We start from the raw sequence: 57,671 nt of genomic DNA on the forward strand, positions 1-57,671 counted from the left end.
TACAGCCAGTATGGCTGCTTATGCTTTTGCCAAAATGCAATTTAAAGGTAAAAACGTTATCTTCAGCATGTTTGTGGCCACCATGATGATTCCGTGGGAAGTGACGATGATTCCGAACTATCTGACCATTCGCAGCTGGGGCTGGCTGGATAGTTATCAGGGAATGACGGTGCCGTTTCTCGCAACCGCATTTGGCACCTTTCTACTCAGGCAGTTCTTTATGCAGTTGCCCAAAGAGCTGTTCGAAGCAGCAAAGATAGATGGATGCGGACACATTCGTTACTTCATCTCACATGTCTTGCCGTTGTCTCGTCCGGCACTTGGCACACTGGCGATCTACTCGTTCCTCAGTATGTACAACGCGTATCTCTGGCCGTTGCTTGTAACCAACACACCCGAGATGAGAACGGCTCAAATCGGAATTTCTATGCTGGAGTTCCAGGAATCCACGGCGTGGAATCTGGTGTTTGCCGGAACTGCGATGGTGATCCTGCCATCTCTGCTACTACTGATCTTTGGACTAAAGCAACTAGTGCGAGGCATGGCAGCCGGAGCACTTAAGGGATAAAGGAAACCTGCATCACCGTTCAGGTTACGCATGAAATGCCATGAGCGAATAAAATGAGGCTCGCCTTGTATAAAAGGTTTTGATGAGCTGCAAGAGTAGTGGAGGAGAAGAATCAATTCTGAAGAAGCGAAGCGTTCGCCTTTGTCTCTGGGATTTTAACGACTAAAAAATAGTTCAGGTAAATCTGGAGACAACAGCGATCGTAAGAATGATTCGTATCCGTAACGGCTACAACGTGCAGTCTCAACAAATGTTTTTTTATAACGCGAGCCATCTAAAGGAGAGCGACATGAAAAGAAGAGGAACCTTTGCACTAATGCTAGCAGCGCTGATGTTGGTTATTTCGGCTTGTGGTACGAAAACAGAAACAAGTAGCCCGGCAAGTGGGACACAAGCTGATGCGGCAGCAGCTAAAACAACTCAATTGACATGGTGGCATTCCATGTCCGGTGCAGGCGAGAAAGCCATTAACCAACTTGCTTCCGATTTCAATGCAAGCCATCCAGAGATTCAGGTTAAAGCGATCTACCAAGGGAAATATGACGAGAGCTTGAATAAGCTTAAAGCATCAATGGGTTCCGACAGTGGGCCGGATCTGATCCAGGTCTATGAGATTGGCAGTAAGTTTATGATTGACTCGGGCATGATTACACCGGTGCAACAGTTCATCGACAAGGACAAGTTTGATCTGTCCCAACTGGAGCCGAACATTATTCGTTATTATACAATTGATGGCAAACTGAATGCGATGCCGTTTAATACATCGAATCCAATTTTGTATTACAACAAGGATATGTTCAAGGCTGCCGGATTGGACCCGGAGAATCCACCAAAGACGTATGAAGAGTTCGAGCAAGCAGCTAAGGCTTTGTCCAAAGACGGTAAACCAGGAGCGTCGATGGCGATTTATGGCTGGTTTATGGAACAATTTTTCGCAAACCAGAATGCAGATTATGTAAACAATGGAAACGGGAGAAGCGCGGCGGCAACCGAATCTATGCTGAACTCCGAAGCGGGTGTGAAGACGTTAACGTGGTGGAAAAAGATGATTGACGAGAAAACCCTCTCGAATCTGGGACGTAATACAGACGACACCACGGCAGCATTTACGGCACAGCAGATTGGTATGACGCTGGATTCCACAGCAGGGCTGCGCAAAATCGTTGAAGGATCAGGCGGCAAGTTTGAACTGGGAACAGGTTTCCTGCCTCGTCCAGCGGATGCTAAAGAAGGCGGCGTGGTTGTTGGTGGGGCAAGCTTGTACATTATGAATAACAAATCGGAAGAGCAGCAGCAGGCCGCTTGGGAGTTTATCAAGTATCTGGCTACACCTGAGGTACAAGCGAACTGGAGTGTGGCGACAGGATACTTCCCAATTACGACAGCAGCCTACGATCAGCAAGTATTAAAGGATAATATGACGAAATATCCGCAGTTCCAGACAGCAGTCGACCAATTGCATGCTTCAGCCGATTCGACAGCAACATCCGGCGCAGTTATGGGTGTTTTTCCAGAAGCGAGACAAATTGTCGAAGGAGCGATTGAAACGGTGCTGAATGGGCAAGGAGCGCCACAAGAAGCACTGGATGCGGCGGCACAGCAGATTACGGAAAAAATCAAGCAGTACAATAGCACAGTGAAGAAATAACAATCCGTGAAGCAGAAATGAATTAGAACGTAACCAGATGCGGCGGTCCTATCGATCGCCGTATTATGGTGTGTGTATTTAGTTATATTTTACATCATTCACTGTCGAATCCATGAGTAATAATCAATTTATATGTTACTAAAGTTAACGCGATATAGGTCTGTATACTTAACTTGTTATAGTTTTGCCTACAAAATGTCCTCTTTAAGTCCTGAAAAGCGAACGAATGGATCCCGAAGTTAATAAAAACTAATTCATTCGTAATGTTTATGTTCTATTTTCTATCATTTTGAAGAAATATGATTTACATGTCTCTATCGTTCAGTTATCTTATATTTGAACTAATGTACAAGCTATGTGAACAAATGATTGCTAATTTAAAAAAACATGGGGGTAGGTTAAACATGTATCGTATGCAGATGATTAGGTGGTTCAGAATATTTCTGGCGACAATGTTGCTACTGACAGGAGCTATACCAGCAGGGCTGTTAGACAGCAAAGCATCAGCAGCAGATGAAGTATTAACTGTAGCCCAGGCACAAGCGAAGAATTCCGATAAATCAACGGCGACGATTGAAGGATATGTTGTTGGCTACTACAACGGTGGATCGTCCGTTCAGTTGAATCCACCCTTTACATCGGATACTAATTTTGCTCTGGCAGATCGTCCTGAAGAAACGGATATCAGTAAAATGATGCCGGTACAAGTACCTATGAATGCACCTCGTAGCACTTTCGGATTACAAAGCAATACCTCCCTGTATCATTCCAAAGTCAGGATTACGAATGGATCATTAGAAACCTATTTCACTGTCAATGGCATTAGAAGTATTTCTTCAACCAAATTTCAACAGGTGGATGAAAAACCTGAAACGAAGGCAGCAAGTGTTAGTGCGAACCCTTCATCAGGCGCTGTTCCCTCTGGAACCTTGATTACTTTGGAGACAACTACGGTTGGAGGTTCCATTTCTTACAGATTAAATGATGAGACTGAATTTATCCCCTACACATCCCCGATTACGATAACGGATGCTACTCACATTGAAGCTTACGCACATAAAACAGGATTGGAAGATAGCGACTTCACAATTTTGGATTACACCGTGGTTAACAATACCCCTGTTTCTATCTCGGAAGCACGAACCAAGTCAGAAAATGAACCCGTAACTGTCCAAGGGTTGGTTACCTATCGAGAAGAATCCGGAGGTATGGCAAACCTGTATATTCAAGATGAAAATGCAGGAATTGTTATACGTGGAACTGATGCAAGTGTGGAACCAGGTGATCAGATTGAAGCCTATGGCCCGCTTAGCCTATACAATGGTCTGCTTCAAGTGGAGAAAGATAAAGCTGGATTTCCAGGCGGGTATATTAAAATTTTGAACAAACATCAAAGCTTACCCGAGCCTCTCAAGCTTACATCCCGTGACTTTGTCCCAGCGCCAGGTGGGGGAAAAGGATCAGGAGGAAAATATGAAGGAATGCTTGTCGAAGTAAATGAAGTTACGGTGACAAAAAACAGCAGTTCTACTTTTTATGCGACAGATGCACAAGGCGGCGAGATCATCATTTATGCCAAAAATAGTCCTTCTGCACTCCAAACAGACAAGACATACGAAAAAGTAACAGGTGTCATGACCTATCACACCAGTTATGGACTTGAGCTGATTCCTCGTACGTCAGCAGATGTTGTCGAAAATCTACTTTCTGTAACAGCTAGTGTACCTTCGGGTGGAATCGTAACAGGCTCAAACGTCTCATTGTCCTCGCCTATGGCGGGTGCGAGCATTTATTTTACAGTCGATGGGGCTGATCCGACGACAGCATCCACCTTATATAACCAGCCAATCACAATCCATGAGGATACTTTAGTTAAAGCAGTGGCTGTATTAGACGGTAAAATTAGCCAAGTATACAGTTTTAGTTACAGGGTTATTCAGGAACTGGACAATCTTAGAATTCATGATATTCAAGGGGCGTCACATTCCTCGTTATATGATGGACTAGCCGTGCAAAATGTTGAAGGAATTGTAACGTATGTGGTGAATTCAAATTCGTTTTACATGCAAGAGATTCCCGGGATGGAAGACAATGATGACAACACATCGGAGGCTATCCTTGTATACAAATCATCTCATGGCATGATTACAGGAAATAGAGTCAAAGTATCGGGTCAAGTGAAGGAGTACGCTGTATCAGAATCCGAATTGGCAACAACAGAAATTGTAGCTTCTTCCATTACGGTAGAAGGTCAGGATCAACCGTTGCCAGCCCCTGCTTTGCTGGGGAAAAATGGACGTATCATTCCAACGGTTATTGACAGCGATTCGCTGTCGGTATTTAACCCCGAGACGGATGCCATAGATTTCTATGAAAGTTTGGAGGGCATGAGAGTAGAGCTTGAAAATCCTGAGATTATAGGGCCATATTCTAGCCAACCGGGTCTTGCCGTTGTCGTGGACAATGGTGTTAATAATCCGCTTCGTACTCCTGCGGGCGGTGTTATTTTGACGGATAACGGAAAAGAAACCTTCGAAAGTGATCTTAATCCGCAACGGTTATTTATTGGTAAAAAACCATCTGGTGCCGTCAAGACCGGAGATAAACTGAACGGTAACGTCGTTGGGGTGATGACCTATACGAACGGCAATTTCAGAATTAATCCCGATGGGGCATTGCCACCCGTCATCCCGGGTCCAACCGAGCAAGCGGTGACGACTATTGAGAAGGCGGAGGACAAGCTGACCATCGCCACATTTAATGTGGAGAATTTCAGCAAAAAGGATGCTGCACGAGCTGTGAAAATTGGAAGAATCATTGTAGACAATCTGAAAGCACCAGATATTATCGGCATTATGGAAGTACAGGATAATGACGGTGATGCGGATACGGGGACAACGGAAGCGAATGAGAGCTTTCAGACGCTGATCGATGCGATCAAGACCAATCATGGCCCCACTTATCAATTCAGTGAAATTGCTCCGGAAAATAATAAGGATGGCGGTGCACCAGGGGCCAACATTCGTGTAGGTTTCCTATACCAACCAGAACGAGTTTCCTTGGCGGCGGGGATAGGTAAAGGCAATGCGTCCAAAGCAGTCGCTGTTTCCGCTGACGGAAGCTTGTCTTTTAATCCTGGCCGTATTGCTCCGACGGATGAAGCATTTGCTAGTTCACGTAAACCGCTGGCTGCGGAATTCGAATTCAACGGTGAGCGAGTCGTTGTGATTGCGAATCATTTTAATTCCAAAGGCGGTGATCTGAAACCGTTTGGCAGAATCCAGCCTGCAACGCGGAGCAGTGAAGTGCAGCGGGCCAAGCAAGCTGAGCTTGTGAACGGTTTTGTAAAAGAATTGACTGCCAAAGACCCTGAAGTCAATGTAGCTGTACTTGGTGATTTTAACGATTTTCAGTTTTCCAAGACGTTAAACATCGTTGCAGGCAATGAACTTGATAATCTGGTCGACAAGCTACCTGAGAATCAGCGTTATTCCTACATCTACGATGGCAATTCCCAGACTCTGGATCACATTCTGGTGAGTAAAAATCTGTCAGACACGGCGGCAATTGAGGTAGTACATGTCAACGCTGACTTTGAAACCTCATACGGACGAGTTAGTGATCATGATCCGCTGCTGGCACAGCTGAGTATCGGAGAACCGGCAGAAGCAGGTGATTTTAAGCTACGCGTGCTACACACGAATGACACACATGCGCATCTGGACAACATTCCTCGCCGTGTGACAGCGATAAAAGAAGCTCGCAACGACGATACACTTGTGCTGGATGCAGGGGATGTATTTTCAGGGACATTATATTTCAACCTTTTCAATGGTCTCGCTGATCTGGAGTTTATGAATATGATCGGATATGATGCGATGACCTTCGGGAATCATGAATTTGATAAAGGGCCGGCCGTGCTGAAAGAATTCATTCATAAAGCGGAATTCCCTTTTGTAAGTGCCAATATTGACTACACGAAGGATACCGATCTGGGCAGTTTGTATCAAGCCAGCATCGGGCAACCAGGGGAAGATGGCAAAATTTATCCGGCGATTATAACCGAGGTGAACGGGGAGAAAATGGGGATATTTGGTTTAACCACTTCAGACACAGTGTCCCTGTCTTCACCAGGAGATGATCTGAAATTCCAGGATGTTCAGGCTAGTGCACAAGCAACGGTAAATATGTTGCAAGAAGAGGGTATTAACAAAATTATTGCCCTGACACACCTCGGTTACTCCGAGGATTTGAAGCTGGCTGAAGCCGTAAAAGGCATCGATATCATTGTCGGCGGACATTCCCATACCATTTTGAACAAACCGATCGTGGTTGGGGATGCAGAGGAACCAACCCTGGTGGTGCAGACGGGAGAATATGATGTATCGCTTGGTAAACTTGATGTGACATTTGATGAAGCAGGCATCTTGAAGAAGTGGAATGGAAGATTGCTGAACCTCGATGCCAAGGGAGCCGACGATGCTTTCGTGTATAAAGATGATGCACAGGCACTGGCGAAGTTGCAAGAATATGCATCACCTTTGGCCGAATATAAGAAAAAAGTCATCGGTAAAACAAACGTATTCCTGGATGGAGAGCGCGGAAGTGTAAGGAAGCAGGAAACGAATCTGGGGAATTTTATGACCGATGGCATGCTGGAAAAAGTAAAATCGATCGTAAAAGAGAATGACGTCAAAGGGTACGTCGCGATCCAGAACAGTGGAGGTATACGTGCTTCGTTCAAGGAAGGAAATATTACGCTCGGGGATTTGCTGACCGTAATGCCGTTCGGGAATAATCTCACGGCACTTAAAATGACAGGCAAGGAAATTACAGCCGCGCTCGAAAACGGGGTAAGCGGTGTGGAAACGGGAGAAGGGCGGTTCCCGCAGGTATCAGGTATGCGTTTTTATTATGATTCCATAAAGCCTGGAGAAAAAATGGATTCTACTACAAATACCGTAACTCAAGAAGGCAAGCGTGTGATAAAAGTTCAGATTAAAAATGGTAATGGAACATTTACCGATATTGATCCAAACGGATATTATATTGTGGCCACAAACTCGTTTATGGCTAACGGAGGAGACTTCTACCGTAGCATGAGAGCCGCGAAAAACAATGGCCGATACTATGAATTAAATCTGGTTGATTATGAGATTTTCCTTGAGCATCTGGATCGGACCGGCACCGTAAATCAAGCTGTGGAAGGTCGTAGCACCGATCTTAAAGGCGTCCCTCTTCCAGGAGATGGAGATGGAAATGGTAACAATCCTGGTAACGGCGGCGGCAACAATGGCGGTACACCGGGAAGTGGGGGTGATGGCGGTGGTACAAGCAATCCAACTCCAACGACACCTGTAACACCAACAACTCCGAGCAATCCGGGTAATGGAGGAACGACAAATCCAGCTACACCGGGAGTACCGGGCAATTCCGGGAATGGCAGTAGCACGGCTCCAGCCAACCCACTGGTGGAATTGAAGGATATCGGCAGTCACTGGGCAGGAGAAGCGATCAAAGCTGCCATTATCCGAGGCATTGTCAATGGGTATCAGGATAGTAACTTCCGTCCGAATATGCCGGCGACACGTGCTGAATTCATTGTGATGCTGGCACGAGCATTTGAATTGCCTGCAAGCAATAAAGCGCTAGCCTTCAAAGATGCAGCATCCATTCCTGACTGGGCTCAAAGCTTCATTGCTCAGGCAGTGGACCAAGGCATTATTAGTGGATATACGGATGATACATTCCGTTCAACAGGCAAAATATCACGGGTAGAGATGACCGTTATGCTGGTGAGAGCCCTTGGCTTGCCGCTGGATTCCAAGTCATCACTGACGTTTGCAGATGCAACACAAGTACCTGCATGGGCTGTTCCATACATTGCTGCTGCACAGGAAGCAGGATTAGTGAAGGGGACGGGAGGTAACAGGTTTAATCCAAAGGCAGAAGCGACGAGGGCTGAAGTCGTGACTCTAATCCTTTCCACCATTGAGTTTAGATCGCAGCAATAAGGATTCCGTACCAGATTGGAAGCATAATTAGAGTGTTTCAAATGAAGTTGAAATGATGGGATACGGCTAGCAGGATTGATTCTGCTAGCTGTATTTTCTTTGCGATAAATATGTTGTATCCAAGCAGGCACATTTCTCCAAGAGTCTACTTTGGGACAAGGGATTTTGATAAATGATTGACATGCTATTGACTCATATCATATAATCAACACGTTCATTAAATTGATAATGATTATCATTAACGATTAGGGGAGACTATACAGATGAAAAAGCAATGGATTCTACCGTTCATCGTGCTGATGTTGTTTACGATGATTGCCAGCGCATGTGGTAACGGGGCTTCAAGCGGTGCATCAGACAATGGAAAACAAGAGACAACTGCAACGGAAGGGACGAGCAGTGAAGCAGCGAATACTTCAGATACGATAACGTATCAATCCGAGACAGGGCCCGTGGAAATTCCGGCTAAACCGCAACGTATCGTTGCTTTGACGAACGGTCCCAATATCCTTTCTATGGATGTAACGCCAGTGGGCGTAGATAAATGGACAGCAGAAAATCCGCTGTTCAAGGATAAATTAAAAGACGTTGCTATCGTAAGTGATGAAGATCCGGAGAGTGTCTCCGCTTTGAATCCTGACTTAATCATTGCAGGTTCACATATGAAAAATCTTGAACAACTTTCCAAAATTGCCCCAACGATCATATACACATGGGGTAAACTCGATTATTTGCAACAGCAACTGGAGATTGGTAAAGTGCTGAACAAAGAGTCTGAAGCACAAGCATGGATTGATGATTTCACCAAAAGAGCCGGGGAGATCGGCAATGAGATTAAAGCGAAGTATGGAGATAAAGTAACGGTGTCCACCATCGAAATCGCTGATAAAGAAGTTTTTGCCATGGGGGATCACTGGGCACGTGGAACGGAAGCGCTGTACCAAGCCATGAAGTTGAATATGCCTGAAAAAGTAAAGAATGATACGTTAAAAGATGGTTATCACTCCTTGTCACTTGAAGTGCTTCCGGAGTACATGGGTGACTTCATCGTGCTCAGTAGAGACATGACTCGGGATAACGAGATTATGAAGTCGGGAATCTGGAGTAAAATTCCGGCCGTTCAGAACAAACAGGTTATCGAGCTCGATACCAAAGCGGTGACGTACAGTGACCCGATTACGCTCGACTATGTATTGAATATTTTCAAAGAAGGATTTCTTGGCACAGGGAAATAATCAAGCAATTAACACCTAAGGGATTACGCGTAAACCTTTCATAATAAAAATGATATAAGAGAAGAGACGATGAGGCACAAAGGCCCTTTTCGTCTCTTTGTTAGTTAAACGAAAACGGCCTATCTCGTACATTCGAGATAGGCCGTTTTCATTAAAAGAAACAATGCTATAAGAACAAAATCAACTTACTGCAAAGAATGTTTGAACAAGAGAAAAGATTTATTTATCCTTTAAGTCTGCGATGGATTTGATATCCATGTATGCTGGTACAACAAGCCCCGTTTTTACACCTGTCATATTGGCACCAAGGTCATCCAATTGATCCTTGTATTTAGCCCAATAATCAGCATGTGTCAGAGGAAGCCATGCAGCCGGAGAAGCATCCACGTCGCCCGATGCAACACCCGTCCACATTGGTCCGGCTTCAACTTGCAGTGCATTGACTTTATAACCGAGATTTTTTTCCATTACATATTTCAGTAGGTTCGTACTTGCAATCTCGGAGTCCCAGGCAACATAACCGAGACGGAACGTATCGCCGTTCACGGGTGTCAGACCTTTCGTCCATTCATCAATCTGATCTTTGTGTTTCTCAGCATAGTCTTTGGCAGCTTGTTCCGGTGAGGTACCGTCCTGAATGACAATCATCATCTCGCCCATCTCATCCGAAGTCCATTTGAAGCGGGACAGGAATTCATAAGCTACCGGATGATCTTCTTTCAGACCTTTACGAGCGATGGTATGAATTTCTTCGGCATCTCCATAGACTTTATCGGGATCTTCCAAATATTTCAGGTCATATTGGTTGAACATCCAATGCGGAGTCCAACCTGTAATAATAATTGGTTCTTTATTCTTGTAAGCTTTGTCCAGCGTAGCCGTCATGGCTGCGCCGGACCCTTCTACTAAATTCCAGTTGGTCAGGCCATATTTTTCAATGGCACTGGCGGTGGATTTCATAATACCGGCACCTGGGTCAATACCGATAATCCGGTGGTTGACTTCATCTCCAACGTTGGCATTTGCCGCAGGTTCAGAGGATGAACCAGAAGTTGAAGCCCCCGTTTCCAAATCTTCAATCGAGTTAACGTCCGTCATATATTTAGGAACAACCAGACCTGTGCGTACACCTGTCATATTGGCTCCAAGGTCCTCAACTTGATCTTTGTAACGTTCCCAGTAGTCAGCATGTGTCAGTGGTAACCAGGCCGCAGGAGATGCATCTACGTCACCTGAGGCCACACCCGTCCACATAGGTCCAGCTTCAACTTGAAGTGCGTTGACTTTGTATCCGAGTTTGTTCTCCATGACATATTTCAGCAAGTTGGTACTTGCAATCTCGGAATCCCATGCAACATAACTCAGTTTGAACGCATCACCGTTCACCGGTGTCAGACCTTTTGTCCATTCGTCAATCTGATCCGCATGTTTCTCTGCATAATCTTTGGCAGCCTGTTCAGGGGATGTACCATCCTGAATGGCAATCATCATCTCACCCATCTCATCCGAAGTCCATTTAAAGCGCTTCAGGAACTCATAAGCAACCGGGTGATCTTCTTTCAGGCCTTTACGAGCGATGGTATGAATTTCTTCGGCATCACCAAACGATTTTTTGGGGTCTTCCAAATATTTCAGATCATACTTGTTGAACATCCAGTGAGGAGTCCAGCCAGTAATGATGATTGGTTGTTCGTTTTTGATGGCTTTGTCCAGTGTAGCGGTCATCGCGGCACCCGAACCTTCAATCAGGTTCCAGTCTGACAAGTTATAATCCTTGATGGCTTTGGCGGTTGATTTCATAATGCCTGCACCTGGATCGATACCAATAATCTGATAGTTCACTTCCTTACCTACAGCATTGGCTGCTCCGTTGTTGCCACCAGCAGATGTTGTGCTGCCCGTGAAGTATTGAGAGAAGCCAGCAACAAGTACAAGTAGTGTTGCCGCTGCAGTAATCCATGCCTTTTGTTTCGTAGAGACACGAGAAGTTTTTTTGCGGCCAGGCATAAACAAATTTTGCGTAAAGCGGTCAAGCACGATGGCAAGTACCACGACAGCAAGACCGGCTTCAAAACCTTTACCAATCTGAAGCTGCGTTACAGCACGGTACACTTCTGCACCGATACCCTGTGCACCGATCATGGATGCAATAACAACCATGGACAGGGACAACATGATGGTCTGGTTAATACCGGACATCACCGTAGGCAAGGCGAGCGGAAGCTGTACCTTGAACAATTTCTGAGCCGAAGTTGATCCAAAAGCATCCGCTGCCTCAACCAGTTCACTGGAAACTTGCTTAATCCCCAGGTGAGTCAGACGAATGGTTGGCGGAATAGCGAAGATCACCGATGCTATAACGCCGGGAACAACGCCGAGACTGAAGAACGTAACGGCTGGCAACAGATAAACGAATGCTGGCATCGTCTGCATGAAGTCAAGCAGCGGTGTGATAATCCGTGCAGCCGTTTTGCTGTATGCCAGCCAGATACCAACAGGCACACCGACCAGAATTGAGATCAATCCTGACGTGATAACAAGACCGAGCGTGTCCATGGATTGAGACCAGTAGCCCAGGTTATCGACAAGCAGGAATCCGATAACAGTAAACAGGGTAAGAGGCAATCTGCCTACCAAAAACGCCAGTACACCTAGTATAGCAATAAACAGGAGCGGATGAGGCAACATAAACAGCCCCGAGAAAAATCCGACTACTTCCTGAATAACGACAGAGATCACTTTAAACAATCCGGAGAGCGAGGAGCTCATCCAGTCAACGATGGATTCAATCCACGATGCTAGTGGTATTTTGGGAATCATTCACAGGTTCCTCCTTTGTTGCGACTTCACCGCTTAGTGCACCGAGCAGGGCTCCGCGAACGATAACGCCTTGCAGACGGCCAGTTTCGCTTACAACGGCGAGTGGCACATGGGCTGAACTTACAATCTCAAACAATTCATGAATGAGAGTTTCAGGCGACACTGTCGGACCATCTGTAATCAGAATATCGTTTAATACTTTATTTTCGCGCATTGCACGGGTTGCGTCTTCTGCTGTAATGACGCCCAGCAATTTTTTGGAGCGGTCAATGACAAACAGGTTCGATATCCCACGCTCACGCATTAACTCGAGAGCAACACGGGGACCACGATCTGTTGTAATTGTTTCAGGACGACGCATAACGTGTGATGCTGTGAGGACCTTGGACAAGTCCACGTCTTCGACGAAGCGGGCCACGTATGAGTTGGCCGGTTGAATCATAATTTCCTCCGGTGTACCGATCTGCACAACGGCGCCGTCTTTCATAAGAGCAATCCGATCGCCGATGCGCAGCGCTTCGTCCAAGTCATGGGTAATGAAAATAATCGTCTTTTTCATCTTATCCTGAAGCTCAATCAACTCATCTTGCATATCACGACGAATCAATGGATCAAGCGCACTGAAGGCTTCGTCCATCAGCAGTACTTCCGGGTCATTCGCAAGTGCCCGAGCGAGGCCGACACGTTGCTGCATCCCGCCGCTCAGTTCATCCGGCATTTTGTCTTCCCAGCCTTTAAGGCCAACCAGTTCGAGTGAGGTCTTGGCTTTCTCACGGCGAACTTCCTTATCTACCTTTTGAATTTCTAAACCATATTCCACATTATCAAGAACAGTGCGGTGCGGAAACAACGCAAACTTCTGAAACACCATACTGATCGTTTTCCGGCGTACTTCACGCAATTGTTCTTTGTTCATTTTTCGCAAATCTTTGCCATGAACCAGTATTTCTCCGGATGTTGGTTCAATCAGGCGATTGAACATCCGAACCAGTGTGGACTTACCACTACCGGACAGGCCCATAATAACGAAGATTTCGCCTTCTTTAATTTCCATGTTGACCCGATTGACACCAACCGTTATTTGTTTTTCTTTGGCCAACTTTTCTTTGCCCCAACCTTGCTCCAGTAATTCAAGACCTTGCTCGGTTTGGGGGCCAAACAGTTTACTTACGTTTTTTACTTCAAGTATGGTCATGTTTTCACCCCTTCTGATGTGTTGTGCACTTCGAACGGCCTTCAGCAACCACAAGCCCATACACTTGTGCGCCCAGCCACCAAATCCGGTAATTTTTGCTTCGCTTCCCGTCTTTCTGGGTAACGGTTTGTATTCTAACAATAGTTAACCAGTATAGCAACCGAATAAACAGTACATAATGTTTATACAGTAAAAACTGTACAAAGTTTTCCTTCGAAATGCTCTGTTTATCTCCTTATTATGGCTAATCAGACATCTTTACATTTATTATTGCTTTTCCTACAATAGAAAATGAGCTGAATTAAAGCTTATTTTTTTGGTTAAATGATCATCGTAGGCAAATTGAAGCATGGTAAAGTTCCCAAGATAATCCATTGGGTGTGAGGTGTTTTCTAGCTTATAGAATATCCAGTTACATGCTTTCCCATGTAAGCAGAGCTTGAACATGCTGATTTTTTGCCAAGACTGGAATGTCAGAATGGAGGTTGCAAGCATGAGCTTGGACCATTTGCAAGAGGATCAGCAGACAGCGGTGCTGAAGATCCGTAAACGCGTTATCGAAGCCATTGGACGAAATATGGATCTATACGGCGTAACGTTGTCCACGGGACATTTATATGGATTGCTATTTTTCGCAGAAAAACCGATGACCCTTGATGATATGGGCCGGGAAATGGAAATGAGCAAAACAAGCATGAGCACCGGAGTACGAACTCTGCTGGATCTAAAAATGGTAAATAAGGTGTGGAGCAAAGGCTCCAGAAAAGATCTATATGAAGTGGAGTATGACTGGCATCAGACGTTTACGGATTATTTCGCCATTAAATGGAGAAAAGCGGTGGAGAGCAACCTTCAGATTCTTCGTAAATCCGTAGATGAGATGAACCGGTTGATGGATCAGCTTGATGAACAGACTGACGCTGAGCTTCTGCAAGTACTGCATGAGGACAAGCGTAAAGTATTGCAAGCGGAAGCATACTACCGATGGCTCGACAGGCTTATTGATACGATGGAAGATGAAGAAATCTATAAGCTTGTTCCAAAAGAAGAGATTAAAGAAGAAATGAAAGAACAGTTATAAGCTCGAAACAAAGGACCCATTCCGTCAGGAAGGGTCCCTTTGCTTTTTAACGCCCGATGACACTCAAGTTTTCGTGTACCAATGCCGTAGAAGGATGCATGACAACGGGCTTCAATAGGTTTTTCTTTTTCCGCTGTATATGTTGTGAGGGAATCCGCAATGTGGAGCCTTTGGCTTGTGAATGAATAAGCGGAGAATTCATTCGGTCTGTCCAAACGACATGCTTCCGGTCGCGACTCGATGTAAATGTAGAGGATGGAGCGACTTCCAACCGATGAAGTGCAAGTTCCTTGAAATTGTGCTTTGCTTGCTTCTCACGCCCGGTAAGCTCTGCCAACCGAATATGAGTCTCTTTCCAATCATCGGTCACTTCGACAATGACGACAGGGGCAATACCTTTCAGTTGATCAGTATAAGGTTGACAGGACACGTCACCAATAATCAGATCAGGTTTAGCTTTGCGAAGTTGTTCCAGTTGGTTCGTTAGATTACGTTCTTGCTCCGCTGTCTTCTTATTCTGACTATGGCCCAAATTCAGTGATTCAACTGGCTTCAATCCCAAGGAGTGTAGGTGCTCATCAAAGCCAGCGCTAGATATTGTGGCTACACGTAACCGATGTTTCTTCATATATATACTTGGCGCAATGCCAGTCATCTGCTTGAATTTACGACTAAAATAATATTCATTGCCATATCCAACGGATTCTGCAACCTCTTTGAGAACACAGTTTTCCTCTATCAGTTGCTTTTTGGCTTCTTCAATCCGTAGCCGATTGAGATAATCGGTAGGTGACATGCCTTTTGCTTTTTTGAAGCTGCGGGAATATGAGCTTGGGGTCAGTCCGGCGATTTTGGCCAGATGATCCATGCTAATACCTTCACTCATGAAACGACGCATATATGAAATGCTACGCTCCAGTGCGGGATCTACCTTTTCAAGGTTTTCTTCCAATCGATGCTCTGACAGGAATTGTAGAAGTTCATGTAACTGACTATGTATGCTGACAAAATGATCTGCAAGTTCCCCTCGATAGGAATCATACAACTTGGCCATTCGTTCTGCTGCCTGCTGTTCATGCCGGATGCGCATTTTGCCAGCCTGCCATTCAAATGGAAGATAGGAAGAAGCGGTCATGTTCCATTTGCCTCGTACTCGCTGCATATTGACTTGTTCCATACTTAACATAAGGAATTCAGTGATTCCTGAATGAGCCACTGCATCGATAGTCAAGCCGGGTTTGATCAGAAACAGTTCACCAGCCTGTGCTTCGTAAACGATGTCGTCCAGAACCAGAAGGCCGTTGCCTTTTAAAATAAGACAAAGTATGGGCCGGCTTACCGTGATGCCTTGTATACGGAAATTTTTTCCGCGACGTACTCGGCACATGGAAGAGAGTAGCGGTAAAGAAGAGGTTTCGGTTAATACGGGAAACGATTCATTCATACGGACCATCCTTTTGTCTTATTTTCTTAATGATAACAATTATCATTCTCAAATGGAAGGCGTTTTTGAAAAATAATTTCGACAAAACAGAAAACGTGAAAAGAAAAATGAAAATTTTATACGTCGAATGTAACATATACGTCAAAATGTGAGCATCACAAAAAAAGATGACACCCAGCACCAAAGCTGTAGAGCCATCTTATTCTTACATTATTAATCAAACCTGAAAATCTAACGAATCTGGAAAGGACTTAATTCAGTGTAATCAAAAGAATGTTGTCCAGGAATATATCACTTAATGCTTGTTGCCCTGTTCCATTGGACTCTGAATGATATAAACGGAATTCATCTTTCGCATGGATGTAGAAGATTCCTGGAACATCATCTCGCAAGTGGAACGTTTCCCATTCGTCAGCAGCTATTTTGCTTACTTTTAGAGATGGATTGACTGCATAAAGGCCGTTTTTTCCAGAAATGTAGGCAACATCCGGTTTATCATTCATCCATTGATTCGTAACGTAGGTTACGTTGCTCAAGTTGAGATTAGACGTTTTACTCACCTTGCTCGCAGTAACCGTTTTGGCGTACGCTTTTTGATCCGCATCAATGATTACCACCTTGTCTGTTCCAACTGCACTGACTTCTCGCACGCTTTTGGAGTGAAGCTGAAATGTTTTACCGGATGTTGTCAATGCATAAGCTTTGCCCAGGGTATAGTTATATTCCTTGTTGCTGTCCAGCTTAATACCGCTATTGTACACATATAGATTGTTGCTCCAGCCACCGGAATAAACGGCGTTTACATCAAGCTTGGCTTTTGCATTCACGGCCGTGCCTTTACCTGTGTTGTAGTTGGCCTTGTACATCACAATAGCTTTTGTAGAGTAATATTGCTCGTCAGGATTGGTGTTGACCATGAGTTGTAATTCATTTTTGGCAAAGTTCACAAAATAACGACTCTCTACAGCACCTTGGGCCAGCTTCTGTACGTTTCCAGTACCGTTTGATGCTTTGGAAGCCACCCACGTATTCCCGCCAACCAAGGCATTATAGTACACACGTCCTTTGGTCACGATTAGAAGTGGATAGTCCGTATTAACTTTGTCCGCAATTTTGGTTGCAGATGATATACCTTGGTCGCCATTGGCACGATATATGCTTCCCTTGGAGTCTATGTAGTAGATAAATCCGTTATCCGCATAATAATTGATGACATCGGAAGCGAATGTCTCTGGTTCATCACTGGAACCGTCATTTGGAACGCGAAGTAATGTTGTGGAAGTAGAGGACTGAGTGTAGTAGAGATATGATCCCGCTGCAGTCAAATCTACGCCTTCAAAATCAATTAATACTTCTGCTGGATTGCTACCATCTCCGGATACTTTGTAAAGTACGCCATCAGATTCATAATAGACGGTTGACTGGCTTAGCGAAGCTGCTTGGGCAGCGGTTCCGCCTGCTAATGTAACTGCTGTAATGAGTGTAAATAACAGCAATGCACAGAGGGTGCGTTGTACATATGTATACCCTGTTTTCATTCTTGCTTCCTCCCCTTAGATATATGTCGTCAATTTCTTATGTTATATCGGTAAACTATGGAATTTATGTTAGATCTAGAATGGGGATGAGAGCAGGGATAGAAGGAGAAAAAGCAAGAGAATGAAATTGAATTTCATACTCGGTTCAACTTGAAATCCATTTGCGCATGATGCTACCATTCTCGTCCTGAAATATTCTCCACCTAATTTAGTCGTGGTAACATTACACTCAACCAGAGAAGAGGGGTGAGCTGTCATGGTTTTAAATATAGCGATCATTGGATTTGGAAATGCGGTAGTGAATTATCATTTGCCTTATCTGGACAAAAAAGAGAATATCAAGGTGAAAACGATATACCGCCGGGAGGAAGATCGGGTTGGCGACACAGAGCGTGAATCACTCTATCCCGAGATTGCTTTCTCGACGAATATTGAAGACATCTTGCAGGATGATGAAATTGAACTCATTGTTGTCGCCACCCATGTGGATAGCCATGTAGAGTACGCCAATCTGGCATTGGAACATGGGAAACATGTACTTGTGGAGAAGCCTTTTGCTTCGACCTCTGCGGAAGCCAAAGACATCTTCGAACTTGCTAAGCGTAAAAACCTCATCGCTATGGCGAATCAGAATCGCAGATTTGATGGGGACTTTCTGACATTGAAACAAGTAATCGAGAGCGGCAAACTGGGGAATATTGTTGAACTCCAGTCCCACTATGATTATTTCCACCCACATTACAGCAGGAGCGGATTTGGTTTGCTGCAAGGTTTGGCCGTGCATACCATTGATCAGTTAATCTCAATATATGGCGTAGCTGATCGGATAGATTATGACGTTCGAAGTTTGATAACGCCGGGTGAATCCGATGATTATATTGATATTGATTTTCGGTATGGACGAATGAAGGCCACGATCAAGTGCAGTCTTCTTGTTAAGATTGAGCACCCGAAATTCGTTGTACACGGGGATCGGGGAAGCTTTGTCAAATATAGCAGTGGACATCAAAAGAAAAATGAGGGAGGACGAACCAGGGTATCTATTGAAGCTGAATCGGAGGATAACTGGGGAACAATGAGTTATGTAGACGATGAGGGAATATCACATACAGAGAAAGTTCCTTCGCAAGCAACGGATTACGGCATTTTATACGACCGACTGTTTCATGCCATTCGACATCACGATGATAAACCGGTCAAAGATGACGAGGTTTTGTATGTATTGGATATTTTACATGATGGGGTTGAAGCGGCAAGGAAAGCAGACTGAACCATCAACGACAGGAGAGAAACGATATGATGAAGATAGCAACCATAGGTACAGGTTCCATTGTAGATGCCATTTTATCCGCGATCAATGAACTGGAGGATGTCATGGTCACAGCGATGTACTCCCGTAAGAGAGAGACTGCGCAAGAGCTTGCAGGTAAATATGGGGTAAGTACAATCTATACAGACCTGGAGTCCTTACTTTCGGATCAAAATGTAGATCTCGTTTACATTGCTTCGCCCAATAGTATGCATTATGAACAGGCCTATCAGGCACTTCAACATGGTAAACATGTTGTATGTGAAAAACCGTTCACGTCCACGCTTCAGGAAGCAGAAACGCTGATTGCACTTGCAAAAGAAAAGAACCTGCTGCTGTTTGAGGCCATCTCCAACATTCATTTGCCCAATATCAAAATCATCGAGGAGCAACTACCAAAGCTTGGTGCGATCAAACTGATTCAGTGTAACTACAGTCAATACTCCCGTAAATACAATGATCTTCTAGCGGGGCAGACACCGAACGTATTTAATCCCGAGTTCTCTGGTGGAGCGCTGATGGATATCAACATTTACAATCTGCATCTGGTTATGAGTTTGTTTGGCAGTCCGAATACCGTTTCGTATACAGCGAATCAGCATGCGAACGGCATTGATACATCAGGAGTTGTGGTCCTCAAGTATCCCGAGTTCATTGCAGAATGTGTAGGTGCTAAAGATACGAATGGCATGAACTTTGTGCTCATCCAGGGAGAAAAAGGGTACCTACAGGTTGTAGGAGGAGCGAACGGTTGCCGGGAAATCAAGCTTCAGATCGGGAAAGAGCCATCTGAGGAGTATAGTGCGCAGAACAAAGCCAATTGGCTGTACTATGAGTGGGAAGTGTTCAGAGATATTTATTTGGCTAAAAACTATAAGCGGTGTTATGAACTGCTTCAACACAGCCGTTCTGTAATGAACGTACTGGCGGAAGCTCGCAAAAATGCGGGAATTGTTTTTGCCGCGGATGCGGATAAATGATTAATGATAAATCTCAGTAGTTGTCGCTAATGCTCGCCATATACAGCATATCAAACAGATAGAGTACCGAGATCATGGAAGACATTTTGGATAACCTCAATTGTTCGTTATAACCATAGCTTAGCAGTGTTTCATCACAATGTCTGGACAGTGTTGAAAGATTGTTTTCGGTCACGGCGATGACTTTACGTTGCATATTCTTCAGTACTCTGGCAGCTTCAATCATGGATGAGTTCTCTCCCGTATGAGATATGACAAAAGACAGGATGAACTGACTGGTATTCATTGTATTTAAATAATGCATGTTGGGACCATTGTGTGCCACCGCCGCAATGCCAAGCTCGTTCCATTTGGCACAAGCTTGCTGTGCCAAATAATAATTCATATCGCTACCGTAGATATCGATACGTGCGGATTCTTTGACCCAATTCGCGATTCTTACTAGAACAGGAGCGCTTAACATACGGTGTGTCTCATCCAGCGCCTGGTGATATAGGTAGGGAACAGAGTCAATCGCAGCCAGTACATTGCCTTGTTCTGTGATTGTATGATCCGGCGTCCGTAAGGGGGAAGAGGGATGTTGTTGATATTCTAGCGCAAGCTTTAACTGAAAGTCTGGGTACCCTTTGGTACCCAGCTTTTTGCATAGACGAACAATAGTGGACGCACTTGTATAAGTCTGCTGAGCCAGTTCATGGGCTGTAGAGTGGAATACAACTTCGGGGTCGTTCAGGATAAAGTCCACAATATGCTTCTCCTGTGCCGTTAATGATGAAGCATATTTTAATTTCTGGAGTAGGTTGTATTCCATGCTGTTGTTCCATTCCTCTCTATAATCATCCCAAGTACATGTCTCCACATCATAACTCGCGTCTGTTTATTTCTCAATCAGATCTGACTCTCCGCAAGTTGCTGACGGCGGTTCCACATGGTTACGAGACGGAGTAAAATAAAGCTCGTGAGCAGCATCACTGCACCGGTGCCCAGCAACATCCATGGCCCAATCATTAACATGCCGGTAGCCTGACCAGCAATCAGGGCAATCAGGGGCAAGACAACAAGTCCGCCAAGCTGGTAAGCTTCCTGAAATCCCCGTACTTTAGCCGAGATCAGCACATTGAGGAGAATAACGGCTAAACTGCATGTAGGGACCACCCAAAGGATCAGAATGATCCAGTTCCAGTTCGGAAACATCAGTGTGCCGAAGATCGGGTACATCAGGATGTTGGCAATGACCCCATAGATGATGAAGGTCACCCAGGACAACAACACTGACGGAATGAAAGCAGCCAGAACTTTACCTCTAAACAGTGTACTCATGCTCATTGGTGTAAATAGCAAACCTTCCAGTGTCTTGCGTTCCTTCTCGCCAGCGAAACTGTTGGCAGTCAGGATGCTGGAAGCCATCACTGGAATGATGAGAAACAAGGGGGCGAACATATACAAGCCAAGAAAATAAACAATGCGTTGATTGTCTGTGCTCATGGTAGCAAGGGAGGGCATCTGTCCACTCTGAATGAGCTTGTCTAATGTGTCCAATACAACATTTAAGTTACTAATCGAGTGTAGATCCACGCGGGATGCAACCCACAACATAGCAGAGGGAACAATGATTCCGATAATTAGCGGTACAATCAGCATAGGCAGCCATAGTTGCACACTGGATGTGACAGAACGAATATCTTTACGAATGAGTGCACGTATCGCCTGACGATTATTCATGTGCATTCGCCTCCCTTATCGCAAAATAGATGCTTTCCAGATCATTACCTTCCATACGTGCCTGATAGACCTGACCATGCTCGGTCAGCTGCCGAAGCAACAACGGAATATGCTCTCGAGACGAGAGTTGGTATGTTGCTGTATGCGCTGTAACCGTCTCAGGCGAATAAATCCCCGTCTTCCAACCGCGTGGCATATCTGCTTCGACCTCTAGCCGCGGTGCGGATTGATAACGCTGAATGATCTCCTGTTCAGTCCCTTTCTCAACAACACGACCCTTTTCCATAAAAATATAATGATCACACACGGCGGAAAGCTGAGTAAGCACGTGTGAGGAGATGAGAATCGTCAGGTTCAGCTCCGTATTTAACTGACGAATGATACGAAGCACAGTCTGGATTCCGTCAGGATCGAGACCGTTGGTCGGCTCATCGAGAAACAAAATCGAAGGGCGGTGCAACAGCACCCGTGCCAGACCTAAACGTTTCTTCATCCCTGTGCTATAGGTACCGACCTTACGATGCTGGTAATCCTGAATCTCAAGGAGATGCACCAACTCGTCAATGCGTTCAGTTGCACGTTTTAGCCCAAAGGCATCCGCAAAAAACAGAAGATTATCCCGCCCACTCATATTTTCGTACAAGCCACTTTGCTCGGTCAGTGTTCCGCAGATTCCCAGCACCTTTTCTGTTTTTATTGATGTATCCATGCCTTGGATGGTAACCAGCCCGCTGTTTGCGCCCAGAACTCCGTTCATGATCCGAATGAGGGTTGTTTTACCCGAGCCGTTTGGGCCAATAAGCCCGGTTATACTGCCCTGTTGAATCGTGAAGCTGACATCTTGTAGCGCTTGATGCTCCCCGAAATATTTGTTTATATTGAGAACCTCAATCATGTATAGTCACCGTCCGTTTTCTAAATTTGATGATTATACGTCCAGCGGTGTCAGATCGTTCAACTAAGACTAAAGAAATATATTATTGCTTCAATAGTCCTGAAATCCTAGTGCATAATTCCCCGGGAAATTCCACCAAATCGGGTCTAAGGTTTGTTTTTTTGACAGGCTGTACAATGTATCCTTGAAAAGAAGGTATGAAGGCCGTTTGAGTGCTGTTTCATTGCTATAGATAATGGAGTAATAGAGTATAGGCCGATATATACATAATGAGTTCGTCTAACACATCCATTTATTCAGTGTGAAGATGTTAAAGCCGGCTAAGTGTTGTGTTAGATCCAAAGGAAAGGTGAAGTGGTTTATGAGTACACCCAATGAATATCGCTTTCAGGTGAACCTGAGCGGAATGATCCAAATTTTATCGAATCATTTATACAGCAGTCCAAAAGTTTTTCTGCGTGAGCTTATGCAGAATGCAACAGATGCGATTACGGCACGCAAGGAAGTGGAACCGGGATATCAGGGAGAAGCTCGTATTGAGCTAACAGGAACCGGAGATCAATTGACGATGATGGTGGAGGACAACGGAGTTGGTCTGACCGAAGCGGACATCCATGAGTTTCTAGCGATGATTGGACAATCCTCGAAGCGGGGACAACAGGCATTGCTGGATGGCGAGACATCGTTTATTGGGCGTTTTGGTATTGGTCTTCTGAGTTGTTTCATGGTCAGTCATGAGATTGTCATGCTGACTCAATCAGTGAAGGGCGGCCCTTCCATGGAGTGGCGCGGCAAGCCGGATGGTACGTATACGATTAGGCAGCTGGACACGCAATTGTCTCCCGGAACGAAAGTATATCTGCGTTGCACGCCGGAAGCGGCACACTACTTTGAAGCGGAGTATGTGAAAGAAGCCTTATTTTATTATGGTGCATTACTGCCTTATCCGGTCACGTTGATTCATGACGGGGGGCAATCTGTAGTTAATCAGGATTCTCCGATCTGGTTAACACGTCCAGAGCTTGCTCGTTCCTGCCGTGCGGAAGTGCTTGCCTTTGGTGAACGTCTGCTTGGGGAGAAATTCCAGGATTTCATCCCGCTGACAACGGCTTCGGGGCGCACGGGAGGCATTGCCTATGTGTTGCCGCACGCCGTGAATTTGAATGCCAAGCGTTCTCACCGGGTCTATCTGAAGCGAATGCTTATTTCGGAGAAGGCCGAGAATATTTTGCCGGAATGGGCGTTCTTTGTAAAATGTCTGATCTGGACCGACGAGCTGCAGCCGACAGCTTCAAGAGAGCATTTTTATGAAAATGAAAAGCTGGAAGAAGTGCGCTCCGAGCTCGGAGACGCCTTGCGGATGGGACTAACCGAAATGGCTGAACAGCAGACTGAACGTCTACAGAAGTTGATTCGTCTGCACGCCCTTTCGATGAAGGCGCTGGCTGTTCAGGATCAGGAATTTTACGCGATGATTCACCGCTGGTTGCCTTTCGATACAACGCGAGGACACCGGGAACTGGGTGAACTGATTGATGAAGGAGAGACACTGTACTATACCAGTACCATTGATGAATACCGCCAGATCCACCATGTGGCTTCTGCACAGTCCATGCTGGTCGTTAACGCAGGTTACATCTACGATAAAGAACTGATGGGGATGCTGCCTGTCATACTGAATAACGTAGAGACCGAGCGTATTGAACCAGATGAAGTATCGATGACATTCACGGATGTTGCACCGGCTGAACGTAACCAGTATTATGATGCGCTACGCCTGGCAGATTCGGCATTACAACGTTTCCGCTGCCGCGCAGAAGTGAAAGGATTCAAGCCCGCTGACTTGCCGGTGTTGTTCACCCTTTCGCAGGAATCATCCACGCTGCGTGCGCTGGAAAAAGCGAGCGAAGAGAGCACAGACTTATTTTCCTCTGTTCTCGGTTCGTTGTCATCAGGTATTAATTCGGCAGGGTACTCGACGTTGTATCTGAATGTGAACAATCCGATCATTAAACGGGTGTTGACGTCACCAGATAATCAGATGACACCGATTGCTATTGAAATGTTGTATGTCAACGCACTGATGATGGGACATTATGCCATGAACAAGCAGGAGCTTGAAGTATTGAACCAGGGAATTGTACGGTTTATTGATTGGGGTTTACGCGCAAATACGAATCATGAGGGAGATGCCTGATGAAGACAGAGATGGAATTCGAAGATTTGATGGAAGAGGCCTATCAGCTGCCGAATGGTTCCGCAAAGCTTGGTTTTTTGGAGGAAGCAGCGCGGGTGGCTGATCTCAATGGTATGGTTGAGGAGGCATACGAAGCACGTTCAGAGATTGTGGATGTCGCCACCTTCTGTGGATATCCGATGAAAGCTTTGATCGCTTTCTCCTGGCAACTAGGCAAGTTTGATCAGCAACCAGAGCTGTATGATGAAGAAACGTTATTGTGGTCTTATAAATGGATTCTTGGCAAAATGCCCGATTTCCCGGAAATCTCACGTGAAAAGATCATGGAGCTGCTCGAGGATTTCGGAGCAAGGTTTAAGTCCTATGGGTACAGCGAGCGTTCTTACTGGTACTACCGTTTCCGCATTTTTATGGATTTCGGAGAGCTGGAAGAAGCGGGGCGCAGTTATGACAAGTTTAGAGCGTTAGACCGCGACTTCATGAGTGACTGCGAGGCGTGTGAGCAGGACGAGATTTTGCGTTATTTTATGTTAAAGGGAGACGACGAGAAGGTGTTGGAAGTCGCCAAGCCGATTCTCAAAGGACGCATGAGCTGTGCGGAGATCCCACATCTGACCTTGTCCGAAGTTCTGATGCCACTGTATCGTTTGGGACGGAAGGATGAGGCAGATAAACATCAGGTTAAAGGATATCGTTTGATCAAAGGTGAAAATGATTTCGTGCAGAGTTTTTCCGAGCAGATGGAGTATCTCGCACTTACGAATCCTGCCAAAGGGATTGATATCCTTGAAGAAACACTGGTGCTCGCAGCCGATCATGAGGATGCGTATGCCAAAATGATGTATTATGCGAAGGCAGCTTCGTTATTGCGGCGCTGGGCTGAAGAAAAGGACTCAGAAGGGTATCGCCTGCGTCTGCCGGCTTCATTCCCGTATGAGGGAGATCCGGGAAACCTACTCAAACTTGCAGATTATTTTGAAGAGTATGCCCAGGCTACCGCAGCCAAGTTTGATCAGCGCAACGGAAACACACATGTATCCTCATTAATTGCATAATTCAAAAGGCTTGTTCGTAAAGGAGAAATCCTTTCGAACAAGCCTTTTTGTCATTTACTTGTATAGCATAATTATTGAACGGATGTTGCTGGAGGAGCGCTTTCTGTCGCTTGATTAGGCGCATTCTCAGCTTTGCTCTCTGGCGTCGCGGCTTCTTTAGTAATCTTCTCAGATCCTGCCTGCTCTGGTTGCTGTGCAGCCATCAATTCAGCGACAATACGATCGGTCGGCTGTGTGATTAACGCATACATGATCGCAGCGTGTTCCTGACGAATGAGAGGTTTGCGTGAGAGGTAATCTGCAGCATTGTCCTCCAGCATTTTGACCTCAGGGCCGTAGATACCCAGCTTCACCATCATTTGCACTGCAGGCACAGCCCAAGCATCTGTGTGGCCTGCAAGTTTAACGTCCTTAAACAGTTCGCTTGGATACTGCAGCTGAAATACTCTCCATATCATAACTGCTGCTTCTTGCCGAACAATGGCTTGATCGGGTTTAAACTGTTTCTCGTCTGCACCTGTAATCATACCCATTTCATAAGCAAGCTGGATATAGCCAGCAGCGGCATGGCCAGCCCAGTCGGTGTCAGCAGGCGGTGATGTTTTGCTAGGCTTGAGTCCACTTAATTTAAGTATATCCTCGATAAATTCCGCACGAGTTACAGTCGTTTTGGGCATGAAAGACTGGTTAGCTTCATTTTCGAAATATCCAAGCGATTGCAAGCTATGGATCGCTTGAGCATAAGGATTGTTCTTCTTAACATCCAGGAAGCCCGCCGCTTTTTGCCCTTTTTTGGCATATCCGAATGGGTTGAGATACGGCTCTCTCATGTAGGTTGTTCCATCTTCATAGGTTTTGAAGGCTGTGAACTGTCCTGTTAATTCATCCGTGAACAGATTGTCCTCCACTTGAATCAGCTTACGTTCACCCAGATACGGATCACTAATGCTTAATTGACTGGACGTTTCACCGCCAGTTTGCAATTTGCTGATGAGTGCACTGATCCGAAGGTCGGCATAAAAACCGTTGAAACGTTGCAACTCTTCCGCAGGTTGCGGTGTGTAATCCTTGAATTGTACGGGTTTAGCGTACTGAGGAAAGAAGTTTTGAATAAAGGCCGAGTAGAGCAGGTTACGCAGAGCTCCATTCTGATTATAGGTAAGGAAGACGCCTGTGTTCTGCTCAGGAATAAAAAATAGATAAGAGCTGTAACCTGACAGGTCGCCTGCTTTGGTGATTACTTTGGAACTGCTTCCCGCCCCAGGGAGCTGAAATGGTGCTTCGAATCCGTACGTGCTATCCGGCAGCAACGGGTGAATGGAAGAGCGATACTGCTCCATACTTTTCACGGTTGCTGGTTTCAAAATCTGCTGGTTATCTTTCTTGCCGTCATTCAGAAAGGCAATCATAAACTTGCCGATGTCATCCGCGGTAGACAGCATGCCGCCTTGTGGCAATGGATTGGGATCAATGAAGTACATGTCAACCGGATTGTGAGCTGCATCATAACCAGTGGCAAGCTGTTTCTGGAATTTTTCATCTAGCATAAAACTGCTGTTGTTCATGCCTAAAGGCTTAAAGATGTGCTCTTGCATGTACGTTTCAAACGGCTCGCCGCTGACATTTTCGACGATCAACCCGAGTAGCAAAAACGAGAAGTTATCGTACATGTAGGCGCTACCAGGCTTTCGCACAACAGGAGGCATGTGCTGCTCGGCGTATTCCTCCATCGTTATGTACTTGCCTTGGTCTGTGTGGATGTCTTCCGGCTGTGGATCACGGATTTCAAACCCTGTGGTGTGTGTCAACAGATGTTCTACGGTTACTTCCGCATCGAATGGATTCTCGAAGTGCAACCCCTTCACATAGGTCTGAAAATCAGCCTTCAGGTCGACCTTGCCTTGTTCAACAAGCTGCATGACCGCAGCAGCTGTGAAGGTTTTGGAGACTGAAGCGACACGAAAAGCGGTGTTTTTCGGATCGACAGGTGTTTTTTTGTCTAGATCGGCATGACCGTATCCTTTTTCAGCAATAACTTGACCATCCTTTACAACGACGACAGACGCACCAACGTAATGTGGTTTGGTTTCAGATGAGGCGAAGAACTTATCCAGAAAAGCATTAGCCGATTCGGTATTCAGTGTTACAGGCTGTTTCGAGCCGTCAGAGTCAGGGGCTGTTGCCCCGGTCTGAGCCTGAACCTGGGGAGCCCAGAGGCTTAAAGAAAGAACAAGTGCCATACATGCGCTGGTCAGGGCGCTCCATTTGGACCGGGTATTTCGGTTGAATAAATACACATCATCACTCCTTTAGTCATTTTTACCAAAGTAGGTAGTTCACTGTGTATTACTGCTTCTGAGCACGATAAGTTTCACGAAAATAAACGCCGATGTTGATGATCCAGATGACTGACAGCAGTATGATCGGGAAAGCGGCAAAGGAATATAAGATCGAATATACGACTAAAGCGGCCATGCCGACGCCAAGCAGGAGATTCATCATCTGAAACGAGCGATAGGCTGCACGATACACGATCCATTTTTCGCCTTCATCCAGCTTTTCGAAGTGATTTTTCTGCATGTTGCGGGAGTTCAAGTCCAGTGCGCGATCAGGGAAGTAGCGATTGTAACGTTTGATCGTCACGCTCTGCAGGACAACGACGATGATTACAGCGATGCAGGCGGCGACCAAATTTCCAAGCGTAAACAGATTGCTAGACTTGGGCAAGTCTCTACTCGATGCGTATAACGACAAGGCAAGGGCGACCCATGCAAATGAAGTAATCACACTGAACGTGCTAAGCATCATGGCGCTTCCAAGCGAACGTTCAGCCGGAGACATCAAGGAGGGATGGTCACTTATATCATCCGCTTCTTCTTCTTCAGGACGGGCAGAGGGGGTACGAGCCAGACTAATGCTGTTCCAAATGGTCATAACAAGCACCACCAGAGCGATCAGGGCAAATAGCAGGTCGTAATCGTAATAAACGGATAGGGTCCAGTTCAGATCAGAAGGAAGCTTGGTGAACGCGGCTGAGGAAATAAATCCGACAACAGCACCGCCAGCGGCATAGAGCGGAAGACGCATTCTTCTTTTTTTGGATGAGGTATTAGCGGTTTGATTCATCTATATTTCCACCTTTCAATTCAAATATTTTTTCAACAGATTCGCCGAACACATGAGCTATTTTTAATGCCAGAACGACCGAGGGAGAATAATCTCCGCGTTCAATCAGAGCAATAGTTTGCCTTGATGCTCCGATGAGCTTCGCCAGTTCTGCCTGAGACAATCGGTCTCTGGCTCGTAACTCCCGAACGTGATTGTGTAATTCTTCCATGTACTCACCTCCATGAATACAATGTATATGATAATCGACTAAATGTAAAGTATAATATACAAAATGAACATGATTATTTACTTTTTATGATGATGAATGAATTCGAATAAACGTAAAAAAGAGCCTCGAAAGGCTCTCAAATGTTTATTTGCGTCTATGGATAGATATTGCTTAAGAGGCATCTGCAAAGGAAGTGTTTGGATTGCGTTTGGCCTCTGCTCGAAGTGACATTCGAAAAAAGAAAAGGGCTCCCAAACCTGCTGTCAGGTATAAACCGGCCATCACATATGAAGGGAAGAGAGCTCCTATTGCCAGGCCAAGACTTCCCAGCAGAGCGGCAACATTATAGCTGAGTCCATCAGCTGCCAGGTATGCCGCGCGGTTTGAATCGGGAATGATGCCGGCTAGAAGAACCTGACGCACAGGTGAATACATAAGCTCCCCAATGGTGAACAGTACAGCAGAAGTTATAAGCAACCATGCCCAGTTACTGAAAGCCAGAACGACAAAACCAGAGGTATAGAGGAGCATTCCGGCTGTTATGATCGTTTTGGAACTGATGCGTCTGATGTACTTGCCGAATGGAATGGCAATTAAGGCAACCATTACTGTGTTGATGATTATGACTATGCTGAACATGTGAAGGCCCGATATATGAAAGCCGAGAAATTCTGAAGCAAATTCATTTTTTAACCTTACGGCAATATATTTATCCAACTGAAATTCAAGGGCAACTGCAAGAACGGTTGCTGTAAAAAAGCCCATAAAACGTTTATCGCGAAGTATTTTTTTGTACGTGTTTAACATGTTGTTTTGTAAAGCTGACTTCAATTGTCCAGAGGGTTCAGATGGTGGAGATACAGATGGGTCATTTGCTGAATTAATTGAAACGTAATGTTTATTTACCATTGTTTCATGAATTAGAAATAGTAGAATTAGCAAGGTTACGATACTTTCCGCACATACCAGACTAAACAGTAGAAAACGAAATGATTCAAATAAAAGGCCTCCCAGCAATGCACCGAAAGTTATGGCTACATTGGTTGTCCAGTACTGCAAACCATAGATGTAATGACGTTCCTGCTCACTGCTTACATCAACAATCATGGCACTTGCAATCGGAGCGGTTATCCCTGAACTGATACTGCTAAGTAGAAACATAAGACATGTAAGTGTGACAGAATTCATCCAGGGTGAATTGGCAGCTGCGAGCCAGAATAGAGAAAATACCTGCAGACTTTGGGCGATGACCATCAGTTTTTTACGTCCCATTCGATCAGACAAGTATCCAGCGGCAAGTCCCGCCAGCATGGAAGCAGCAATATTAACGGTCAGTAGGAGCCCTGCCCATCCAACGCCAATCTGTATACTCAGATAAATCCCCATAAACGGAAGAACAGTCTTTTGTGTCAGATCAGTAAAAAAATCAGTAACAATTCGAATTTTAATATTCGAGTGCAAATCAGCAAATTTCATAGCAAGTATGTCTTCCTTCCTGTGGTCATGTTGATATTATCGAGTATAATAAAATAAAACCTGAAGAAAAACTGTATACATGGTCGTTCATGTTTCGTATTTTAGGGAACAAAGAAAATGGACCATTCGGAGGGACATACATCGCATGGATATATCGGAGCATTATATACAATTGCGCTTGAAGCTTAAGCATGTACGTGATGATCAAGAGCTTTACATCACTATAGGTGAACTTGCGGATTATCTGTGCTGTACGATGCGTAACATGAATCTGATTATGAACAAGTTTCAGGAGCATGGTTGGGCAAGATGGAGCCCGCAGCGCGGAAGAGGAAAAAAGTCCATTCTGGTCTTTTGCAAGCCAGTGGCAGAAGTTGCTGCAGAACGTTTTGATCAGCTTCTGCATGCAAACAGGATGGAAGAAGCCTATGAAATGTCCTCATCCCTGCCACCTCAGTTAAGAGAGAGGCTGTTGCATAGTCTGCAACTTCAATTTGGACTACGTTCCATTGAAGGGGTTGCAGGTAGAACGGATACATTACGAATTCCGCAGAATACTCATTTCCAGACCTTTGACCCAACGCAGACGGCGATGTGGGGGGAAGGTTTTATTATCACTGAGGTTTTTGACCGTCTGGTTCGTTACAATGCAGAGCGGCAGCAATGTGAGCCAAGTCTGGCTATAGCGTGGGAGAGTGATCAGGAGGGTAGAGAGTGGACGTTTTATCTGAACAAAGGCGTTCAGTTTCATCATGGTCGTGTGATGGAAGCAGCAGATGTTAAATTTACGTTTGATCGTATCGTTACTGATCCGGATAATCCTTGCAAAACCATGTTTGGTTCAATTCAACATGTTGAATTGATAGACAACCTGACCGTACGCTTTGTGCTACATAAGCCTAACTTCATGTTGCCTGATCTGCTGAGCAGTTTGTGTGCTTCGATTGTACCTAGGGATGTACAGATGGAACCCCTTCGTCCGATTGGAACAGGACCTTATCGAATTACGCATCATGACGCGACCTTGTTGGTAATGGAGGTATTCCCGACTTATTTCCGAGGCCGAGCATATATTGATCGGGTTGAATTCTTGCAGCTTCCTCAAGCAGACTTGACTGAATCTTTAGTTAAGAAGCGTCTATTCTCAGACGGTGAACTTCGTTCTGTGGAGCATGAGATTCAGGGCGGTGTATTTATGACGTTTAATATGCAAAAGGAAGGCCCGCATCATGATCTTTATTTCCGTCAAGCTGTCCGGCTGTTACTCGATTCGGATCAGTTGGTTGAATCAATGGATAATCCTTACATGGAGAAGGTCGATCGTTTGAATCATGTTCGAGCACGGGAGCAACAAAATGTAATTCCTTCTGAAGAGGCTGTGACAGGTCAGACGGGATCGGACAAGTCTGGACTTGTACAGGCAGCAACGTTGCTTGAGCGCAGTGCTTACCAGGGACAACCGTTGCGAGTCTGGGTTGAAGAAGGGGAGCAGATGGAGGCAGATATGGCTTGGTTTGCCAAGCGTTGTGAATCAGTGGGTTTAAACATAACTGTTGTGACTGGCGATCCTGTTCATATGGTCTATCATGACGAACTGCAGCCTTATGAGATGATCTATACGGGAGAAGTATTTGATGAGCATGTGATGCGGAGTCTGATAACGATGTATACATTCGGAAATACGTTATTTCTGCTTGCAATGAATGATTATTGGAGAGCCGAGCTTGCCCAAGCATGTGAAAATATCGTTATGATTCAGGAACCTGTGCTACGTATGGAAAGATTAATTCAACTGGAGGGGCGGCTGGTTGAAGAGGCGCTTATACTGCCGGTATATGCTTTCAAAGAAGTGCACGCCCATGATGTCTCGCTACGGAATTACAAAATTTCAGGCTATGGTTTGCCGGATTTGCGGCAACTTTGGATTAAAAGAAAAACAGATGCGCCGAATACGGAGACAAGTTATCCGGTGTATATCCCGCTATGGTAGACAAGAAATCCGTTTCAACAACGTTTCATGCCATGCTTGTCAAACTAGTCCGCATATATCGAACAAGTCCCTCATAACATGTACTAATCAAGTAGGGGTTCTGCTGTACGCACAATCCTGAAGTGAAAACATGTGCTAAAGGGGATGATGTCATGCGCCGAATATCATGGATGCTTGCCATGGTATTGGTCTTATCGGCCTTACTTGCCGCCTGCGGGAAGAAGGATGCGGCAGCTGTGGTCAAAGATCTGAACGAAGTCGTTGGAGAGATGGAAAGTTACCAGGGAGCAGGCGTTATGACGCTGCATACCGGAGAAACACCGCAGCAGTACAAGGTCGAGGTATGGCATCAGAAGCCTTCGTATTACCGTATTGCACTAACCAATGCCAAGAAGGATGTTACGCAAATTGTACTTCGTAACGATGAAGGTGTGTTTGTACTGACACCGAGCCAGAATAAAAGCTTCCGTTTCCAAAGTGATTGGCCGGATAACCAGGGTCAGGTTTACTTGTATGAAACGTTGATTCGAAGCATTACAGGGGATACGACCCGTCAGTTTGCAGATGAAAAGGAAAGCTATGTATTCGATGTTGCTGCCAACTACAATACACATGCTCTCGTAAGACAAAAAATCTGGCTGAACAAGAGTGATTACGCACCAAAACAAGTAGAAGTGTCCGACTCTAATGCCAATGTGGTGGTGGACGTGAAGTTTGACAGCTTCAAGTTCGGAGCCGAATTTGGAAAAGATGCCTTTGATATGCAACGCAACATGACGGCTGCAACAGAAGAAGGGAATAAGACAGGAACAGATGCAGGTGCTGCTCCAGCCGAGAAAACCGATGACGCCGCCGGACAACAGCCAGCTAATCCTCGGGCTACGCCAGGCTCCGAGGGAACCGGGGGAGCTGTTGATGGGCAGACAGGCGTAAGTGAGGGTACGGATCAACAAGGAACACAAGGAGCAGAAGGTTCAGAAGGGGCAACAAGTGGGCAGGGTACCGAAGAACCTACTGTGGCTGAACCGCAAGAAGCCGAGAGCTTTGGTGTTATTCAACCGACATATGCGCCGGAAGGTGTCAAGCTGAAGGATGATCAGATTCTGGAAGAAGCCGGGGATTATTCCGTTCTGCTTCGGTATGAGGGAACCTATAATTACACCATATTTGAAGCAAGACCTCAGGATCGTGCTGTATCCCTTGCCCCTTCCCGTCTGGTTGATCTTGGATTTACAGCGGGTATGATTAGCGGAGATGCTTTGCAGACGCTGACCTGGACTTCCGATGGCGTGGAATACCGAATTACAAGCGCGGATCTGCCTGAGAATGAGATGGTACGTATAGCGACCTCCATGCAGGAAGAGTCAGGTAAATAAAACGAGAACGCATAGCCGTGCTATCCCAAGGAATGCTATAGAGCATCGGAGAATTCAATTCTCCGGTGCTTTATCTATTTTTACAGTACCCAAGAACATGCCTAGTTCAGTCTAAAAATACAAAATACGCTTCTACGCGCAGTGAACCGGGTAATAAGCTGATGTAAGCAAGTTATATACAGCTGTATATTGAGACCCAAGCGGACTGTAATAACTGTGCTTATCGGCCGTCTTCTGCACTTGATTATGGTTCTCTGCAGGCTATTACAGCATATGATCTGAGAAGCGAAATTTCTGCTTATTTGACAGTGACATGCTGGGGCATTACGATGGAGTCTGACGTGAGCCGGATTAAGAAGATTAGAGAAGGTGACTTAACGTGCAAGGACAATATCGGCCGACTCAGGCGGAGATCAATCTGGATCATTTGCGAGGCAACGTAACCGCCTTTCGTAAGGCGTTACCTCAGGGTACGAGATTTCTCGCTTGTGTAAAGGCCAACGCTTACGGGCATGGTGCAGTAGAGACAGCCAGAGAATTGGAACGAGTAGGCGTGGATTATTTAAGTGTAGCGTTCCTGGACGAAGCTCTTGAACTGCGTCTGCACGGCATCACAAGCCCGATTCTGGTATTGGGGTATACGCCGCCTGAAGGAGTCGCTGTAGCGTGGCAACATGATGTGACGATTACATTGTTTAGCAGAGAAGTGCTTGAGGCTATCAAACAGGTGAATCCAGGCACATTCGCAAATCAGCTGAAAGTTCACATCAAGATCGACAGTGGCATGGGCAGATTGGGTCTGCTACCTGGCAATGAGGCCTTTGACTTTATACAAGAGGTTTCCTCACTTGATCAGGTAATGCTGGAAGGTATGTTTACTCACTATGCCAAAGCAGATGAAGAAGACAAGACCTATACACTGGAACAGTATCGACGGTTTCAGAGCGTTACAGAGACGCTTCGGAATCAGGGATGTGTCATCCCGATTATACATACGGCGAACAGTGCCGCTACTATTGATACACCTGAATTATCCTATGATATGGTACGTGTGGGCATAAGTCTGTATGGACTGTATCCTTCGGTAGAGGTGAATCACCAGGTAGTGAAACTGCTCCCGGTAATGACACTGAAGACAAAAGCGGTTCTGGTCAAAACACTGCCGTCCCATTGGGGAGTCAGTTATGGAACCCGTTATTTTACACATGAAAATGAACGAATAGCGACCTTGCCTATCGGCTATGCAGACGGATTCTCAAGAATGCTGACAGGCAAAGCACAAGTGCTTGTACGTGGCCGCCGCGTTCCTGTCGTTGGTACGATCTGCATGGATCAGTGTATGGTGTCGCTACAATCTTTCGCAGAAGAAGCGGAAGCAATTCAAGCCGGCGAAGAGGTTGTTCTCATCGGTCACCAGTCTGGTGGTGTAATTACCGCTAGTGAAGTGGCAGACCAGCTTGGTACGATTCACTATGAAGTGATCTGCATGATGGCACATCGTATTCCTCGGGTCTATACCCGGGGAGGAGAGGTAGTCGCCAGAATCAATCCCCTTTTGACAACGTAATTCGCAAATTGGACACGATTACCAGCAAAGTTTTTTTCAGAACAGAAGGAATACTGTCGCAGTATCTCGAAATATGTACGTTGTCAGGAATTAAATCCTGAAATGCGATGTTTAGTCTGTACGAATAATGATTCCCGTGTTTATAATGGAGTACAGCATACTTGATATACGCGGGGCATATATATTCCTTTGTATAAAAGTTCTGGAAAAGCGTAATACTGGTTCACAATGGCGAAAGGTTTGTGGGGGTGGAAGAAAGGTGGCCAACTTGCAGAACACCAAGCGGATTATGATCAGTTTGCCTGATTATCTTTTGCAGGAAGTGGATGGCATCGTAGCGCTGGAGAATTCCAACCGCAGCGAATTGATTAGGCAAGCAATGAAGCTGTACTTGACGGAACGGAAGAAACGTTACATCCGTGAATCAATGCAGCGAGGGTACATGGAGATGGCTAAAATTAACCTGACCATGGCATCCGAAGCCTTTCACGCGGAGGAAGATGCGGACAGCACTCTGGACCGCTTAGTTAGCGGGGTGTAGACAGTGATCGTAAAACGTGGTGACGTTTTTTTTGCGGATCTTTCTCCCGTTGTCGGTTCTGAGCAAGGTGGCGTCAGGCCGGTTCTGGTCATCCAGAACGATATCGGCAACCGGTTCAGTCCAACCTGTATCGTGGCGGCGATTACCGCCCAGATTCAGAAGGCAAAGCTGCCAACACATGTCGAGATTGATGCAGCGGCGCATGGCTTTGACCGGGACTCGGTGATTTTGCTCGAACAGATTCGGACGATCGATAAGCAGAGGCTGACCGACAAGATTACGCATTTGGACGAGGAGACCATGAAATTGGTTAACGAGGCCTTGCAGATCAGCTTGGGTTTAATCGATTTTTAGGGTAAAGCGTAGCACTTGATGTGCTTGCTCGCCTGTCTGTTGACAACGGATGTTCCTGTGAGGGAACACACAATTTCAGAATGTAATCTTAAGAGCGTGCGATACCTTTATGGGTGTTGTGCGCTCTTTTGATTAAGACTTGGTGAAAGCGTAGAACATTGATGATCTTTTCGTTATAATGGAACCTGAGAAACCGTTTACCCGAAAGACCTATATAGATAGATGGAGGAGACATATGAGCATTTACATCAATCAGGAGAAACTTCAGTTTCATTTACAGACCCGCGAGGCGAGCTACGTATTTCAGGTATTGCCTTCGGGGTATTTGGTGCATTTGTATTATGGTAAAAAACTGCGTGATACCGACCTGAGCTGGCTTCATGTTCGGACGGAAAGAGCATCCTTTAGTCCAAATCCGGTGCCGGAGGATCGTACGATTTCGTTTGACACCCTGCCAGTGGAACTTCCGGTCTATGGAACGAGCGATTTCCGCAACCCGGCCATCCAGCTGGAACTGGAGAATGGTTCAACGGTATCCGAGTTTACGTATACAGGCCATCGTTTGGTCAAGGGAAAAGAGGCGTTAACGGGACTTCCGGCAACGTATGTAGAATCCGAAGATGAAGCGGATACGCTTATTATTGAAATGCAAGATCAGGTGTCGGGTGTGAAAATTGAGTTAACGTATACTGCGTTTACTGCTTTTAACGCCATTACACGCTCGATGCGTATCGTGAATGAGAGCGCTAACGTGGTAAATGTACTGCGAGCACTCAGCTCTTCTGTAGACCTGCCACATGCAGATTACGAATTGCTGCAACTCTCGGGTGCTTGGACTCGTGAACGTGACATCGTTCGTCGTCCACTTGCTTCCGGATTGCAAGGAATCGAGAGCCGCCGTGGCTCCAGCAGTCACCAGCAAAATCCGTTCATTGCCTTGATGACACCGGGAACGGATGAAGATCAAGGTGAAGTGTATGGATTCAGTTTAGTATATAGCGGTAGCTTTACTGCACAGGCAGAAGTGGATCAGTTCTATACCACTCGTGTATCTGTTGGTATTAATCCGTTTGAGTTCAGCTGGAAGCTTGAACCGCAGGAGTCGTTCCAGACACCTGAGACTGTTATGGTCTACTCGGCTACGGGCCTGGATGGCATGTCTCAATCCTACCATGAATTGTACCGCGAACGTCTGGCGCGTGGACAATTCCGCAATGCTGAGCGTCCTGTGCTGGTTAACAACTGGGAGGCAACGTATTTCGGGTTTAATGCCGATAAGATTGAGCAGATCGCACGTGCAGGGCAGAAGCTCGGCATTGAGTTGTTCGTGCTGGATGACGGTTGGTTCGGTCACCGGGACAGCGATAATTCATCCTTGGGCGACTGGATTGTGGACAAAAACAAGTTGCCTCAAGGACTGGATGACTTGGCTAACCGTGTCACAGGTCTGGACATGCAGTTCGGGCTGTGGTTCGAGCCAGAGATGATCTCCCCGGATAGTGAGCTGTATCGTAAGCATCCGGACTGGTGTCTGCATGTGCCTGATCGCCGCCGTACCGAAGGAAGACAACAGCTTGTGCTCGACTTCTCCCGTCAGGATGTGCGTGACGAGATCGTTCGGATGTTGTCCGATGTTCTGGGCTCTGCACCGATCACTTATGTGAAGTGGGACATGAACCGTAACATGACAGAGGTCGGCTCTGCATTACTCCCGGCGGACAGACAGCGCGAAACGGCGCACCGTTATATGCTAGGACTGTACGAAGTAATGGAGCGTATCGTTACTTCCTTCCCGCATATTTTGTTCGAAAGCTGCTCTGGCGGAGGCGGACGTTTTGACCCGGGCATGCTGTATTACATGCCTCAAGCATGGACCAGCGATAACACGGATGCGATCTCCCGTTTGCGGATTCAATACGGTACAAGCCTTGTATATCCTGTAAGTTCCATGGGTTCACATATTTCGGCTGTGCCAAACCATCAGGTGAACCGGATCACTTCTCTGGAGATTCGCGGTCATGTTGCGATGTCGGGCAACTTTGGATATGAGCTGGATCTGACGAAGTTTACAGACGAAGAGAATGCAATTGTAAAAGCACAGGTCGACCTATACAAGGAAATTCGCAGTACGGTACAATACGGTACTTTCCGTCGTCTGCTCAGTCCGTTTGAAGGCAATGAAACGGCATGGATGTTCATTGCACCAGATGGCGGTGAAGTGATTGTATTCTACTTCCGTGTACTTTCTGAACCGAATGCACCGCTTCAACGTCTGAAGCTGAAAGGGCTTGATCCAAACGCGGATTACCGCCTGAAAGGCGGCTCAGAGACGTTTACAGGCGATGCCTTGATGTATGGCGGTATTGCTGTAGGTAGTGAGTCTGGAGACTACCTGAGCGAAATGTTCCGGTTTGAGCGGGTGTAAATAAGTTGAACTAGAGATTTTACACAGTCCACTCCGATGACAGAATAACCTTCCATTCGCTGTTATCCCCAGATTTTTTGATTCCCTTTTCCAAAGGGGAAAATCCGGTGATAAAGGCGAACGCTTCGCTTTTCCAGGTTTTTTCTGTCCCCTCCGTTAACGTGTAAAAGAAACTCTCAACTTATTTAGGTGAATTGGAGTAAATTATTTTTTAAGAAGACCAGGGGACGTCATGATGACGTTCTCGGTCTTTTTTTTCGTTCAACGGGGAAGGATGTTAGGAGTGCAATAACGCAAATGACAGACGTGCCATAGGAATGATAGAAATTTCAACGTGATTTTGTGATAATATAGAGAAGAGTGTTATTTAGAGCTTGAAAAGCTTGAGATCAACTTCGGATGATCGACCATACTGTTATTATGCAGCACTGCTGCCCTGAAATGAGTATTATGAACGATTCAGGAAGGAAAGAGGGATTTATTTGTCTGAACAGGAAACGGTTCTGGAACCCAATGAAGAAACATTAAAGGCGGAACGCCAAGAACGAATCATCAAACAGGTAGCCAAGGAACTGTCACTGTCCTTGAAGCAGATTCGCACCACATCGGAGCTTCTGGACGAAGGCAATACGATTCCGTTTATCGCCCGCTACCGTAAAGAAATGACTGGAGAACTGGATGAGAACCAGCTGCGGCAGATTGAAGAACGCTTGGTGTATTTGCGTAATCTGGAAGACCGTAAACTGGAAGTTATCCGTATTATAGAGGAACAGGGCAAGCTGACCAAAGAGCTGGAGAAATCCATTAAGCAAGCTGTCAAGTTGCAGGAAGTAGAGGATCTGTACCGTCCTTACCGTCAGAAACGTAAAACGCGTGCCAGTGTAGCCAAGGAAAAAGGTCTGGAGCCGCTCGCCGTATGGATCTGGGAACAGCCGAAACAAGGAGATGCACTTCAGGAGGCTGCGCGTTATATTAATGCAGAACTCGGGGTGGAGGATGCAGAGTCGGCTCTTCAAGGGGCAAAGGATATTCTCGCTGAAAATATTGCCGATGATGCGGCTATTCGCGCCTGGATTCGCAGATATACACTGGATCACGGCATGCTGACTTCAGAAGCCAAGGATACGGAGCAAGAGTCGGTATACGAGAACTATTATAGTTACCGCGAATTAGCCAAAAAGATGCCGCCGCACCGCATTCTTGCGATTAACCGCGGGGAACGGGAGGGTATTCTCAAGGTTGGACTAGACGTGCAAGCCGAACCAGCTCATCGCCATATGGAAAGCCAGATTATTCGTGGTGCTTCTGCGGTGCAAGATATTTTGCGTGCCGTCGTCGAAGATGCGTACAAACGTCTGATTGCACCGTCCATTGAACGTGAAGTGCGTGCCGAGTTGACGGAAAAAGGGGAAAATCAGGCGATTTCGGTGTTCTCCGCGAATCTTCGTAACCTGCTGTTACAGCCACCGATTCATGGCAAACGTGTACTGGGTGTCGATCCGGCATACCGGACAGGCTGTAAACTGGCAGTTGTCGATGATACAGGGAAATTGCTCGAAGTAGCTGTAACTTACCCGACACCTCCGCATAACAAGAAGCGTGAAGCGGCTGAAGTGTTCCATCGGATGATTAAGCAGTACGATATTGGATTGATCGTTATTGGTAACGGGACAGGTTCGCGTGAGACAGAGCAGTTTGTAGCCGAGATCATTCAGGAGAATGGCGATGACAGTCTGGTTTATCTGATTGTGAACGAGGCTGGTGCAAGTGTGTACTCTGCATCCAAGCTTGCCCAAGAGGAATTCCCGGATCTGGATGTTGCCGAGCGTAGCGCGGCTTCTATTGCTCGCCGGGTACAAGACCCGCTGGCTGAACTCGTTAAAATTGATCCAAAAGCGATTGGCGTCGGCCAATACCAGCATGATGTATCCCAGAAGGTTCTGGAAGAGAGCTTGAAGGCTGTCGTAGAATCCGCAGTTAACCATGTTGGCGTGGATGTTAATACGGCTTCACCTTCCTTGTTGTCTTATGTTGCTGGTGTTAATGCAACTATTGCCAAAAACATTGTCAAATATCGCGAAGAGAACGGCCGTTTCACAAGTCGTCGCCAGTTGCAGAAAGTGCCCCGTTTGGGCGCAAAAACATATGAACAATGCGTAGGCTTCATGCGTATCTCTGAAGGGGAGAATCCACTGGATCGTACGCCAATTCACCCTGAATCGTATAAGGTGGTTGATCAGCTCTTCAAAGAGCTTCAGGTCGAGCTGGACAAACTCGGAAGCAAAGAACTGTCTGTACTTCTGTCCGAACAGCAGACAGAACAGTTGGCCGTTAAACTGAATGTCGGTGTGCCTACACTACGTGACATTCTGGACAGTTTACAGCGCCCGGGTCGTGACCCTCGTGAAGAGATGCCGCTGCCGATTTTCCGCACCGATGTACTCAAGATTGAAGATCTGGTGGAAGGTATGGAACTGCAAGGTACCGTTCGAAATGTCATTGACTTTGGTGCCTTCGTTGACATCGGCATCAAAAGTGATGGGCTTGTCCATATCTCTCAATTGAGTAACGGGTACGTTAAACATCCGATGGATGTTGTTTCCGTTGGTGATAATGTGACCGTCTGGGTGATGAATGTAGATACGAAAAAAGGCCGTGTTGGCCTGACGATGAAAAAACCTGCATCTGCAAATTCGTGATTAATTATCGCGTTTTGGCATCATGATGTGATGTCAAACTAAACGTCTGTAGACGTATATACGTGTAAACGTATAATGGGACAGCCTTCCGCATTGGGAAGGCTGTTTGCTGTTAAGTATTATCCTTTTTGGTGCAATGGTATGGATAGGTATGGTGTTTGGTGTACAAGGCTTAGATTTCGTTCTCGATGTTGCGCTGTGAACCGCTGGCAGGTTTGTTGCGATAGAAATACCAGCATTCGTTCAGTAACTTGATTTGACGACTGTCCTTTTTGTGGAACGCCCGCATGAGTTGGTTGCAGAGCCATTGAGGCAAAGGAATCTCCTCCTTTTGCATAATTCATCTGTACGTTAGCATATGTGGCAATAGCCTGGACTGTGCGGGATAACTCCATGTCAATTCAAAATGATCATAATCTGTTGAACCAGAACGAAAAAAAGCACATTCCCCTGTGCGGGAAGTGCGCCTTTTGCATTGTATTGAGTTTTGCGAATCAAAAGAGAAGGATTACAATATTGCGGTAAGGTAATGGTTGAGGAATGCTCATACATCTGGTTTTAAACAGACATAATTTCCCTATGAAATGAATCAGAACGACTCCATCTCTTCTTCATACCATTGTTCCAATTGGGCTTGTAGTGCCCGGATCTCGGTAAGCAGGGAAATCAAAGGATAATTGCTTTCACGCAGGGCAGCAAAACGCTCTTCAAGGGCATTGATATAATCAAGCCCGCCGATGATGGACAAGTTTTCGTTTAACAGATCGAGATGATCACATTCGGCAATAGCCCAGGGTAGAACGGGTACATCTGTTGCCGTGAGTTTGTCGATTTCCTTGTGCAGACGCAGATTAAGCGCACTGAGTTGATAAGCATAATCCGCGGGCATTTCAACAAACTGTAATTGTTGCTCCTGCTGCAGGATGACATAGCGCATTGTAGGCATAACGAGTATTAATCTCCCCTCATACATTCTACTTGACAGTGTAGCCTACGAAACGGTTAAAATTCAAGTATTGTACGGGAAAAACAGTGTGCTCGGGCGGGTGGAGAGAGAGGAGAATGATGGAAAATAAGGAATTACAACAATGGATTGAACAGATTTCTCTGGAACATTTCGGAGTTCCGTTTACTCATGAAGCGATATTTAACCGTCGTCTGACGACAACGGGTGGAAGGTATATGCTCAAAAGTCATCGGATCGAGATAAATCCACATCAGCTCGAAGTTTATGGAAAAGACGAGGTTGAGAAAATTATCAAGCATGAACTGTGCCACTATCATCTGCATATTCGAGGGCGGGGATACCAGCATAGGGACCCGGAATTCAAGGCACTTTTGCAAAAAGTAGGTGGTTCAAGGTTCTGTCAGTCTCTCCCCGGAGACAAGGGCAGAAAACCGCTACCGTATCGGTACAAGCTGGTATGCAAGAGTTGCGGGATGGAGTATTTGCGTAAACGGAAAATAGATCCCAAGCGTTATCGCTGCGGTCGATGTTCAGGCAAACTGACAATTCAAACCATCTGACGAACACTAGGAATAATTTGTTGTAAAAAGGGAGTCAAAGGCAGGTTGACTTGAATTATTAATCATGATAAATTAATGTTATTCAAGTTAATTTTCCCTGATAGCTCAGTTGGTAGAGCACTCGACTGTTAATCGAGTTGTCACAGGTTCGAGTCCTGTTCGGGGAGCCATTTCTTGGAGAGATACCCAAGTGGCTATAAGGGGACCCTCTGCTAAGGGGTTAGACTGCGTAAGCGGTGCGAGGGTTCGAATCCCTCTCTCTCCGTTCTGAATATACTTCTATGCCAGGGATGAGAACCCTAAAGGTTCGTCGGAGCATAAGCTTCGGTAGCGATACATCGCAGTCTCGAGCGAAGTGAGAGTATCCCTCTCTCTCCGTTCTGATTATACACTTTTAATCCTCTTTACATGAATGAGAAAATTATTCATGTAAAGAGGATTTTTTGGTTTTTTAGCATCTGAGCCGTTTACAGGGAAATACCCAAAAGTTCGTACAAACCTGATTTTCCAGCCTCGGTTACTTCTACGGAGCGACTTCCTGTTTTTTGACGAATCCAATTCAGTTCAAGTAATCGCTGAACGAGCTGTTCACCAAGCAAGCCGGACAGGTGATGACGGCGTTCGCTCCAGTCCAGGCATTTACGAGCGATGGCCCGGCGTGATCCTGGCTTCAATTGCAGCTTAATTCCAAATGAGCTAAACCACTGCGATCCCTCCTCCGTAATTAGATAATCCTTACCTTGCGTTTCTTTAGGTTCAACCAGATAACCTCTCTTGAGCAATGCTTCGCAGAGTAAAACCCCGAGTTTTCCAGCCAGATGCCCGTAACAGGTGCGAGCATAACTTAATTGTTGCAATTGATTGGATTGCTTCAATGAGCGAACCTGTACCGCTGGGGCAATGCTGGCCATTTTCTCAATCAGATCCGCAATGTCCTCGTTCGCGAGACGATAATACCGATGACGACCTTGCTGTTCTACTTCCAATAGTCCTCCCGCTACAAGTTTAGCAAGGTGATTACTTGCGGTCTGTGGACTGACTGCGGCCATATAGGCCAGCTCGCCGGCAGGTAACGCCCTTCCATCCAGCAGAGCGGAGAGGAATATAGAACGGCTTGTATCGGCAATAAGTGAGGCGATAACAGTAATATTCGGATATGCATTCATACTTCGATGATAGTTGAAATAATGCTGTATTACAATTGGTTTCAATTCATGAATTGAACAGGAGAGGTATAAGGTGAGCAACGATATGCAGCAGTATAGCACAAAACAAACTACCCAGTCGGCTCGGATGAATCAGCACGAGACTATTAATCCCAGTATTTTATACTATGGCACCCCTGTGATCATCCTTAGTACTTTAAACGAAGATGGGTCTACGAATCTTTCCCCATTATCGTCTTCTTGGGCGCTGGGGGATTGTCTGGTACTGGGGATAGGTACACAGGGCAAGGCTTATGAGAATCTCTGTCATCATCCTGAATGTGTTATTAATCTGCCGGATGACTCGATGTGGGGAAGAGTAGAAGCGCTGGGGCGGTTGACGGGAAGCTCTCCCCTGCCAGAAGTTAAAGAAGAAATGGGATATACGTTTTGCCAAGATAAATTTAGGACAGTAGGTCTGACGTCTCAAAGTTCAGTTCAAGTAGCGCCAGATAAAATAGCTGAATGTCCGCTTCAGATTGAAGCGGCTGTACAACATATACGTATCCCGGAGCATACGCCGAATATGGCGATTGTAGAAGTGAAAGCGGTGAAGGTGCATGCACATTCTCATTTGATTTCAGATTTCAATAAGATTGATCCGAAGCAATGGCATCCGTTGATTTATAATTTCAGGCATTATTACGGACTTGGGGAGAGACAAGGCGAGAATTTTCGGGCATAGAAATAAATGGCTGATGAGATCGAATAAGAGGTCGAGTGAGAGGTTAAGTGAGAGTTGCGCTCCTTGGCATGTTACGGAACCCAAAAAACAAGCACAGGCTGGCTCGGTTAAGGAGACTGCTGTGCTTGTTTTCACTTCACTAATGTTACTAACCTTTGAATGGTACTTTATCAGCCTTCCGAGACAATGGTTTCCTCAGGCGCGATCGGTTTGCCTTCTAACAGGCTATGAATCGCATGAGCGACGCCATGCTCTACATTGGTTAGTGTGATTGTTTTAGCCATGGCGCGAATTTCGGGTTCGGCATTGCCCATTGCGATACCTAGCCCAGCCATTTGTAACATGGAAACATCATTAAAGTTATCCCCGATCGCGGCTGTGTCTTTCATCGAAATGTTCAAGTGCTCCGCCAGTTTGGAGAGGGCATTGCCTTTGGATACATCCGGGTGTTGCATTTCAAAGTTATGCTCAAAGGAGACTACCATTGCCACATCGGTTCTTGAGGAGAAATATTCACGTCCGCGTTGCACCTTCGCTGGATTCATCGAGAAGGCCATGATGTTATAGATGCAAGCTTCTGCCGGAATTTCAAGATGGTTGTTCACGCGGTGATAGTCTTTTTTGTCGTAGTGTTTTTTGATCGAACGGATCATGCGCTCGATATCTTCACCGGGTTTTGATCCCAGGACACGTTCCAATTCGGCGAGCATCGTCTCATGAGTACTGATTGCAGCGTATATGCCCATCTGAGTTGAAGCTTCATAATAAATGTGCTCATCTTCCAGCCATTGCATGACAGAAGCGGCCGTTTCACGTTCCAGAGGGAGGTGGAATAAGCGTTCTCCATTCTCATCATGAATGGTAGCGCCGTTGGAACCGATAATCGGTGTTTTGATTCCGCCTTGGCGGCTAATCGCCACAACATCTGAATATACGCGTCCGGTCGCAATGGTTACTTTCATGCCAGACTGTTGCGCTTTCTGGATGGCATCGGCATTCTCGCGGCTAATCTGGCTGTCTCTATTCAACAAAGTTCCATCTAAATCGGTAGCAAATAACCTCATATCTTTACAACTCCTTATCTTGTGTGGGTTCAGGGATTAGAATCTCAACCTTTTGTTCGTTTAAAAAATCCAGCCATTCCTGATCCGGCCATTGATCTGTAATTAATACGTCTACCAGCGACCAGTCTGCAAAACGATAACCATAACGTTTGCCCATTTTGGAGTGGTCGGCGAGGATAATTACTTTTTTGGCCGATTTCATCATCTGATGTTTGATCTTGCCTTCCTCTTCAGAAGCACTGAATCCATCCATAGTGAGACCGCCAATGCCTATAAAGGCTTTATCCACATAGTAGTGGGAGAGTGTCTCAATAACCGGTGTACCGTAGACATAACGCTGTTCCTTATCCAATCGGCCTCCTAACAGTCGAATCTGGACTGCTGTGTGCTTGGATAACGAATCAGCAGAGTGAATGGAATTTGTAATTACAGTGCAGGATTTCCCGTTCAGATTCTCCGCGCAGGACTGCACCGTTGTGGAGGAATCCAGGATAATGGTTTCTCCTGAACGAACGAGAGCAGCGGCCAGTTTGCCAATGGCTCTTTTTTCCTCAGATACATACTTCAACCGATCCTGATACGACTTGAACTCTTGTGGGGGAGAAGGGAGGATTGCGCCACCACGTGTACGAATAATAGCTTCCTGCTCTTCGAGTTTAATCAGATCCCGGCGTGCCGTATCTCGTGAGACATCGAATAAAGATACAATCTCTTCAGCCGAGATACGATGATGCTTGCGCAGGTGCTCAATAATGAGTTGCATGCGTTCTTCTTGAAACAAACGTAAAGCCTCCTTATATTCATGGATGACCGTGCGTTGTACTATAGTTTAATTATAAGTAATTATAATGTGATCTGCAATATTGTAAGTGAAAATAAGTTTTCATAAGTTTTTTAATCATTAATTTACATAATTAAAGTACGGTCATGACAAGAATGTGATTTTAGATATAACGAGATAAGGTAAATAAGAAGCGAGATTAGGAGATAAGAAGTCGGCCGATGGGTTGAGAAAATGACCTTTGGATGCGAGCAAAAATTTGGGTTTTAAAAGATTATAAAAAAAGTGTTGCACTGTTATGTTTCTCTGTGATATACTCATTCTTGTCGCCAAGAAGACAAATTGTTCATAAGGCCCGTTGGTCAAGGGGTTAAGACACCTCCCTTTCACGGAGGTAACAGGGGTTCGAATCCCCTACGGGTCATAGTATTACCTCATTCTTCACCGTAATAGATTCGTCTTTAATAAGGGGTTTCTTTGAAAGTCACTGCTCTGTAACATTCGATATGAAGCATGGCATAACATCAGGTGAAGGTACATTGAGAGCCATTAGCTCAGTTGGTAGAGCACCTGACTTTTAATCAGGGTGTCGAAGGTTCGAGCCCTTCATGGCTCACCATTTACAATTTTATATGCGGTCGTGGTGGAATGGCAGACACGCTATCTTGAGGGGGTAGTGGGTGTATACCCGTGGAGGTTCGAGTCCTCTCGACCGCATCAGATTTTAGAGTGAGACATCCTTAAGGAATTAAGGGTGTCTTTTTCTATTTTTTTCGCGAATGCTAAGTTATTGTTTAAAACGAACCTTTAATCAGCGAACCGGGCCAATCAGATTGAAGTATTTATCGGACGATACTCCAGACGACTGGAACAGTGATTTTCCTGGATATAAAAGGGCTGAGGATTCAGAAATATTGTGCTATAATTCAATCATATGGCATTTAAGTTGATATTACGGTTGGAAGGCGGTTCTTGCATGAAGTCAATCTATGAGCGAATTGAGCACCTGATTGCCGAAAGAGGGATGACAAAGAAGGCCTTCTGTGAACAGCTGAAGATAAGCACAGGCAATCTGGGTGACTGGAAACGTGGTAAATCAATCCCGAGTACAAATAAACTCATTGAAATTGCTTCATTTTTTGATGTGAGTCTGGACTGGTTAATGATTGGGCGTTTATCGAAGGAAGCCATTGTGCGGGAAAAGCGGGAAGATTATTTTTTTAACGTGTTGCGGCAATTGAATTGCCAAGAGAGTGAATTATCGACTGTGGAACAGTCTTTTATTAGTGAATATATCGAGTTCACTCGTTATCGCAAATTCAAAGAGAGTAAAGATTCCGGAAACTATAGCTACCAACCTGAAGCGGAAGACGAAAATAAGTCAGAGCAGGAAGGGACGTAAGTGTCTCTGATTGATAAAAAAACCTCCATCTGTGCCCAAGGGAATGATTTCCGGGACAGTAGGGAGGTTTTTTTTCTGTAGAAATATCGGTTTAGTGATGCTGGTCAAGAATACTGGAGTATTTGGGGTACAACTGGCGGATACAATCTGGGCAGATGTCGTGTGTAAACTCGGCGGAAGTATGTTTTTCCAGATAGCGCTCGACGCTGTTCCATTCGTCTGATTCATCCTTGATATGTTTGCAAACGGCACAAATAGGCAGTAGTCCATGGAGGGTGCGAGCTTCAGTCAAGGCTTGTCGCAGCTGAAGTTCTGTCTTCTTCTGTTCTGTAATATCTGTGTGAGCCACCAAAGCGAGGTTGGTATCCATCGTAGGTCCGTTCTGTAAGGGAGTAAGTTCTACGCGAAACCATTTCTCTTCGTTGTGTGGTGTAATAACAGAGATATCGTATGTATGGGTTTTGTTAAAAGGAACAACGTTATGCCTCAGATACCTCGCGAACTTGGATGGATAGTGGTTTTTCTGTTGTGCTGCCCATGCTTCCATCAGGTGAAGGTAATGATTGTGGCGGCTGGCTGCGCGTAAGAAGAGTTTATGAAGTCCGTGCTGCCAGGCCCGGTTACAGCTTCGTATCATCCATTGATGATCAATAATGATCAACTGATGATTGGTCGCCTGGAACGATAGGCTTTCCAGGTCGGATGTAATGGTTCCCATGAGAGAAGTCCTCCTTATGATGGATGAAAGTGTTCTTATCTCAGTTCCTCTGGTATGTTCAAAATGTCAGCGACCTGATGTCTGAATCGGGTTGCTTTGCGTGTGCCATGAATAAGGTTGGATAGACGGTAGGGCGGAATATCATGTTGTTCGCAAAAGGTTTTCTGATCGACCTGAAGTTCGGTTAGCCGTCGTTTGATAGCCCATCCGAACGGAGTGACTGGCTTCTTCTTGTTCAATAGGGTTCACCCCTGAGTGGATTTTATAGTATTCAGCAGGTCATTCTTCATGTAAAATAGATAGAAATACGTGCTGTTGGTTCCATTATATACGTAAATTCGTCATCTAACAATTAAAAAATACGGAAATAAGTGTATTTTTTGAATTAAAATGACGTAAGTCCGCATTTTTTTGATTGAAGAAAATAAAAAACACGCCAGCAAGGGGAGTTGCGGCGTGTTTTTGGTGTGCTCTGAAAAAGAGGTTTTGAGGAGGAGTGCGGAATTATGCTCTGTAAGCGTGCAACCCTGCTCCAAGCATGTGGAAGCTGGGGAATAACGACTTCATAGACATGGACGTAGGATGCATGGGTGCATCCGGTGAGGAGGCGCTCACGGTAGTCCATTCATTCTCAAGGTCTGCGGTCAGGCGAGCCAGCAGTTCCCGAGTGGCATTTTCATTTAGGGGGATAACCTTGCAAGCTTCGGATACGCATGCATTCATGGCTGAATGTAAGTAACCGAGAACCGCCTCTTCGACGGGGATATCGAGGTGGTGGTTGATCCAAGCGTGAACGGTGGGGAGGCAACCAACTGAATTGTATTTTACGAAGATTTGTTCAAGCGGGCTAAGGTCGATCCAAGGATGCAAGGCGCGAGACAGTTTGATTAAACGTTTGCCTATGATTGTTGCCTGCTCTCTAAGTTCAGGAGGGGTTCGCTGTACATGCACAAGTTTGTCGATCAGGGCAATTCGCCAAGTATCCTTATGATCTGTTGCGGTGTAAATCCCCTTGATAGCCATACCTTCTAGACGAACGAGACTGGGGTGTAACTGGCAACGCATAAATGATTCGAGTTCCTCAGATGTCCGAATGGTGCCTTCCTTGATGTGGGTGTCCATGCCGAAGAAATGGGTGAATCCTCCCACCTGGACAGAGGGATCAAGCAGTTTCGCGTAATCGAGTAGCTTATTCCCACGGTTCACGATCATTCGCCTCCTGCGCTTTGTTGTGTTATGTTTAATTACATATGATGATCTTTTATTAAGTTTGATGTGTAAATCCGAATTATATGATATATATATTCACATAAACATCCGTGTTTTGTCAATGATTTATGAGAAAATAAAAACTTAATTAAATATAATTCAGAATTATTGTAATATAATATAACATCTAAAATTCTATCTGTGTCATATATTTCATATCTGAAGTCCCTTTGGCCTTTTTGCCGAATCAGATTAATGATATGTAATTTTCGAGGAAATATGACTGGATTTTGCAAGAGGTGTGGAATAGGAAGGGGTGAAGAACTGTTATCAATTTAGAGTAAAGCCGGTTGTAGTAAAATGTCATTCATAAAGTGATTAATAAAGACTTTACTTTTGTTTAAGAATCCGGTATAATCAATTCTGTTGCCGATAATTTACGACATGCGGTCGTGGTGGAATGGCAGACACGCTATCTTGAGGGGGTAGTGGGCGTATGCCCGTGGAGGTTCGAGTCCTCTCGACCGCATCATATGAAGATTTACGAGAGAAGCTTTCCGTGATGGAGAGCTTCTTTTTTTGTTTTCATATAGCAACAAGGACGAATTATTCAGGATGAGGATATGTGTTAAAAGAAAGGACGCAAAAAAGCCGCCCAAAAGCTTGAGCAGTTTCTGGCTCTTTGCTTTATAGGTGGCTTTTTTCGTTTATATGTTTGTTCAAAAGTCTATATCTATTTGTTAATCAGCTTTTGAATATCCTCTTCGATTTTGTCCGGTGTAGTCTGCGGAGCATATCGTTTCACAACTTTACCGTCCTGATCGACAAGGAATTTGGTGAAGTTCCATTTGATGGCTTTGGAACCGAGCAAGCCTGGTGCTTCTTTCGTAATGTGTTGGAAGAGCGGATGAGCGCTTGAACCATTGACGTCAATTTTTTCAAACATCGGGAAGCTTACGCCATAATTCATCTGACAGAATTCAGCAATATCGTCGGAAGATCCTTTTTCCTGCGCGAATTGGTTGCTTGGGAATCCAAGCACTTCAAACGGAGCATCCTGGAATTTATCCTGAAGCTCTTGCAAGCCCTTGAATTGAGGGGTGAGACCGCACTGGCTTGCGGTATTCACAATTAACAACACTTTGCCGCGATATTGGGACATCTCAATCTCTTGTCCGCGAAGGGTGTTTACTTTGTAATCATAGACTGACATGGGGTACGCCTCCATCCTGTTATTCTTAATATACTTATTATATTTTAAACAATTAAATAATGCAAAACTTATTTGGATTTAGCGTTGTTATAACCATTCGCTTGCTGGACTCCAAAATGGATGAGAAATACATGAATCAATTTTTGTGCGGTTGAGAATTAGGTAGCTTGGAAGAGAAGGATAGCGTATGACCTCATTGTAAGCGTTATTATCAAAGGTTATTGCCGGAAATCTGGCGATTCGGTGATCTGTATGCACTTTACATGATCATGGTACGGGTGTATGATTCATAGCGTAATTTGAATTTTAATTAAATTGTACCTGAAAAACGAAACAAACGATAATATCGATCGGTCTTATACTCAAGATTTACGAACGATGTTTTAATCGCTGAGTTTCCATTCATTGTGTATGGAAAACGGGGGAACCAACAGAATGGGCTGTATGACAGCAGCGGACATTCATGGGGTGAATTTTTCGGTGAAATCCGGAAATAGGGCGACTCTCGCGCCCGAATCCGTCAGCTAACCTCGTAAGCGTTAAAGGGAGAGGCAACAAACCGCACGCTGGTTCATGGCGCTTTCGTCATGGATTATTTAAGAAGCGTTTCGGAGGCCTTGGTCCCCACGCTTCTTTTTTTGTTGTCTTTTCACGCCAAGGGAGGAACGAAGAATGGATAAAGAGATGATTTTGGTAACCGCTCCGAATGAAGCTGGACGTAAATTTGTGAAATTGCTGATGTATAAAAAAATGCCATTTGCCGTTCTGACGAACAGTGCTGATGAGGAGCGCAAACTTCGCCGTCTTGGCGTGGAACACGTCATCCGTATGAATACAGCAGCTGCTGAGAAATGGTTTTTGCCGCAAGGCAGTGTAGGCAATGTATTTATTTTTGAGAACAGTCTGAACTTGACATGCCGCTATCTTCAAATTTGTCGCTCTTGGACATCGAAGTCCTTGTGTGTGATCACGGAGCAGAGCCATCCTAAAGGGATTTATCGTGGAATGGGCGCCGATAAAATTGTGTATTCACTGAATGGAGAAGTCGGGTTCCTTCTTAATAGCTGCAATAAACCGGAGGCTGAAGTGAGCAGCTTGTGATTGACATTGATCCAAGGTAAGACGCCTGTTATAATTGCAGGTATAGACTAACGGAATTTGAGGAGACTCATGCTTGTCGTGGGTCTTCTTTTTTTATGGAAACAGTACGGTAGTATAGAAGCGAGGGATAACCTGCAGCTAACGAGGAGGAATCAGCGTGCCGGATATTGCCGGATTGAAGTGGTTGTTTTTTGATGTGGGGGATACGCTGGTGGACGAATGGGAGCCTGTAGATGATATTATTGGGCAATTCGTTCGGGAAGCGAATGATTACGGCTATCCAGTAAAGATTGAGGCGGTAAGAGAACTGTTTGCTACCTGTTACCGTAATTATGAACAGTGGCCCATGAAAGTGGCCATACGTACATATATTCATGATGAAGATCACCGCATTCAGATTCAGGACAAGCTGAAATTCCATAAAGAATTGGAGCAACCGTTTCCTTCTGCAACCAAGGTGCTTGAACAGCTTTCGCATCACTATCGCATTGGCATCATTGCGAATCAGAGTCCTGGGACTGAAGCGAGGCTGGAAAGCTACGGACTTCGTAAATATGTCCATGTCCTGGCCTGTTCGGCAGAAGAAGGGGTGTCCAAGCCTGATCCGGAGTTGTATGCGGTTGCTCTGAAGCAAGCTGGATGCGCGCCGGAAGAAGCGGTTATGATTGGAGATCGAATTGATAATGATATTATGCCAGCACGTAGTTTAGGCTTACGCACCATTCGCATTTTGCAAGGATACGGAAGGTTCCAGCCAGAGCTTTCGGATGACGAGCGTGCAGATTGGACGGTGGAGTCCCTAGATGAACTGCTGCCGCTACTCATACCCGATGAGGATGCAGGCAAATCTATATGAGTCTCAGGTTAGATCGTGTGGGGTAGATTAAAGGTATGAGGGTATTAGAGCGTATCACAATAATGATACAAAGAAGGCCGATTTGCGTTGGGATCAATACCAACAGCGAATCGGCCTTTTCATATATAAACTAGAACAGCATGATGGTCTGAATAATCAAATACACATTCAGCACAACGATGATAGCGGCAATAGCCCAAGAGACAATTTTGAGCCACAGTTTGTTTGCAAAAGGCCCCATGCTTTTTTTGTCACTTGTGAACATCACAAGTGGGATGACGGCGAATGGCAGTTGCAGGGACAGGATGACCTGACTCAAGATCAGCAACTCTTCAGTGCCGTGCTCACCGGCAATAGCAGTGACGATAACAGCAGGGATGATGGCAATCAGTCGAGTAACAAGTCTACGCAACCACGCCGGGATACGGATATTCAGGAAGCCCTCCATGACGATCTGTCCTGCAAGCGTGCCTGTAAGGGTTGAGTTCTGACCGGATGCGAGCAAAGCTACGCCGAACAAGACACTGGCGATCGTTGTACCAAGCAGTGGGGTTAGCAGATGATATGCATCGGATATCTCTGCTACCTGTGTCATGCCCGCGCTGTGGAATACAGCTGCAGATACGATCAGGATGGCTGCGTTAATGAACAGAGCTAACGTCAAAGCAATGGTTGAATCCAGTGTGGTGTAGCGGATAGCTTCTCTTTTACCCTGAGTCGTCTGCTCAATCTGGCGGGTCTGCACAATGGATGAATGCAGATACAGATTGTGCGGCATAACGGTAGCCCCGATGATGCCAATGGCGATGTAGAGCATGGCCGGGTTTTGCAAAATTTCGGTGCTAGGAACGAATCCGTGAAGAACACCGCCCATATCCGGTTTCGCCAAAAATAGGTCGATGCCGAAACAAAGAGCAATGGTTGCCATCAGCACGATGACGAGTGTTTCCAGTGCACGGAATCCTTTGTTTTGTAGTACGAGAATGAGTAATACATCCACTGCGGTAATAATCACACCGTACAACATGGGAATGTTAAACAAAAGTTTAAGAGCGATTGCTGAGCCGATGACTTCGGCGAGATCCGTAGCCGCGATAGCCAGTTCACATAGAATCCATAACATCATGACAACGGGAGCGCTGAAGCGTTCACGACAGGCTTGGGCGAGATCACGCCCAGTGACAATACCTAGCTTGCCTGCGAGGGATTGAAGCACCACGGCCATCATGTTGGAAAAAAGGATGACGGACAATAACGTATAACCGAATTGCGAGCCGCCTGCGATATCCGTAGCCCAGTTGCCGGGGTCCATATAACCAACAGCGACAAGATACCCTGGGCCGACAAAGGCGAGGAACTTTTTCCACCATGCCGCATTTTTGGGTACTTTCATGGAACTGTGTGCCTCACCTAGCGAGGGGGCCATCGTAGCTGCGGAAGCAGACGCATATTCGCTGGATGGAGAATTGAACGGATTTTTTTGACTCATACATGGATCACCTGACTTTACAATAAGATGTGGCCGGCCTGTAGCCGGAATAAATTCATTTTTAGGATGTGCTCTAGCACAAATGCTGTGGCAAATAAACGGGATAAATACGAGTGCTCATATATCTAAAATTTTATGTTCATGTTTACATTGTACACCCTCAATAATTTTTGTCTAGTGCAACTTTTGTGTAGTCGGACAAAAAAAAGGAGAATTTTTCGAAGAGCCTCTTTATATCGTACCCATTTCGTAAAAAGATACGACTTTTATCACGTACGCATGAAATTTAGCCAAATGTAAAAGCTGATAAAGTACACAATCAGACGTTTCAAATCGAGCCAGAAGTTTAAAATGAATTGTAGGCAGTCAAAACTTTATTAACGAAGGAGAGATTCTGATGGAAGCTTTATATACAGCAACAGCGACAGTAAAAGGTGGACGAACAGGTTCGGTGGCTTCTTCGGACGGTGTACTGCAACATGATCTGAAAATGCCGAAAGAACTTGGCGGTGCTGGTGGAGAAGGTACAAATCCCGAGCAACTTTTTGCAGCTGGATACGGTGCATGTTACGAGAGCGCTCTGGCTAACGTGGCACGCAAAGCAGGTGTGAAATTGGAGAATGTCGTTGTAACCAGCAACGTATCGATCGGCAAAGATCCAACAGATGACGGATTCAAGCTAGCGGTTCGTCTGGATGTGAGTATGCCGGGAGTGGATCACAGTCAGGCTGAGGATCTTGCCCGCAAGGCGCATGACTTCTGTCCGTATTCAAAAGCAACCCGCGGCAACATCGACGTTGTACTCAACGTTGTCTAATAGATAGGAGAATCCCTGGCTTTTTCTCTTTGAAAGGCACAGGTAAAACAAAGAGCAAGGTATCCAGTGATATCTGATCTTCAAGCACACAAGCCCTGCTGGTAGCTCAGCAGGGTTTTGTTTTCCAACATATATCACCTGAGAATTCACCTAATCTGAAAGCGGAGGAGGATTTCTCCGTATTAAGTCGTACTCTTTTACATAAACGTACAGTCACTTCATGCCACATATTCCATTAAGGGGGAACGGCGATGAGTATTGAAGAGATGATTGAGAGGAAATTTGTATGCACCAAATGCCGGGGTACGGAATGCAACATTAAAGAAGTCTCTATGTCAGGAGCGGGGCTCAGTAAGGTGTTTGATATTCAGCATAACCATTATTTGTTTGTAGGCTGTACGGCCTGTGGATATGTGGAAGTGTTTAACCCGGACGTGTTGAAAGGCAAGAAACAGGGACAAGTTGGCACGATTCTGGATATTCTGTTCGGCGGATAGACATGCGTGAGTTGACATCGACCTGAAATTTCTTTAATATGATTTAGTACTGAAAGTGTCAGTGTCATTAGCATGAACCAAATTTGAATTCACGGGTGATATCCATGTCTTATAGACCAAGCATTGCACAACTGCAAGTAGCCAGCAAAAACGAAAAAGACGGATTGTACGAATTTACGATGAAACTGGTGGATGGTACACAGTGCCGTGTATTCTACTCCAAATCTCCGGATTGGAAAATGACTGCGATCAGCCGTCTGCAGAAAACACCTTGTCCTGTATGTCGTAAAGACTTCATCTGCAAATGTATGGATCAATGGTCAGGTGACCTGCATCAACAAATGATTAACGACGAGTGGATGGAAAAAGCACTGGCTGAGTAATTGTCGGACAGTTATGAGCGTAGGCACTGAGCCTGCGCTTTTTTTCTATTTTGCCAGAGAGATTGGTGGATCAAATTTAGGTTAGGCGAGGAAAGTTGCTCAAAATGGGTAAGTAATCTAACAGCACCATATAGGAGGCCACGATCATATGACAGTAGACCAAGAGGATAAGCATCAGGGACACCCGATTGTTCTTGTAGACGGCGTTTGTCACTTCTGCCAGGGGTTAACCAAATGGATTATCAAGCGTGATCCGAAGGCGAAATATCATTTTGCTTCACTTCAGTCGGATGTGGCGAAAGGATTGCTGGAGAAGGGTGGTCTGAGAACTGACAGCATGGATACGTTTGTATTGATTGAAAATGGAAAATACTATACACGCTCCACAGCAGCGTTAAGGTTGGCCAAAGGTCTCAAGTTTCCTTATCCGCTACTCTATGTGTTTGTTATTGTGCCCAAATTCATTCGTAATGCAGTATACAACTGGGTTGCGCGCAATCGGTACCGCTGGTTTGGGAAGGACGATGCATGTATGTTGCCTACACCCGAGACTAAAGATCGATTTTTATAAGTATAAAAGTATCAGTTTTCAAGGATAAGCTTCCATAAGAAAGAAGTTTCATGTAAGGTGATTAATATCGGCAATTACTGGGTAATTACTGTGGGTTACATTATTTTTTACATTATTGGGAGGATAACAACTTGAAGAAGTGGACGACAATGATTATTGGGGCATTATTGGCAGTAAGCTTGGCAGCATGCGGAAACGACACAGATAAATCTGCAACGCCGCCAGCAGGTAATGAAACAACGACTGAAAGCAACAATACAGCGGAGCAGAATGCGGCTGTTCCAACACTGGATGAATTGCTTGCCAAAACAGGTGAAGCAACGAAAGCGCTGAAAAGCTTCACTACAGAAGCTAACATTGATCAAAAAATTAAAGTGGATGCTGGTGAGCAATCTCAAGATCAGCAAGTAAAAACGTCTTTGAAAATGGATATCATTAAAGATCCAATGATGATCTATCAAGAGATGGAACTGGATATGTCTGGACAAAAGCAAAACGTAAAACAGTATATTACTTCAGACAAAATTTACTCCCAAGTGGGGGACCAGTGGGTAGCGATCCCAGAAGAGCAAACGAAGGCGCTCATCGAACAATTGAAAGCTAGCATGAACCCGGAAAAAGAGCTGGACCAATTCAAAAAAGTAAAAGAAGACGTTAAGATCACTGAAGAGGGCGACAACTATGTCC

47 protein-coding genes, 6 tRNA genes and 1 riboswitch (2 of these 54 cut by a window edge) are annotated in these 57,671 nt (G+C 45.4%); of the genes, 32 read left to right on the top strand and 21 right to left on the bottom strand.

What is annotated here, in order from left to right:
• From ACT89M_RS07010 to ACT89M_RS07025, 4 genes are all read left to right on the top strand, one after another.
• A protein-coding gene (locus tag ACT89M_RS07010) for a carbohydrate ABC transporter permease (protein ID WP_341181734.1) crosses the window boundary here: on the top strand, positions 1-568 show its 3' portion. It extends 254 nt beyond the left edge of the window; only the last 568 of its 822 coding nucleotides appear in the window; its start codon lies off the left edge, out of view; it ends in the stop codon at positions 566-568.
• A 289-nt stretch (positions 569-857) separates the two neighbouring features.
• Complete coding sequence (locus ACT89M_RS07015) at positions 858-2,216, top strand: ABC transporter substrate-binding protein (protein ID WP_154982746.1); 1,359 nt, start codon at positions 858-860, stop codon at positions 2,214-2,216.
• A gap of 419 nt (positions 2,217-2,635) precedes the next feature.
• Positions 2,636-8,230 (top strand): 5'-nucleotidase C-terminal domain-containing protein, encoded by a 5,595-nt coding sequence (locus ACT89M_RS07020; RefSeq protein WP_487345145.1) that lies wholly within the window; start codon positions 2,636-2,638, stop codon positions 8,228-8,230.
• A gap of 263 nt (positions 8,231-8,493) precedes the next feature.
• Positions 8,494-9,465, top strand: a complete 972-nt coding sequence (locus ACT89M_RS07025) for an ABC transporter substrate-binding protein (RefSeq protein ID WP_154890860.1) — start codon at positions 8,494-8,496, stop codon at positions 9,463-9,465.
• 219 nt (positions 9,466-9,684) lie between these two features.
• Here the strand turns inward: ACT89M_RS07025 and ACT89M_RS07030 are convergent, their stop codons facing one another.
• Complete coding sequence (locus tag ACT89M_RS07030; RefSeq protein WP_154890861.1) at positions 9,685-12,285, bottom strand: glycine betaine ABC transporter substrate-binding protein; 2,601 nt, start codon at positions 12,283-12,285, stop codon at positions 9,685-9,687.
• Positions 12,251-13,480 (bottom strand): quaternary amine ABC transporter ATP-binding protein, encoded by a 1,230-nt coding sequence (locus ACT89M_RS07035; protein WP_154890862.1) that lies wholly within the window; start codon positions 13,478-13,480, stop codon positions 12,251-12,253. The genes ACT89M_RS07030 and ACT89M_RS07035 overlap by 35 nt, the downstream gene beginning before the upstream one ends.
• Before the next feature lie 493 nt (positions 13,481-13,973).
• On the opposite strand from ACT89M_RS07035, the gene ACT89M_RS07040 reads away from it, so the two are divergent.
• A complete protein-coding gene (locus tag ACT89M_RS07040) occupies positions 13,974-14,561 on the top strand; it encodes a GbsR/MarR family transcriptional regulator (protein ID WP_090918165.1) in 588 nt (195 codons plus the stop codon).
• Positions 14,562-14,607: 46 nt separating this feature from the next.
• Here the strand turns inward: ACT89M_RS07040 and ACT89M_RS07045 are convergent, their stop codons facing one another.
• Together ACT89M_RS07045 and ACT89M_RS07050 are read right to left on the bottom strand one after the other, a co-directional pair.
• Complete coding sequence (locus ACT89M_RS07045) at positions 14,608-16,005, bottom strand: helix-turn-helix domain-containing protein (protein ID WP_487345146.1); 1,398 nt, start codon at positions 16,003-16,005, stop codon at positions 14,608-14,610.
• A gap of 251 nt (positions 16,006-16,256) precedes the next feature.
• The gene (locus ACT89M_RS07050; protein WP_308722534.1) at positions 16,257-17,543 is read right to left on the bottom strand and encodes a DUF5050 domain-containing protein; all 1,287 of its coding nucleotides are present in this window, start codon (positions 17,541-17,543) and stop codon (positions 16,257-16,259) included.
• Positions 17,544-17,799: 256 nt separating this feature from the next.
• Here ACT89M_RS07050 and ACT89M_RS07055 point away from each other — a divergent pair, with 256 nt between their 5' ends.
• On the top strand, positions 17,800-18,813 hold the full coding sequence (locus tag ACT89M_RS07055; protein WP_253496342.1) for a Gfo/Idh/MocA family oxidoreductase: 1,014 nt from the start codon (positions 17,800-17,802) through the stop codon (positions 18,811-18,813).
• A gap of 29 nt (positions 18,814-18,842) precedes the next feature.
• Positions 18,843-19,832, top strand: a complete 990-nt coding sequence (locus ACT89M_RS07060) for a Gfo/Idh/MocA family protein (RefSeq protein ID WP_253500282.1) — start codon at positions 18,843-18,845, stop codon at positions 19,830-19,832.
• A 13-nt stretch (positions 19,833-19,845) separates the two neighbouring features.
• Here ACT89M_RS07060 and ACT89M_RS07065 read toward each other — a convergent pair whose 3' ends face one another.
• The 3 genes from ACT89M_RS07065 to ACT89M_RS07075 form a co-directional block, all read right to left on the bottom strand.
• Positions 19,846-20,643, bottom strand: coding sequence for a MurR/RpiR family transcriptional regulator (locus tag ACT89M_RS07065; protein WP_154890865.1), 798 nt, complete (start codon positions 20,641-20,643; stop codon positions 19,846-19,848).
• A gap of 77 nt (positions 20,644-20,720) precedes the next feature.
• Positions 20,721-21,554 carry an ABC transporter permease subunit gene (locus tag ACT89M_RS07070; protein ID WP_167375682.1) on the bottom strand — a complete coding sequence of 278 codons (834 nt, stop codon included), beginning with the start codon at positions 21,552-21,554 and terminating at the stop codon, positions 20,721-20,723.
• Positions 21,547-22,449, bottom strand: coding sequence for an ABC transporter ATP-binding protein (locus ACT89M_RS07075; protein ID WP_308722535.1), 903 nt, complete (start codon positions 22,447-22,449; stop codon positions 21,547-21,549). Before ACT89M_RS07075 ends, ACT89M_RS07070 begins: the two co-directional genes overlap by 8 nt.
• 361 nt (positions 22,450-22,810) lie before the next feature.
• Here ACT89M_RS07075 and ACT89M_RS07080 point away from each other — a divergent pair, with 361 nt between their 5' ends.
• The gene (locus tag ACT89M_RS07080; protein ID WP_154958513.1) at positions 22,811-24,646 is read left to right on the top strand and encodes an HSP90 family protein; all 1,836 of its coding nucleotides are present in this window, start codon (positions 22,811-22,813) and stop codon (positions 24,644-24,646) included.
• Positions 24,646-25,701, top strand: coding sequence for a hypothetical protein (locus ACT89M_RS07085; RefSeq protein WP_154890868.1), 1,056 nt, complete (start codon positions 24,646-24,648; stop codon positions 25,699-25,701). Before ACT89M_RS07080 ends, ACT89M_RS07085 begins: the two co-directional genes overlap by 1 nt.
• 71 nt (positions 25,702-25,772) lie before the next feature.
• On the opposite strand, the gene ACT89M_RS07090 is transcribed toward ACT89M_RS07085, so the two are convergent.
• From ACT89M_RS07090 to ACT89M_RS07105, 4 genes are all read right to left on the bottom strand, one after another.
• The gene (locus tag ACT89M_RS07090; RefSeq protein ID WP_154958512.1) at positions 25,773-27,998 is read right to left on the bottom strand and encodes a serine hydrolase domain-containing protein; all 2,226 of its coding nucleotides are present in this window, start codon (positions 27,996-27,998) and stop codon (positions 25,773-25,775) included.
• A gap of 49 nt (positions 27,999-28,047) precedes the next feature.
• The gene (locus ACT89M_RS07095; protein ID WP_090918147.1) at positions 28,048-28,827 is read right to left on the bottom strand and encodes a DUF3169 family protein; all 780 of its coding nucleotides are present in this window, start codon (positions 28,825-28,827) and stop codon (positions 28,048-28,050) included.
• On the bottom strand, positions 28,811-29,038 hold the full coding sequence (locus ACT89M_RS07100; protein ID WP_090918145.1) for a helix-turn-helix transcriptional regulator: 228 nt from the start codon (positions 29,036-29,038) through the stop codon (positions 28,811-28,813). Before ACT89M_RS07100 ends, ACT89M_RS07095 begins: the two co-directional genes overlap by 17 nt.
• Before the next feature lie 171 nt (positions 29,039-29,209).
• Positions 29,210-30,514, bottom strand: a complete 1,305-nt coding sequence (locus tag ACT89M_RS07105; RefSeq protein WP_154890871.1) for an MFS transporter — start codon at positions 30,512-30,514, stop codon at positions 29,210-29,212.
• A 145-nt stretch (positions 30,515-30,659) separates the two neighbouring features.
• Between ACT89M_RS07105 and ACT89M_RS07110 the strand changes: the two genes are divergently transcribed.
• The 7 genes from ACT89M_RS07110 to ACT89M_RS07140 all read left to right on the top strand — a co-directional run bounded on the left by ACT89M_RS07110 (position 30,660) and on the right by ACT89M_RS07140 (position 41,466).
• Entirely contained in the window at positions 30,660-32,504 is a 1,845-nt protein-coding gene (locus ACT89M_RS07110; RefSeq protein ID WP_186809750.1) for an ABC transporter substrate-binding protein, read from the top strand.
• 152 nt (positions 32,505-32,656) lie between these two features.
• Positions 32,657-33,880 carry a DUF4367 domain-containing protein gene (locus ACT89M_RS07115; RefSeq protein ID WP_154890873.1) on the top strand — a complete coding sequence of 408 codons (1,224 nt, stop codon included), beginning with the start codon at positions 32,657-32,659 and terminating at the stop codon, positions 33,878-33,880.
• A 379-nt stretch (positions 33,881-34,259) separates the two neighbouring features.
• Complete coding sequence (alr, locus tag ACT89M_RS07120) at positions 34,260-35,447, top strand: alanine racemase (RefSeq protein ID WP_154890874.1); 1,188 nt, start codon at positions 34,260-34,262, stop codon at positions 35,445-35,447.
• Positions 35,448-35,706: 259 nt separating this feature from the next.
• Entirely contained in the window at positions 35,707-35,988 is a 282-nt protein-coding gene (locus ACT89M_RS07125; protein ID WP_024630715.1) for a CopG family ribbon-helix-helix protein, read from the top strand.
• A 3-nt stretch (positions 35,989-35,991) separates the two neighbouring features.
• A complete protein-coding gene (locus ACT89M_RS07130) occupies positions 35,992-36,342 on the top strand; it encodes a type II toxin-antitoxin system PemK/MazF family toxin (protein ID WP_024630714.1) in 351 nt (116 codons plus the stop codon).
• A gap of 235 nt (positions 36,343-36,577) precedes the next feature.
• The gene (locus tag ACT89M_RS07135; protein WP_154890875.1) at positions 36,578-38,767 is read left to right on the top strand and encodes an alpha-galactosidase; all 2,190 of its coding nucleotides are present in this window, start codon (positions 36,578-36,580) and stop codon (positions 38,765-38,767) included.
• A 482-nt stretch (positions 38,768-39,249) separates the two neighbouring features.
• Positions 39,250-41,466, top strand: a complete 2,217-nt coding sequence (locus tag ACT89M_RS07140) for a Tex family protein (protein ID WP_154890876.1) — start codon at positions 39,250-39,252, stop codon at positions 41,464-41,466.
• A 172-nt stretch (positions 41,467-41,638) separates the two neighbouring features.
• Here ACT89M_RS07140 and cmpA read toward each other — a convergent pair whose 3' ends face one another.
• The gene (gene cmpA, locus ACT89M_RS07145; RefSeq protein WP_154890877.1) at positions 41,639-41,782 is read right to left on the bottom strand and encodes a cortex morphogenetic protein CmpA; all 144 of its coding nucleotides are present in this window, start codon (positions 41,780-41,782) and stop codon (positions 41,639-41,641) included.
• 273 nt (positions 41,783-42,055) lie between these two features.
• On the bottom strand, positions 42,056-42,412 hold the full coding sequence (locus ACT89M_RS07150; protein WP_090918133.1) for a hydrolase/acyltransferase: 357 nt from the start codon (positions 42,410-42,412) through the stop codon (positions 42,056-42,058).
• 119 nt (positions 42,413-42,531) lie between these two features.
• Between ACT89M_RS07150 and ACT89M_RS07155 the strand changes: the two genes are divergently transcribed.
• The 3 genes from ACT89M_RS07155 to ACT89M_RS07165 all read left to right on the top strand — a co-directional run bounded on the left by ACT89M_RS07155 (position 42,532) and on the right by ACT89M_RS07165 (position 43,258).
• Positions 42,532-42,993, top strand: coding sequence for a SprT family protein (locus ACT89M_RS07155; protein ID WP_221787934.1), 462 nt, complete (start codon positions 42,532-42,534; stop codon positions 42,991-42,993).
• 94 nt (positions 42,994-43,087) lie between these two features.
• Positions 43,088-43,163 (top strand) — tRNA-Asn (locus ACT89M_RS07160).
• A 6-nt stretch (positions 43,164-43,169) separates the two neighbouring features.
• Positions 43,170-43,258, top strand: a tRNA-Ser gene (locus ACT89M_RS07165).
• A gap of 202 nt (positions 43,259-43,460) precedes the next feature.
• On the opposite strand, the gene ACT89M_RS07170 is transcribed toward ACT89M_RS07165, so the two are convergent.
• Positions 43,461-44,159 carry an ArsR/SmtB family transcription factor gene (locus ACT89M_RS07170; protein WP_154890878.1) on the bottom strand — a complete coding sequence of 233 codons (699 nt, stop codon included), beginning with the start codon at positions 44,157-44,159 and terminating at the stop codon, positions 43,461-43,463.
• A 127-nt stretch (positions 44,160-44,286) separates the two neighbouring features.
• On the opposite strand from ACT89M_RS07170, the gene ACT89M_RS07175 reads away from it, so the two are divergent.
• A complete protein-coding gene (locus ACT89M_RS07175) occupies positions 44,287-44,883 on the top strand; it encodes a flavin reductase family protein (RefSeq protein ID WP_154890949.1) in 597 nt (198 codons plus the stop codon).
• A gap of 170 nt (positions 44,884-45,053) precedes the next feature.
• On the opposite strand, the gene ACT89M_RS07180 is transcribed toward ACT89M_RS07175, so the two are convergent.
• Positions 45,054-45,947, bottom strand: a complete 894-nt coding sequence (locus tag ACT89M_RS07180) for a Cof-type HAD-IIB family hydrolase (RefSeq protein WP_154890879.1) — start codon at positions 45,945-45,947, stop codon at positions 45,054-45,056.
• 4 nt (positions 45,948-45,951) lie between these two features.
• Positions 45,952-46,728 carry a DeoR/GlpR family DNA-binding transcription regulator gene (locus ACT89M_RS07185; RefSeq protein WP_090918125.1) on the bottom strand — a complete coding sequence of 259 codons (777 nt, stop codon included), beginning with the start codon at positions 46,726-46,728 and terminating at the stop codon, positions 45,952-45,954.
• A gap of 352 nt (positions 46,729-47,080) precedes the next feature.
• Between ACT89M_RS07185 and ACT89M_RS07190 the strand changes: the two genes are divergently transcribed.
• The 4 genes from ACT89M_RS07190 (at position 47,081) to ACT89M_RS07205 (ending at position 48,130) form a co-directional block, all read left to right on the top strand.
• Positions 47,081-47,152: transfer RNA gene (locus ACT89M_RS07190), tRNA-Glu, on the top strand.
• A gap of 119 nt (positions 47,153-47,271) precedes the next feature.
• Positions 47,272-47,347, top strand: a tRNA-Lys gene (locus ACT89M_RS07195).
• 15 nt (positions 47,348-47,362) lie between these two features.
• Positions 47,363-47,445 (top strand) — tRNA-Leu (locus ACT89M_RS07200).
• 259 nt (positions 47,446-47,704) lie between these two features.
• A complete protein-coding gene (locus tag ACT89M_RS07205; protein ID WP_090918123.1) occupies positions 47,705-48,130 on the top strand; it encodes a helix-turn-helix domain-containing protein in 426 nt (141 codons plus the stop codon).
• 91 nt (positions 48,131-48,221) lie between these two features.
• Here the strand turns inward: ACT89M_RS07205 and ACT89M_RS07210 are convergent, their stop codons facing one another.
• The 3 genes from ACT89M_RS07210 to ACT89M_RS07220 all read right to left on the bottom strand — a co-directional run bounded on the left by ACT89M_RS07210 (position 48,222) and on the right by ACT89M_RS07220 (position 50,054).
• Entirely contained in the window at positions 48,222-48,848 is a 627-nt protein-coding gene (locus ACT89M_RS07210; RefSeq protein WP_154890880.1) for a nitrogen regulation protein NR(II), read from the bottom strand.
• Between the two features lie 35 nt (positions 48,849-48,883).
• A complete protein-coding gene (locus ACT89M_RS07215) occupies positions 48,884-49,087 on the bottom strand; it encodes a Rha family transcriptional regulator (RefSeq protein ID WP_090918120.1) in 204 nt (67 codons plus the stop codon).
• 265 nt (positions 49,088-49,352) lie between these two features.
• On the bottom strand, positions 49,353-50,054 hold the full coding sequence (locus ACT89M_RS07220) for an urease accessory protein UreF (protein ID WP_186812194.1): 702 nt from the start codon (positions 50,052-50,054) through the stop codon (positions 49,353-49,355).
• Positions 50,055-50,503: 449 nt separating this feature from the next.
• On the opposite strand from ACT89M_RS07220, the gene ACT89M_RS07225 reads away from it, so the two are divergent.
• Positions 50,504-50,586 (top strand) — tRNA-Leu (locus tag ACT89M_RS07225).
• Positions 50,587-50,790: 204 nt separating this feature from the next.
• Here ACT89M_RS07225 and ACT89M_RS07230 read toward each other — a convergent pair.
• Positions 50,791-51,270: a glutathione peroxidase gene (locus ACT89M_RS07230; protein WP_123063300.1), complete on the bottom strand. Its 480-nt coding sequence runs from the start codon at positions 51,268-51,270 to the stop codon at positions 50,791-50,793.
• Positions 51,271-51,648: 378 nt separating this feature from the next.
• Positions 51,649-51,824, top strand: a riboswitch (cyclic di-AMP (ydaO/yuaA leader).
• Positions 51,825-51,942: 118 nt separating this feature from the next.
• On the opposite strand from ACT89M_RS07230, the gene ACT89M_RS07235 reads away from it, so the two are divergent.
• Together ACT89M_RS07235 and ACT89M_RS07240 are read left to right on the top strand one after the other, a co-directional pair.
• A complete protein-coding gene (locus tag ACT89M_RS07235) occupies positions 51,943-52,371 on the top strand; it encodes a hypothetical protein (RefSeq protein WP_090918114.1) in 429 nt (142 codons plus the stop codon).
• Between the two features lie 157 nt (positions 52,372-52,528).
• Positions 52,529-53,227 carry an HAD family hydrolase gene (locus ACT89M_RS07240; RefSeq protein WP_221790207.1) on the top strand — a complete coding sequence of 233 codons (699 nt, stop codon included), beginning with the start codon at positions 52,529-52,531 and terminating at the stop codon, positions 53,225-53,227.
• 130 nt (positions 53,228-53,357) lie between these two features.
• Here the strand turns inward: ACT89M_RS07240 and ACT89M_RS07245 are convergent, their stop codons facing one another.
• Complete coding sequence (locus ACT89M_RS07245) at positions 53,358-54,716, bottom strand: Nramp family divalent metal transporter (protein WP_308722538.1); 1,359 nt, start codon at positions 54,714-54,716, stop codon at positions 53,358-53,360.
• Between the two features lie 397 nt (positions 54,717-55,113).
• Between ACT89M_RS07245 and ACT89M_RS07250 the strand changes: the two genes are divergently transcribed.
• The 5 genes from ACT89M_RS07250 to ACT89M_RS07270 form a co-directional block, all read left to right on the top strand.
• Positions 55,114-55,533 (top strand): organic hydroperoxide resistance protein, encoded by a 420-nt coding sequence (locus ACT89M_RS07250; RefSeq protein WP_090918107.1) that lies wholly within the window; start codon positions 55,114-55,116, stop codon positions 55,531-55,533.
• 251 nt (positions 55,534-55,784) lie between these two features.
• Positions 55,785-56,030: a zinc ribbon domain-containing protein gene (locus tag ACT89M_RS07255; RefSeq protein WP_090918105.1), complete on the top strand. Its 246-nt coding sequence runs from the start codon at positions 55,785-55,787 to the stop codon at positions 56,028-56,030.
• 104 nt (positions 56,031-56,134) lie between these two features.
• Positions 56,135-56,413: a hypothetical protein gene (locus tag ACT89M_RS07260; protein WP_090918103.1), complete on the top strand. Its 279-nt coding sequence runs from the start codon at positions 56,135-56,137 to the stop codon at positions 56,411-56,413.
• A 148-nt stretch (positions 56,414-56,561) separates the two neighbouring features.
• Positions 56,562-56,984 (top strand): thiol-disulfide oxidoreductase DCC family protein, encoded by a 423-nt coding sequence (locus ACT89M_RS07265; protein WP_308722539.1) that lies wholly within the window; start codon positions 56,562-56,564, stop codon positions 56,982-56,984.
• Positions 56,985-57,115: 131 nt separating this feature from the next.
• Positions 57,116-57,671 carry the 5' portion of a DUF6612 family protein gene (locus tag ACT89M_RS07270; protein ID WP_154890885.1) on the top strand. 302 nt of this gene lie beyond the right edge of the window, so 556 of the gene's 858 nt are visible here — the first part of the coding sequence; its start codon is at positions 57,116-57,118; its stop codon lies off the right edge, out of view.

This window comes from Paenibacillus sp. NN59, assembly GCF_057597225.1.

Coding starts and splice junctions, on each gene's coding strand:
- ACT89M_RS07015 (WP_154982746.1), top strand. CDS start 858: ATGAAAAGAAGAGGAACCTTTGCACTAATGCTAGCAGCGCTGATGTTG.
- ACT89M_RS07020 (WP_487345145.1), top strand. CDS start 2,636: ATGATTAGGTGGTTCAGAATATTTCTGGCGACAATGTTGCTACTGACA.
- ACT89M_RS07025 (WP_154890860.1), top strand. CDS start 8,494: ATGAAAAAGCAATGGATTCTACCGTTCATCGTGCTGATGTTGTTTACG.
- ACT89M_RS07030 (WP_154890861.1), bottom strand. CDS start 12,285: ATGATTCCCAAAATACCACTAGCATCGTGGATTGAATCCATCGTTGAC.
- ACT89M_RS07035 (WP_154890862.1), bottom strand. CDS start 13,480: ATGACCATACTTGAAGTAAAAAACGTAAGTAAACTGTTTGGCCCCCAA.
- ACT89M_RS07040 (WP_090918165.1), top strand. CDS start 13,974: ATGAGCTTGGACCATTTGCAAGAGGATCAGCAGACAGCGGTGCTGAAG.
- ACT89M_RS07045 (WP_487345146.1), bottom strand. CDS start 16,005: ATGAATGAATCGTTTCCCGTATTAACCGAAACCTCTTCTTTACCGCTA.
- ACT89M_RS07050 (WP_308722534.1), bottom strand. CDS start 17,543: ATGAAAACAGGGTATACATATGTACAACGCACCCTCTGTGCATTGCTG.
- ACT89M_RS07055 (WP_253496342.1), top strand. CDS start 17,800: ATGGTTTTAAATATAGCGATCATTGGATTTGGAAATGCGGTAGTGAAT.
- ACT89M_RS07060 (WP_253500282.1), top strand. CDS start 18,843: ATGAAGATAGCAACCATAGGTACAGGTTCCATTGTAGATGCCATTTTA.
- ACT89M_RS07065 (WP_154890865.1), bottom strand. CDS start 20,643: ATGGAATACAACCTACTCCAGAAATTAAAATATGCTTCATCATTAACG.
- ACT89M_RS07070 (WP_167375682.1), bottom strand. CDS start 21,554: ATGAATAATCGTCAGGCGATACGTGCACTCATTCGTAAAGATATTCGT.
- ACT89M_RS07075 (WP_308722535.1), bottom strand. CDS start 22,449: ATGATTGAGGTTCTCAATATAAACAAATATTTCGGGGAGCATCAAGCG.
- ACT89M_RS07080 (WP_154958513.1), top strand. CDS start 22,811: ATGAGTACACCCAATGAATATCGCTTTCAGGTGAACCTGAGCGGAATG.
- ACT89M_RS07085 (WP_154890868.1), top strand. CDS start 24,646: ATGAAGACAGAGATGGAATTCGAAGATTTGATGGAAGAGGCCTATCAG.
- ACT89M_RS07095 (WP_090918147.1), bottom strand. CDS start 28,827: ATGAATCAAACCGCTAATACCTCATCCAAAAAAAGAAGAATGCGTCTT.
- ACT89M_RS07100 (WP_090918145.1), bottom strand. CDS start 29,038: ATGGAAGAATTACACAATCACGTTCGGGAGTTACGAGCCAGAGACCGA.
- ACT89M_RS07105 (WP_154890871.1), bottom strand. CDS start 30,514: ATGAAATTTGCTGATTTGCACTCGAATATTAAAATTCGAATTGTTACT.
- ACT89M_RS07110 (WP_186809750.1), top strand. CDS start 30,660: ATGGATATATCGGAGCATTATATACAATTGCGCTTGAAGCTTAAGCAT.
- ACT89M_RS07115 (WP_154890873.1), top strand. CDS start 32,657: ATGCGCCGAATATCATGGATGCTTGCCATGGTATTGGTCTTATCGGCC.
- ACT89M_RS07135 (WP_154890875.1), top strand. CDS start 36,578: ATGAGCATTTACATCAATCAGGAGAAACTTCAGTTTCATTTACAGACC.
- ACT89M_RS07150 (WP_090918133.1), bottom strand. CDS start 42,412: ATGCCTACAATGCGCTATGTCATCCTGCAGCAGGAGCAACAATTACAG.
- ACT89M_RS07155 (WP_221787934.1), top strand. CDS start 42,532: ATGGAAAATAAGGAATTACAACAATGGATTGAACAGATTTCTCTGGAA.
- ACT89M_RS07170 (WP_154890878.1), bottom strand. CDS start 44,159: ATGAATGCATATCCGAATATTACTGTTATCGCCTCACTTATTGCCGAT.
- ACT89M_RS07175 (WP_154890949.1), top strand. CDS start 44,287: ATGAATCAGCACGAGACTATTAATCCCAGTATTTTATACTATGGCACC.
- ACT89M_RS07180 (WP_154890879.1), bottom strand. CDS start 45,947: ATGAGGTTATTTGCTACCGATTTAGATGGAACTTTGTTGAATAGAGAC.
- ACT89M_RS07205 (WP_090918123.1), top strand. CDS start 47,705: ATGAAGTCAATCTATGAGCGAATTGAGCACCTGATTGCCGAAAGAGGG.
- ACT89M_RS07210 (WP_154890880.1), bottom strand. CDS start 48,848: ATGGGAACCATTACATCCGACCTGGAAAGCCTATCGTTCCAGGCGACC.
- ACT89M_RS07230 (WP_123063300.1), bottom strand. CDS start 51,270: ATGTCAGTCTATGATTACAAAGTAAACACCCTTCGCGGACAAGAGATT.
- ACT89M_RS07235 (WP_090918114.1), top strand. CDS start 51,943: ATGGATAAAGAGATGATTTTGGTAACCGCTCCGAATGAAGCTGGACGT.
- ACT89M_RS07245 (WP_308722538.1), bottom strand. CDS start 54,716: ATGAGTCAAAAAAATCCGTTCAATTCTCCATCCAGCGAATATGCGTCT.
- ACT89M_RS07250 (WP_090918107.1), top strand. CDS start 55,114: ATGGAAGCTTTATATACAGCAACAGCGACAGTAAAAGGTGGACGAACA.
- ACT89M_RS07255 (WP_090918105.1), top strand. CDS start 55,785: ATGAGTATTGAAGAGATGATTGAGAGGAAATTTGTATGCACCAAATGC.
- ACT89M_RS07260 (WP_090918103.1), top strand. CDS start 56,135: ATGTCTTATAGACCAAGCATTGCACAACTGCAAGTAGCCAGCAAAAAC.
- ACT89M_RS07265 (WP_308722539.1), top strand. CDS start 56,562: ATGACAGTAGACCAAGAGGATAAGCATCAGGGACACCCGATTGTTCTT.